Raw genomic sequence first — 56,089 nt, 5'->3', positions numbered from 1 at the left:
GTGCGCGCGCTGCGGAAAACCCACAAGATGAGGGCGACGGTCAGGACGGTGCCGGCAAAACCCATTATCCGGCTTTCTTTTTCTGCATCGGCTTTGGCGGCTGCTGCAAAAAGTGCGCCGCCCCCGGTCAGGATTTCGGCGTGCCTGCCGGATGCCAATGTCTGTGTTTTTTGGAGCAGGTTTGCCAAGGCATCTTGAGGAAGGGCGTTATCGGGCAGCTTGGCGCGTATCCAAACCCAGGTTTTTCCGTTGTCTTCGTTGAACAGCATACCGTTTTCGGGGTGCCATTGCAGACGGGTTTGGGGATTGATTTTGCCGGCAACGAAACGCCCGAAACCCAGCCAGTCCTCATCTAAGGGCAGGGGGGATACGGCAAACGGGTTGGCGGCATCTTCGGCGCGTTGGCGGAAATAGTCGGCGGGTTTTTCGGTCAGCAAACGCCGTTGGGCTTCGGGTAGGACGGCTAAACTGATTCTGCCGATGTCTTGGCGGATTTGTGCAAGGTCGGGGCTGATTTGGCTGTTTACTTCGGAAAACAGTCCGCTTCGCCGCCACAAGCCGGCAATTTCCGATGCCGTCTGAAATGCGGTTTCGGGTCGGGGGCTGCCCGCCAGCAGGATGATTTGACTGTTGATTTGCGCGTCGCCGGCGCGTTCCGCCGCCTGCAAAACGGCGTCCTGGCTGCTTTTGGGCAGCAGCTCGGTTAAATCGGTTTGCAGCCAATCGCGCGTTGTGATGTTGTAGCAGGCAAAGACGGCAAGTGCCGACATCAACAGGGTGTAAATCAGGCGGGTCATAGCGGTTCGGACAGTGTCAGAGTGATTGTTCGGCAAACTTGTCCGGCGGGTTGCCGACGGTTATGCCGTCAAACCGCATATCGGTTTTGTCGCCTTGTTTTTCGTGCAGTTCGATGCGGCGGACGACGTTGTCCCCGCTGATGTCGATATGGTTGAAGATTTGTTTCATCAGCAGGGTTTTCGGTGTGAGTTGCAGCGTCCATTTTTGCGCCGACCCTTCGAGTTTTAGATCGAACTGTTTTTCCAGCCCTTGCGTATCGCCGCCGATCAGGTCAAGAAAGAGTTTGATTTGCCTGTTTTGTCCGGGCATTTTTCCGGTATCGGGCATTATCCAGCCTTTGCCGTTCCATTGGCTGATGCCGTCTGAACGGACGCGCAGGGTGGCGGCAAACGGTTTTTGCATCTGCCAGAGCAGACCGCGTTTGGGCATCAGTACGAATTTTCCGGTTGCAGCCATCGGTTTGGATAGGGATTTCAGATGGCGGTATTGGATAAAGCTGCCTTGGATGTTGTCGGGTTTTTGCAGTATCCGGGCCAGTTCGGCAGTGGAAAATGCCGAGGCGGAAAGGGCGGTTGCGGCAAGGAGTGCGGCAAGCAGGTATTTTTTCATAGTTGTCTGTCGGTGTGGCAATAATGGGTAAAAATGCCGTCTGAAAGCGGGCGGCAGGGCTTATGCGGCTTGAAAAGTCGGATGACCCCGTACGGCTTCGAGCCAGCTTTCCGGCGTTTGGAACTGTGTTTCTCCGGTTTCCAAGGATACTGCCGCCTGCGTGGTCGATGCACGGGTCAGTTTTTCGCCGGTTTGTTCATCGGACAAAGTGTAGTCGATACGCAGGCAAGTGTCGATTTCGACGATTGCCATGTCGATGAGTATGGTTTGTCCGAACCGTGCGGGACGTATGTATTTCAAGTCCATTTTGACGATGGGCCAACTGAAGCCCCGCCTGCCCATTTCATCGTAGCCGTAGCCTATGCTTTCGAGGAAGGCGCAGCGTGCGACTTCGAGGTATTTGACGTAGTTGCCGTGCCAGACGATCTGCATCGGATCGACATCGAAAAATGGGACTTGGATGATGTGGCTGTGGCGGCAGAAAATGTGTTTTTTGTTCATCAGGGATGGTGCTCCGTGTGCCAAAAGTCGTAAAAATTGAACCATTGCAGCGGATTCAGACGGCATTCTTCTTCCAAGATGCGGGCGAAATGTTGTGCGGATTCTTTGATTTTTTGCGTGCGTTCCGCCCGCGTCCAATCCGATGTGTCGGTCATAGGGCGAAGTTTCAGGCGGTAGCGTCCGTCCTGTTTGATGCAAAACAGCGCGTTGACCTTGGTTTTCAGCAGCGATGCCAGAATCCACGCCCCTTGCGGTATTTCGGTACGGTGTTGCAAAAAATCGACGGTTACGGTTTTTTCGCCCCGGACGGGGATACGGTCGGCGGCGATTGCCAGCCATTCCCCTGCTTCAATGCGCCGGCTGAGCGTCATCATCAGCGATGCGTCCAAGTCGCTTACCTGTATCAGTTGGATTTTGTCCGCCCCCGCCTGTTGCAGGGCTTCGTTGAACATTTGTGCGTGGCGGCTGTGTACGAGGACGTTGAGTTTGAAATTTCGGTGGTGGGAAACCAGTGCGCGGCAGATTTCCGTATTGCCCAGGTGCGAACAGGCAAAAATCTGCCCGCGCCCGTTTTGATACATCGAGGCGGTCAGGTTGTCGGGGTCTTCGATAATCAAGTCTTCGTAACGTATTTTGCGCTGCCATACGGCAAAGCGGTCGCAAACGGCTTCGCCGAATGCCAAAAACTGCGCGAATATGCGGTTTTCAGACGGCATAGCGTCGGGAAAGGTATGCCGCAGGCGGTTTTGGTAGGTATGGAGGTTTTTCCGCGCACGGGGCGAGGTCAGGTAGAAATATAGGACGACAAACCAAATACACGGTTTCATCAGAAAAGGGGGCAGATAACGGACAATCACCGCCGTCAGCTTGAGGAACAGGCGGTTGCCGCGTTCGTTTTGTTCCGCCCAGTGTCGGGATGCGCCGTTCATCGGAATGCGCCTTTCAAGATGCGCCAACGCCATTTGAGCATACCGAAAAACAGCCGTGTGTGCATTTGGCTGATAAGGATGTTGTCGGCAAGGGCGCGGAAGTGGGAAATGCCGTCTGCGGCGTAACGGACGGGCGTGGGTATCCACATGGGTTTGATGCCGCGCCAATATAGCCGGATCAGGATTTCGATATCGAAGTCCATACGGTTGCCGATGTATTCTCCGCGTATGACCGCCAACGCAGGCGGCAACGGATAAAGGCGGAAGCCGCACATACCGTCTTTAATATCGGACGACCAGGTGTGAACCATATTCCAAAAGTCGGTAATTTTGCGCCCGTACAATCGTGATTTGGGCGCGTCGCCGCCGTATTGCGGCTGACCGCAGACGAGGGCTTCGGGATTGAGTTGCGCGGCACGGACGAACTTCGGCACGTCGTCCAAACAGTGTTGGCCGTCGGCGTCGATTTGCAGGACGTGGCTGTATCCCAGCTCCGCCGCCGCCTCGAAACCTGTGCGTACTGCCGCGCCTTTGCCGCCGTTGCTTGTGCGGCGGATGACGCGGATGCCGTCTGAAGCCAGATTTTCTAAAACGGGTATGCAGTCGGGGCGGGAGCAGTCGTCCACGACCAACACGTCCAAACCGTGGGCGCGCAGGCTGCGTGCAACCGTGCCGACGGTTGTCGGGTGGTTGTAATGGGGGATGAGGGCGAGGATGTTCATATTTATATTAAGGTAAGGCGGTAATCTTATTTGCCTTTGCGAAGGCGGTTCATCGTTCTTCCCTTGCGGTTGGGTTGGGGCCGTCCTGCGGCGTGTCGAATACCAGTTTCCCCGAGGCGCAGGCGGCATCCTGTTTTTGGATTTTAAATGACAGTTTGTTTTTATCGGCATCGTATCCGAGTTCTACGGAAATGTCGTCATACGGACGGATAAACTGCTGGTATTTCAGGTTTTCGATGCGGATAATGTTTTGCCTGCCGAAAGGGTGCCGTGCGGCAAGCCGGCGTACCCATTCCAATTCGACTGCGCCGGGGACGAGTGGGAAGGTGGAAAAATGTCCGCCGAAATAGGGCAAATCCAGCGGTACGCGGGTTTGATAGCGCAACCGGTTTCCTTCGGGCGGCAAGGTGTGCCATTGCGGCGCGGCGGGTTCTGCCAATGCCGTCTGAAAGTCCGCTGCGGTAATTTTCCCTTGTCCGTTGCGCGGCAGACGGTCTGTAAAACGCCAGTAGCGCGGCAGGGCAGCCGTGTCTTGCGTTTGGGCAAGGTGTTGCTTGAGTGCGGCGATAACGGCGGTGCGCCCCTGTTCCAGCCACGCCGTGATGCCTTCCGTATCGAGTGCCGCCCAAACGGCAATGCGCCCGTGTTCCGGATGCAGGGCGCAATGTGCGTCGGCAATCCAAGGGTGTTTCAGCAATTCGTGTTCGACTTGGTTGAGCGAAATGCGTTTGTCTGCCAATTTGATTATCCTGTCCTGCCTGCCCAGCAGGGCAAAACCGTCTTCGTGTGTTTCGATGCAATCGGCAATGTATTGCACGCCGTTTGTCCACGGCGAAGAGATTTCCACCGATTTGCCGGTATTGCGGACGGCAACATCGGGAAACGGCTGCCACAAGCTTTGTTTTTGGCGGGATGCAATGATGCCGGTTTCCGTACTGCCGTAAACTTCATAAGGGCGTACCGCATATTGTTCCAACAGGGCGGCGGTTTCCGGTGGGAGTTCCCCGCCTGCGGAAACGATGCCGCCTATCCTTCCGTTTAACGCCGCCCAATCCCGATTTTCGCCGAAACGGTTGAGCAGGGCGGGGCTGGCAATCCAGACATTTTGATAATTGGACGGCACGTTCAGGCTTGCCGACAGCAGCAGTTCGGGATAGGCGTTTTGCCTGCGGACCATCGCCCACCCCATCAGCAGCGGAAGCGCGAAGCGGAAGGTAAGTCCGTACATATGTTGCGGCGATACGCTGCCGAGGACGGCGGTTTTGCCGCGTCCGAACGGGATTGTCGCAGCCAGCGCGCGGGCTTCCGATTCGATTTGCGCGGCGGTTTTGACGATTGTCTTGGCCTCACCGCCGGAACCCGAAGTACGCAAATGCACTTCTGATTCGGGCGGGATGTCCAATGTTTCCGGTATGCGGTTTTCAGACGGCATACCGCCGCAAGGATCCAGTATTTGCCAAACGCGGATGCCGTCTGAAACAATATCGGTGTCGGTCAGCAGGATTTGTGCGGATTTCGCCCAAGTCAGGTTTCCGGGCGCGGTATTCGGCAGCAGCAGGGCTTTGCCGCCGCTGTTCCAAACGGCAAGCAATGCGGCTGCGAACAGCGCGGCATCGTCAAACCACAATGCCGCCGAACGGATGTTGTTTTGCTTTAATTTTAACGACAGGGCGTGTACCGTGCGTATAAAATCGGCGCGGGTCCATAGCGGGTCGAGGGCAATCGGCGTATTGTCGGAGAAGTTGATGTCAAACATTCGGGTCATATGCAGGTAGCCTGAAATACGGAGAACAAGCCTAGTCGTGCTGGCACTGCTCGTAGATTTTATTTTCGGGATAGATATCTTTGCCCGAACGGTACCAGCCTTTCTTGCGCACGCAGGCATCGGCTCTTGACGTACCGCCGCCAATCGGGTCATAGCCGCAGGAAAACATATCGTCGAGCTTTCGCTGACCGTACACATTCATCTGCCGGATCATTTCAGCTTGTTGTTCTTCAGGAGCATCCGGTAGGGTGCCTATGGCAGGATACAGCTTTTCTTTATTACACAGCTCCCACCAGCCCGACGCATCGGGCGGCACACGAAAGCCGCTGCCGATGTTCAGGCAGCCTGAAAGCAGGACGCAGAGCATAAGGGACGGTATCAGTTTGTTCATTTGGGGTCTCCTGATTGGGGATGATTGGGATTGGTACGGTGGTTTTGCTGTTCGAGCAAATCATAAACGCTGATACGGTGAATGGTATTAATATCATTTATTCAAAGTGGCAGAACGGAGGGTGTCGTGCCGGATGATAAAACAGTATTGCAGTGCCGCCTTGCCGATGTGTCGGCCGCCGCTGCTTATCAGGAATCCTGTCTGGACGATGCGGACAGGGCGCGCCTGCTGCGCGCACCGGAATTGGCAGGGCGGACGGATTGGCGGGTCAGCCGCTTCCTGAAGCAGCAGGGCGGCAAGATATGTTCGCTTTCGCACAGCAAAGGGCGGGCGGCGGTTTTGGTTTGCGGCGGCGGCACGGTTTGCGGTGTCGATATTGAAACGATCCGTCCGCGCAATTTTCAGGCACTTGCCGAATGGGTTTGTTCCCCTGAAGAACGGGTTTTTTTGGCACGTTCCGGTTGGCAGGCAGAGGCTTTTTACCGCCTGTGGTGCATTAAGGAAGCACTGCTTAAAGCCTGCGGTTTGGGTTTTCCGCAAGATATGGCGAAAGTCGGTTATCGGACCGACGGTTCGGCAGTTTACGGTTTGCGTGCGGATGGCGGAACCGGTTGGCACGCCGTCAGCGCAATCTGGTGCGGCGACGCGGTTGTCGCCTGCGTGTGGCGCGGAGCTGCCGAATTGGCGTGGCAATATTGCGGAACGGATGCCGTCTGGACGGTTTGCCATATCGAGCGGATAGGCGGCAAGGAAGTCTGAAAGGGCAGTTTGTTGTTTTACTCCGTTTTAAATCAATATGATGTAATCGGATTGTGCGGCTTTATCCGTCCTTCCAACGTTTGAACACCAGTGAAGTGTTCACGCCGCCGAAGGCGAAATTGTTGCTCATCACGTAATCGGTTTGGATTTCACGTCCGCCGCTTAAAATATAGTCCGCCTTGCCGCAGCGCGGATCGATGTCGTTCAAGTTCAGGGTCGGGGCGAACCAGCCGCCGTTCATCATTTCAATCGAGAACCACGCTTCCAGCGCGCCGCACGCGCCGAGCGTGTGTCCCAAATAGCTTTTTTGCGAACTCATCGGCACAAATCCGAACACGGCTTCGGTCGCCAGCGTTTCGGCGATGTCGCCTTTTTCGGTTGCCGTGCCGTGCCCGTTCACATAGCCGATTTTGTCGGGCGTGATGCCCGCGTCTTGCAGCGCGAGTTCCATACATTTCTGCATCGTGTCTTTTTGCGGCTGGGTAACGTGGCTGCCGTCGCTGTTGGCCCCGTAGCCGACGAGTTCGGCGTAAATTTTCGCACCGCGCCGTTTGGCGTGTTCCAATTCTTCCAATACGAAAATCCCCGCGCCTTCGCCGATGACCAGCCCGTCGCGGTTCGCGTCGTATGGGCGCGGGGTTTTTTCCGGTTCGCCGTTGCGGCGGCTGGCGGCATAAAGCGAGTCGAAAACATAAACTTCGGACGGGCAAAATTCTTCACCTCCGCCCGCCAGCATCATATCGGTCAGACCGTATTTGATGGCTTCGTAAGCATAACCTATGCCTTGGCTGCCGGACGAACACGCGCTCGATGTCGGGATGATGCGTCCTTTCAGTCCGAAAAAGATGCCGATATTGGCGGCGGTCGTATGCGGCATCATGCGTACATAGGTGTTGGCGCTGAAGTTGCGCGACGTGCCGGTCAGCAACAATTCGCCCACATCGCCGATGTCTTTGGTGCTGCCGCTGGAAGAGCCGCAGGCAACGCCCATCCGTCCGTCGGTAATGCTTTCGTCCCCGAGCAAACCGGCATCCGCCAGCGCCTGCTCCGCCGCATCGACGCACAAATACGACACGCGCCCCATACTTCTGAGCTGCTTGCGCGTCCAATGTTTCGGCGGCGCGTAATTTTCAATCGGCGCACCCAGTTGCGCTTCCAATTCGGGGAAACGTTCGTGCCAATCCATATATTTGACGGCGTTTTTTTCGGCTTTGAATGCTGCCTGTATGCTTTGCCAATCCCGGCCGAAGGCGGTAATGCCGCCTATGCCCGTTACTACGACCCTTCTGGTATTCAACACAAACCTCCGTTCACCGCAATCACCTGGCGCGTGATGTACGCCGCTTTTTCATCCATCAAAAAGCGCACCGCGTGCGCCACTTCTTCCGGCAGCCCCATACGCGCGGCGGGGACGGCCTTTAAGATTTCTTCGACGGGTACGTTCTCATCGATAATATCGGTATCGATGAGACCCGGCGCCACGCAGTTGACGGTAATTTTGCGTTTTGCCAACTCAACCGCCAAAGCTTTTGCCGCGCCGATAATGCCCGCTTTTGACGCGCTGTAATTGACCTGCCCGCGGTTGCCGGTCAAGCCGGACACCGATGCCATACACACAATCCGTCCGGCTTTGCGGCGGCGTATCATCGGCATAACCAGCGGATGCAATACATTGTAAAAACCGTCCAAATTAGTCCGCAGCACCACATCCCAATCGTCGTCTGAAAACGCGGGGAAGGCATTGTCGCGCGTCAGTCCGGCGTTCAACACCACGCCGTAATACGCGCCGTTTGCTTCGATGTCGGCGGTCAGAATCTCGCGGCAGGCTTCGCGGTCGGACACGTCAAACTGCAACACGCGCGCATTTCTGCCCAAAGCGCGGATTTCTTCCGCCACGGCTTCGGCTTCGTCGCGGCGGCTGCGGCAGTGGACGGCGATATCAAAGCCGTCTTCCGCCAAACCGAGTGCAGCGGCTTTGCCTATGCCCCTGTTGGAGCCGGTAATCAGGACGGTTTCGGTCATGGTTGTTCTCCGTATATATGTACCTGTTCAGACGGCATTAAGTTGTTTCGACAGGGTGTTCGGGGCTGTACACGTTCAATGAGGCGCGCGCCAAAATGCCGTCTGAAGGGAGTGTTTCGGATGAAGTTTCCGGCGCGTCCGTCCAACGCAGTTCGCAGTCGAACACGCCCATCCCCCCAGCATCTTGAATAGACACATGCGCCGTTGCCAGCAGATGCGTGCCGACAGGGACGGATTGGGCGAAGATTTCAAGTTTGCGCGTGCCGAGCAGGAAGCCGAGCCGGACCGGTTGCGCGTTTTTTCGGGCTTGGAGGCCGGCATATGCGCCGACAGCCTGTGCCATCAGTTCGATAAATGCCGTGTAGGGCAGTATGCCGCCGACCAGCAGGATGTGGTCGGGTTTTATCTGCGCCCCTGCTTCGACAAAATCATCGCTGTATCGAGTAATGCGGTCTATCAGAACCATACGCCCGCTGTGCGGCAGCAGGGAGGCAGTGTCGGTAATCGGGCATTCTGGCAGTGTGTCCATATATTGCGGCGGCAGGCTGGCAAATACGGGCATTATAATGATAAATGTAAATTCAGGCTAATTTTGGCGGTTTGCCGAGGGGCGGCGTTGTCGGAGAAAGGAGGCAGAAATGCGTTTGAATTTCGGCATTGTCAGGGGGATGGGCTTTGGTTAGAATGCGGCACAGTGTAAATTTTTGAAAGAAACTATGCCGCCGATTATTTGCCGGTTCCACTTCGACATCGCCGACTGGCGGGTTTCGGGCAGCAAAATGCGCGATATGGCCCAGTGGGCAAAATGGGCGGAATGTCCGGATTTTGCCGACGGTTTGCCCGATGTCAGGCCGGAATTGCCGTTCCTGCCCACTATGCAGCGCCGCCGTTTGAGTAAGGCGGCGCGTTTGGTATGCGACGCGGCTTGGGACATTGCCTCCGCCTATCCCGGCAGTCCGGTAGTTTATGCCTCGCACGATGGGGAAATGGCGCGTAGTTTCGATTTGTGGTTGGAACTGTTGAAATCGCAAACCGTGTCGCCGACTTCGTTCGGTTTGTCGGTGCACAATGCAACGGCGGGGCAGTGGTCGATATTGCGTCAGGATATGAGCGAGCAGACGGCATTGGCCGTGTGTGCCGACGGTGTGGAAACGGCATTGGCGGAAGCGGCGTCCCTGTTGGAAGAGGGATGCGGGTCGGTTTTGGTTTTGGTGGCGGACGATCCGCTGCCGGAAGGATATGCCGTATCGGCAACGCGCGCGCCGTTTGCTTATGCTTTGGCGATGGTTCTGACCAAAGGGACGCGTTACAGTCTGACTTTGTCTGCTTCGGACGATATGCCGTCTGAAGCCGGTATGCTGCCCGAGGCATATTGGAGCGGTTTGGAATGGGTGCGTTTTCTGCTGAACGGCAGTCGGGAATGCCGCCGGGTATATCGCAATCGTGAATGGCTGTGGCAGCGGAATGGATAAATTGGATTATTGCCGCCGTTTTGCGGCGACTTGGTTAGGATTTGTGATTTTCGGTGTCGGCGGCATTATGATGAAATTGGTTTTGCTGCCTTACACTTTGAACGGCACTTCAAGGTCTGTCGCCCGCCAATTGGCGGCGCGCCGGATTATCGGAACATCTTGGCGTTTGTTTGCCGCTTATCTGAAATGGTCGGGCGTGTTGGAGGTATCGTTCAGGGGTATTGAAAAACTCAACCGCCCGGGACAGTTGATTTTGGCAAACCATCCGTCTTTGCTGGATGTTGTGCTGCTTGTCGGCCATGTGCCCGAAATGAACTGCATCGTGAAAAAAGATTTGCAGCACAATCCGGCAATGAGCAGCCAGATTAAAGGTGCGGGCTATATTCCGAACGAAGAGTCGGAAGCAATGCTGGAAACAGTAAAGGCGGTTTTTGACAGCGGGCAGAGCCTGCTGGTGTTCCCCGAAGGAACGAGGACGGGGTGGGACGGACGGGTAAAAATGCACCGGGGCGCGGTTTCTTTGGGACTGCGCTATGCTGAAGTGATTACGCCCGTATGTATCAAAATGAATCCGCCCAATTTTAAAAAGGGGCAGCCGTGGTACCGCATCCCCCCGAAAAGGATACGGTATGAAATTACCGTCGGAGACGACATCCTCCCCCAAGACTGGCTCGCCGAGAAACCGTTGCCGATTGCGGCGCGGCGGCTGAATGAATATCTGCAGGACTATTTTACAAGGAAAACCATATGAATGACTTGGAAAACCAAATCAAACAACTGATTATCGACAGTTTGGCTTTGGAGGATATAACTGCCGCCGACATCGGCAGCGAAGACGCGCTGTTCGGCGACGAAGGGCTGGGACTGGATTCCGTCGATGCGTTGGAATTGGGCTTGGCGGTGCAAAAACATTTCGGTTTCCGATTGGACGGCGAGCAGGAGAACTTGCGCGAACATTTTGCCAATGTCAAAACACTCGCCGCCTTTGTCAAAAGCCGCCAAGCATAAGGATGAAACATATGACCGAACAAGAAATCTACCGGTTGTTGCGCGATACCCTGACCGAGTTGTTTGAAATCGAACCGGAACGGATTACGCCCGATACCAACCTTTACGAAGATTTGGAAATCGACAGCATTGATGCCATCGACCTGATTGACCGCATCAAGCGCGAAACCGGCCACAAGCTGCAGGCTGAAGATTTCCGCAATGTCCGCACCGTCAACGACGTGGTACAGGCGGTATTGAAGATTCAGGCGGGGTAGGCGGCATCTCTGATTATTTTTCAGACGGCATATTATTATCGGATGCCGTCTGAAAACATTTGTGCGGATTCAAAATGAAACCCGGTTTTTTCGGACATATTTTTCTGACCGTATTAAGCATTGCCTATCCGGCTTTATGGTATTACGGCAGGGAGGCGGGCTGGTTTGTTTGGCTGGCGGCGGCGATGTGCGGGTTGTGGCTGCTGCGCGCCCTGACTGCCAAACTGCCCCAACAGCGTTATGCGGCTTTGTTTATTACACTGTTTTTTGCCGCAGTATTGGTGTTCGGGCGGCGCGACTCAATGTATTGGTATCCCGTCCTCGTCAATCTGATGATGTTGGCGGTGTTTGGGGGAAGCCTGTTTGCCGGACAGACGGTCATAGAAAGGCTCGCGCGGCTGCAACAGCCCGACCTACCTGAAAAAGCTGTGCGCTATACCCGCCGGGTAACGCAGGTTTGGTGCGTATTTTTTATAATCAACGGGACGCTTGCCGCTTTGTTGGTACGGTTGGGGCGATATGATTGGTGGGCGGTTTATACCGGCGTGATTGCCTATGTATTGATGGGGATGCTGTTTGCCGGCGAATGGCTTTACCGCAAACTCGTTTTGAAAGTCTGAAACCTTATGTACACTTGCACTTCCTGCGGCGAAAACCACGAAGAAATGCCCGCAATCGGCTTTACCGCCCCCTATCCCTATAATCAACTCAGTGAAGAAGAACGCATTGCTTATCAAGCGGAATGCGATTCTGATTTCTGCATCATCCGCTATCCCGACCAAACCGACCGTTTTATCCGCGCGGTGCTGCCGATTCCGATTATCGGGTATCAGGAAACGCTGGAATACGGCGTGTGGGTATCTGTCAGCGAAAAGAGTTTTAACGACTATCAAAGCCACTTTCACGACAATCCGGAAAACGTCGTTTATTTCGGCATGATCTGCAATTGGCTGCCCCCTTATGAAACCGACACCTTCGGTCTGCATTGCAATGTCGTTACCCAACCCGATGGTCAACGTCCTTTGCTGCAACTTCATCAAAGCGGCGGACATCCGCTGGTACGCGACTTTTATCACGGCATAGAATATGCCGAAGCGCAGGCAAGGATAGGGGCGGTATCCGAATCGGATTGTTCAGGACAAAAAGGATAAATATGAAATACAAAGACCTGCGCGACTTCATCGCTATGCTCGAGCAACAGGGCAAACTCAAGCGCGTCGCGCATCCTGTTTCCCCGCATTTGGAAATGACCGAAATCGCCGACCACGTGCTGCGCGCCGAAGGGCCGGCGTTGTTGTTTGAGAATCCGATTAAGCCCGACGGTACGCGCTACGCTTATCCCGTATTGGCAAACCTGTTCGGCACGCCCGAACGTGTGGCGATGGGCATGGGCGCGGACAGCGTGTCCAAGCTGCGTGAAATCGGGCAGACGCTGGCGTATTTGAAAGAACCCGAACCGCCCAAAGGCATCAAAGACGCGTTTTCCAAACTGCCGCTGCTGAAAGACATTTGGAGCATGGTGCCGAACGTGGTGAAAAATGCGCCGTGTCAGGAAATCGTATGGGAAGGCGAAGACGTTGATTTGTATCAGCTTCCGATTCAGCATTGCTGGCCGGAAGACGTTGCGCCGCTGGTAACGTGGGGCTTGACCGTCACGCGCGGGCCGCACAAAAAACGCCAAAACTTAGGCATTTACCGCCAACAATTAATCGGCAAAAACAAGCTGATCATGCGCTGGCTGTCGCATCGCGGCGGCGCGTTGGATTATCAGGAATTCCGCAAACTCAATCCCGATACGCCGTATCCCGTCGCTGTCGTGCTTGGCTGCGACCCTGCCACCATTTTGGGTGCGGTAACGCCCGTTCCCGATACCTTGAGCGAATACCAGTTTGCCGGACTGCTGCGCGGTTCGCGGACGGAACTGGTGAAATGTATCGGCAACGATTTGCAAGTGCCTGCACGCGCAGAAATCGTGTTGGAAGGTGTGATTCATCCGAACGAAACCGCGTTGGAAGGTCCATACGGCGACCACACGGGCTATTACAATGAGCAGGATCATTTCCCTGTGTTCACGGTCGAACGCATCACCATGCGCGAAAACCCGATTTACCATTCCACCTACACGGGCAAACCGCCCGATGAACCTGCCGTTTTGGGCGTGGCGTTGAACGAAGTGTTCGTACCGCTTTTGCAAAAGCAGTTCCCCGAAATCACCGATTTTTACCTGCCGCCCGAAGGCTGCTCCTACCGCATGGCGGTGGTCAGCATGAAAAAACAATACGCCGGACACGCCAAGCGCGTAATGATGGGTTGCTGGTCGTTCCTGCGCCAGTTTATGTACACCAAATTCATCATCGTGGTGGATGACGATGTGGACGTGCGCGACTGGAAAGAAGTCATCTGGGCGGTAACCACACGCATGGACCCTGTACGCGATACCGTTTTAGTGGAAAACACGCCCATCGATTATCTTGACTTCGCCAGCCCCGTCAGCGGACTCGGCGGCAAAATGGGTTTGGATGCGACCAACAAGTGGCCGGGCGAAACCGACCGCGAATGGGGACGGGTAATCAAAAAAGACCCTGCGGTTACGGCTAAGATTGATGGGATTTGGGAGGAACTCGGCTTATAGTAGATTCAAATAGATTTCTCGTGTCGTCATTCCCGCGCTGGCGGAAATGACGATAATTGAGTATTTTTTATTTTGAATCAATATATTGAAAGTTAATTTGATACGCAATGCCGCCCTACGGTTGCAGGGCGGCATTGCTATGCCGCCGTTTGGATTTTCAGACGGCATTTGTGTGTTGCCTGTGTGGTTTTGTGTTGGGATGGCAATTTCGAGGCAGCCGATGCCGTCTGAAAGGCGATTGTCTGGCGGGACAGACGCGTTCTGTTTGTCTGTTTGGAAACGGTTGGGAAAGGCGTATGTTGGCGGATTTGTTGGGCGTAGTGGCTGGGCTTTTGCGGCAAGCTGTGATTTTGTCCGTTACGGATTGCGGCGGCTGAAAATCCTGTACCACGCCTGGAAACGAGGCGGCTGGCGGAATGTGCGGCGCGTGTCGCTGCGGCGGAAGATGGCGGTCTCGGCATGGTCGGTGTTCGCCGCACTGCTTGCGGCGTCGTCGATATTCGGCTGGTGGCTGGTTTTTTGTCGGTTGGGCCGGTTTTTAGGATGGCATGGGGGGAAGACACATGGACGAACTGTTCAAATGGGCGGTCAGGATTTTGGCGGAGGTGGCGGACTGGATACTCGAGCTGATGTGTTCGGCATTCCCGTTTGCGGAACCAAGCCGTTTTTTCCATCGGACCGCACGTATCGTTGTGCCGGTTTTGAGCTTGGGTCTGTTTCGTGTCGAAGATTATGGAAACACGGAATGTTTGGACTGGCGGACGTTTTCTGCCGATATGGGCGAATCGATAGGCGGTTGGTTTTGGTTCGCGTTCTTGTTTGCCTTTTCAGTATGGGCAGCCTATACCCTGTCGTGAAATATAGTGGATTAACAAAAACCAGTACAGCGTTGCCTCGCCTTAGCTCAAAGAGAACGATTCTCTAAGGTGCTCAAGCACCAAGTGAATCGGTTCCGTACTATTTGTACTGTCTGCGGCTTCGTCGCCTTGTCCTGATTTTTGTTAATCCACTATATAACCGACATACTTTGTTTTTGATGCGGCAACGAAAAATCGCTGCGGGTTGACGAAAATACAAATGGAGGCATTGCCAGCCGACACCAAGCCAAACAGATATGGGGCTTGTGTTTCCGATGTGGTACGGTCGGTCGGAAAAGTCATGCCGTCTGAAGCGCGGGGGCGTTTCAGACGGCATTTTTGTACGCAGGGTATTTACGGTTCTTTAGGTTTGAGCCACTGCCATTGTTCCAGCAGGGTGTCTTCGAGGATTTTCTGTTTCTCTTTGCGCGAATTGATGCCGCCGGTCAGCCTGCCGTAATCGACGGTAATGGACGGCTTGTCCACGGTACCGGTGATTTTCAGGGGAATCGGTTTGTTTTTCGGATGGACGGCGTTGCGGATAAGGACATCTTCAGACAATTCCTGCGTATCCAGATTGGTATAGCCGTTGCTGGTAACATAGAGGCTGTCGGAGAAGAGTTCGGTATCGATGTGGCGGCTGATGCCGTCTGAAATTTCGCTGTTGAGCGTGAATCGGTGGAAGGGTGTGCTGGGTGCGGCATTGTCGGCAGTTTTGCCCGAAATGCCGTTTTTCAGGATATTGTCCATGTCGATACCGTGCCACGCGCCGTTGGAAATATTCAGCGACAGGCTGCCCTGAAGCGAGCGGATAAGCTCTTTTCGGGTTTCGCCGCTCGCGGTCAGGTCGATGACCGCATCGCCGTTGCCGCTGAAGCTGTGGAAGCCGAACAGGTCTTGCAGCAGCGGTTGGATTTGGATGTTGCTTGCATTCTGTTGCAGGCGGTAAGTGGCGGGGCGAGTGTTGGCGATGCTGATGCCGCCTTCGGTATGGCCGCCGTAAAGCCCTGACTTGAAACGGCTGAGCGCGATATGGCCTTTGTCGGCGTGGAGGTAGGTTTCCATATCGTCCAGTTGCAGGCCGGGAAGTTGGACATTGCCGATTTTAAGGTGGGCCTCGATATCTCCGGACAGCCTGCCGAGGGTGTCGGGAAATATTTTGCCGTTTTGTTGCCGCACGTCGTCAAGATAGGGAGTCAGGTTCAATTTTTGCAGTGCGACGGCGGCTTCCAGGTGCGGTGCGTCTTCATGTGTGTATCTGAATTTCGCGGCAACGGTTTGGCGGTCGAACGAACCGTTGAGTTTGGCATGCCACTGATGAAGGTTTTTTATGGACATCGAACCGTCGAGCTGGCTGATGAAACGGGGTTGCGGCAGGCGGTTGACGGTATCCTGAAGGGTCGATACATGCAGGCGCGGCGCCTCCAGACCGTTATTCCGGCTCCAAACCAATGGCGAGCCGAGGGAAAAGTTGGTTTGAAGGCGGGGTGTTTTGACGTTGCCGGAGATTTCGGCGTTGCCGATGTTGCCGATGCCGGAGTGCAGGTTGGCCTTATCGAGTTTGAACGATCCGCCCCATTGGGAATTCCCGCCGTCGGCGGTAGCGGTAAATGTCCCGTTGACGGTTTCAATTTTAATGCGGTTGTTCCTGAGTGCCAGCGTAGGGATTTGGGCGGTCAGGTGGAGGTTGTGGAAGGCGGTGTCGGCACGCAGGCCGAGGTTGGCCGCATCCGCTCCGCCAGCGTTAAAACGGATAGTGGGGTTGCCGGTGGTGGAAACGGTAATGCCATGCCCGTTTAGGGCGGTCTCGGCTTCGAAATGGAACGGTGAGATTTCGGGCGTGCCGATGCCGTCTGAAAGGAACAGCCCCCTGCTTTTCCACGGGACGGACAGCTTCCCCCAAACCAGTATGCCCGAACTTTCAAACTGTTGTCCCGATGAAACGGGAGATTGCAGGTTGAGGCGGACTTCCTTCAGGGTAAACCGCTCTTGTAGGAAGTCGAGGTGGACGGTGCTGTTTTCGATAATGATGCGGTTTACCGAGGCTTTGCGTTTTGGGTTGTCGATCAGGTCTTGGATGTTCCAAACGCCTTTCCCGTCGCGTGTCAGGGCAAGTTCCGCACCCGAAACCACCCATTTTTCAACCTGTATCTGATCCGACCACAGATTTTTCCAGCTCAATCCGATTTTGGTTTCTTTGATGGAAACGGCAGTCCGGTCGCCGCCGGGTTCGGTAATGGTCAGGTTTTTCAGGATGACGGTCGGCCGGGGCAGAAGCCTGCGCTGTATATCCGCATCAAACGAGATTTTCCGGTGCGTATGGGCAATGCTTTGTTGGAGGCGGCTTCGGATGTTTTCAGGTGTGAAGATGCGATATACGGAAGCGTGCAGCCCGATTGCCGCCAAAAGCAGTATCGTCAGCACGGCTACCGCATATTTTAGACGGTATTTGTGGAAGACCGATAATAAATCCATAGCCTGAAAAGTCTGTAAAACACGCCACAGTATAACACGGCTTGTGGCAATCCTATTTTGTGCGGGCGGATTATCTTGTATAAAGGGGTAATGCCCATAAGCAGGCATACCGCCGGATCAGGTATCGTGGGCGTTGCCGCGTTTGCAGGGGCAGTGTATGTTTCATACGGCGGCGGATTCTGCAAGATACTTTTTTGAAATACTGATGCCGTCTGAAACGGACAAGTTTTGTTCAGACGGTATATAATTTGCTTTTTATTCCGGAGGCACGGATATGGTCGGATGCGTTTGGCAGGCAGGACGGTTTGAAATCGGTTTGGACAAACCGAAAATCATGGGTGTCGTGAATCTCACGCCCGATTCTTTGCCCGACGGCGGCGCGTATTCGCAAAACGCCCAAACAGCTTTGGCGCATGCCGAACGGCTTTTGAAAGAGGGCGCGGACATTCTCGACATCGGCGGCGAATCGACGCGGCCGGGTGCGGGTTATGTTTCGCCTGAAGAAGAATGGGCGCGGGTTGAGTCTGTATTGGCGGAAGTGGCAGGGTGGGGCGTTCCCGTCAGTTTGGACACGCGCCGCACGGTGATTATGGAAAAAGCGTTGGCACTCGGTGGCATCGATATTATTAACGATGTGGCGGCGTTGACCGACGAAGGCGCGGTCGAATTGCTGGCGTGTCAGGCGGATACGGGCATTTGCCTGATGCACATGCAGGGTGTGCCTGAAAACATGCAGATTAATCCGAAATATCAGGATGTTGTCGGTGAAGTAGCGCGGTATTTGAAAGCGCGGGCGGCGGAATGCATCGCGGCAGGCATCGCCCCGCAACGCATCGTGCTTGACCCCGGTTTCGGCTTCGGCAAAACCTTGCAACACAATATCGCACTGATGCGGCATTTGCCCGAATTGATGGCGGAAACCGGTTTGCCGCTGCTGATCGGTGTGTCGCGCAAAACCATGATAGGCGAACTGACGGGCGAGGCAAATGCGGCGGCACGCGTACACGGCAGCGTGGCGGCGGCGCTGGCTTCCGTGGCGCGCGGCGCGCAAATCGTGCGGGTGCATGATGTGAAGGCGACGGCGGATGCGTTGAAGGTGTGGGAAGCGTTGGGCATCAATCTGTAAACAGCGGTTCACATACTTCATGCCGTCTGAAAAGGACGGGGCGGCTTCAGACGGCATCAACGGTGCAGACAGCAAGGTACAAACTGACTGTATAATCTCGGACAACGGTTCACATTCTCGGAGCAACACATGGCAAAAAAATATTTCGGCACGGACGGCGTGCGCGGCGAAGTCGGGCAGTTTCCGATTACGCCCAATTTCGTATTGAAACTCGGCTATGCGGCGGGGCAGGTTTTGGTTCAGCACGACACCGACCAGAAACCGACCGTTTTAATCGGTAAGGATACGCGTATTTCCGGTTATATGCTGGAAGCCGCTTTGGTGGCAGGTTTTACCGCCGCAGGTGTCAACGTTATCCAAACCGGTCCGCTGCCTACGCCCGGCGTGGCTTATCTGACCCGTGCGCTGCGTTTGTCCGCCGGTGTGATGATTTCCGCGTCGCATAATGCCTATTCCGACAACGGCATCAAATTCTTTGCCGAGGGTGGCGTGAAGCTTTCCGATGAAATCGAGTTGGAAATCGAAGCCAAAATCGACGAAGAAATGAAAACCCAGCCTTCTGCACGCCTCGGGCGCGCACGCCGTATCAGCGGTGCGGACGAACGCTATATCGAATTTTGCAAATCCACCTTTCCCAGCCATTCCGACCTTCGGGGTTTGAAGTTGGTTATCGATACCGCCAACGGTGCGGGGTACGGTGTCGCACCCAAGGTGTTTCACGAACTGGGTGCACAGGTCGTCAGCATCGGCGACGAACCTAACGGCTACAACATCAATGAAAAATGCGGTGCGACTTATACCAAGACACTCCAGGCCGCCGTTTTACAGCATGAAGCCGACTACGGCATCGCCTTAGACGGCGACGGCGACCGCCTGATGATGGTCGATAAAAACGGTAAGGTTTACGACGGCGACAGCCTGATTTACGTCATCGCCAAAGCCCGCGCCCGAGAAGGTATCAACATCGGCGGCGTGGTCGGCACGGTCATGACCAATATGGCGATGGAAATCGCCCTGAAAGAGCAGGGCGTCGATTTCTGCCGCGCCAAAGTCGGCGACCGCTATGTGTTGGAACAACTGAACCAACGCGGCTGGCTCATCGGCGGCGAAGCCAGCGGCCATATTTTGTGCATGGACAAACACAACACCGGCGACGGCATTATTTCCGCGCTGCAAGTTTTGGCGGCGCTGCAAATCCTGAACCAAGACCTCGCCACCGTTTGCGCCGACTGGCAGCCGTATCCGCAAACTATGATTAACGTGCGCATCCAAAAAGGTCAGAAATGGCAGGAAGCTTCGAAAGACGTGTTGGCCGAAGTGGAAAAAGAACTCGAAGGCAAAGGAAGGGTTGTATTGCGCGCTTCGGGAACCGAACCCGTCGTGCGCGTGATGGTTGAGGCACGACAGGCCGATTGGGCGCGCGAAGGGGCGGAACGTATTGCTTCCGCCATCGGCAGCATTTAGGCAAAATCAGGAAAAACCGTTTTCAGAACCGGCCGGTTTTCTGTTTAAATGCCGTCTGAACATGCGGAGGATGCGCGAATCTGCCTTTTTTCCGCTTTCAGACGGCATAATCTTTGATAGAATGCCTGCTTCATGTAGAAAATGTTTCGGTTTGTTCTGACTTTTTATCTCCGACAATGGAATATCCGCCATGTTTGCTTTTTTAGAAGCCTTTTTTGTCGAATACGGTTATGCGGCTGTTTTTTTTGTATTGGTCATCTGCGGTTTCGGCGTGCCGATTCCCGAGGATTTGACCTTGGTAACAGGCGGCGTGATTTCGGGTATGGGTTATACCAATCCGCATATTATGTTTGCAGTCGGTATGCTCGGCGTATTGGTCGGGGACGGCATCATGTTCGCCGCCGGACGAATTTGGGGGCAGAAAATCCTAAGGTTCAAACCTATTGCGCGTATCATGACGCCGAAACGTTATGAGCAGGTTCAGGAAAAATTCGACAAATACGGCAACTGGGTCTTATTTGTCGCCCGTTTCCTGCCCGGCTTGAGAACGGCCGTATTTGTTACAGCCGGTATCAGCCGCAAGGTTTCATACTTGCGTTTTATCATTATGGATGGACTGGCCGCACTGATTTCCGTCCCTATTTGGATTTATCTGGGCGAATACGGTGCGCACAACATCGATTGGCTGATGGCGAAAATGCACAGCCTGCAATCGGGCATCTTCATCGCATTGGGAGTGCTGGCGGCGGCACTGGCGTGGTTTTGGTGGCGCAAACGCCGGCATTATCAGCTTTACCGCGCACAATTGAGCGAAAAACGCGCCAAACGCAAGGCGGAAAAGGCAGCGAAAAAAGCGGCACAGAAGCAGCAGTAAATCGGATTTTCGACCGTCCGGACGCATTTCGCGTTTCAGGCGGTCTTTGCATTTTCAGGATGAGCCATGAAACAGAAAATTTTTGTCCTTTATACCGGCGGCACCATAGGTATGACCCAAAGCAGCGAAGGCCTGCGCCCCGATACCGCGCTTGTCAGCCAAGCCCTTTCCCCTTTTTCAGACGGCCTCGACTTCGAGTGGCACGTCTGCAATCCCTTGATTGATTCCTCCTCCGTCACCCTGCAACACTGGCGCGGTTGGCTGGACATCATTGCCGCCAAACTGTCTTCCTGCGACGGCATCCTGATACTGCACGGCACAGACAGCATGGCGTACACCGCCAACCTCCTCGCACTCGCCCTGCAAGGCTTGGGCAAGCCGATTGTCCTGACCGGTTCACAATGGCCTTACGCCGCCGAAAACAGCGATGCCCCGCGCAACCTTTCCACCGCCGTTGCCGCCTTCAGCCTCAAGCTCAAACAAACCGTCATCGCCTTTGACGGCAAACTGTATCCCGCCGTTGGCAGCAGCAAAGTCAGCACCGAAACCGCTGCAGGCTTCGACAACCCGCATTTCGGTGCCATCGCTGAATGGGACGAAACCCAAGGCTGGCACAATCTTCGCATCCCGTCACAAGACGCGGCAGATGTTTCAGACGACCTCAAAATCCGCTATCCCGACCCGCAGGCAAAAATCGCCGTCCGCACGCTTATCCCCGGCTTTGCCGTCCAAGAACTTGCGGACGGACTCGCACAGCTTCCCACCCACGCCCTTATCCTGCAAAGCTACGGACACGGCAACACACCCGCAGACGAAGGTTTCATCCGCGCCGTGCAAGACTTTACGCAGCAAGGCAAATTGTTGCTCAACATCAGCCAAGTCCGACAAGGCAGAACCGCCGCCGTTTACGCGCAAGGCAATGTGTTCCGCAACTCGGGCATCATCAACGGCGGCAAATGCAACCTCGAAACCGCCACCGCGCTCATGACCCTCGCCGTATCGCAAGGCTGGGGTAAGGAAGATGTTTACAAAGAATTGGTAAGACTAAAGTTAGTGTGAAATCAAAATGAACTTCACCGACACCCATTGCCATCTCGCCGATGCCGCCTTACGCGAAAACCTGACGCATGTTTTGACCGCAGCGCGGGAGGCTGGAGTAGGGCGGTTTATCGTTCCCGCGACTCGGCCGCAGGATTGGCAGGATGTGGCGGATTTGGCGCAAAGGTCGTCTGAAAACCCGATTTTGGGCAATATTCATATCGCACTCGGCATCCATCCTTGGTTTTCAGACGACGTTTCCGAACCGGATTTCCAGCGTTTGGAACAAGCATTGCAGGCGCATCCGACGGCATGGGTCGGCGAAATCGGCTTGGATTTTTACGATAAAACCCAAACGCCGCAGCAGCGCGAACGGCAAATCCAAGTTTTCAGCCGCCAGCTTGCCATCGCGCAAACCCTGCGCCGCCGCGTGATTATCCATAATCTCAAAGCCACCGCCGACATCGCCGCCGCCGTCAAACAGATAGGCTTTACTCAAGGCGGCATCGTTCACGCTTTCTCAGGCAGCGCGGAAGAAGCGCGCGTGTTGACGAAACTGGGTTTCAAAATCGGCATCGGTTCGCTGTTGCTCAACCCGAATGCGCGAAAAATACGCGAAACCCTCAAAACCCTGAATGACACCGATTTCGTCTTGGAAACCGACAGCCCGTTTATGCTGAAAAAAGAGATTAATACACCTGCCAATATTCCGGGTATTGCAAAGATTGCTGCGGAAATCCGCGGAACCTGTATAGAAGAGATTGCCAAGGTAACGGAGCGCAATGCCGATGCCCTGTTGGGACGGTAGGTTATCCATCTAAGATTATCTTTTTGAATATCCGGAAAACCTATTATAATAATCCAGTGTTGATGCCGTCTGAACATTCAGGCGGCGTTTGTTATGGAAGAATTATGAAGCCGTCTATCTTAGAAAAACTGCAACAACTCGGCGACCGGTTGGAAGAAGTTACCCACCTTTTAGGGCAACCCGAAGCCACGGCAGATATGGACAACTACCGCAAGCTCACGCGCGAACACGCCGAACTGACCCCCGTCGTCGAAGTATTCCAAAACTATCGGCTTGCCCAAAGCGACTTGGCGGATGCCGAAGAAATGCTGTCCGACCCCGAAATGAAAGACTTTGCCGCCGAAGAAATCGAAGCGGCAAAAGCCAAAATCGGCGCGCTCGATACCGAACTGCAAAAACTGCTGCTGCCCAAAGATGCCGACGACGACAAAAACATCTTTATCGAAATACGCGCCGGTACCGGCGGCGACGAAGCCGCGCTGTTTGCCGGCGACTTGCTGCGTATGTACAGCCGCTACGCCGAGCGCAACCGCTGGCAGGTTGAAATCGTCTCCGACAACGAAAGCGAATTGGGCGGCTATAAAGAAGTCATCGCCCGCATTGTCGGACTCGGGGCGTACAGCCGTTTGAAATTTGAATCGGGCGGACACCGCGTACAGCGCGTTCCCGCCACCGAAAGCCAAGGCCGTATCCATACCTCCGCCTGCACCGTCGCCGTCATGCCCGAAGCGGACGAACTGGAAGACATCGAGTTGAACCCCGCCGACCTGCGCATCGATACCTTCCGCGCATCCGGCGCGGGCGGTCAGCACATCAATAAAACCGATTCCGCCGTCCGCATCACCCACCTGCCCACAGGCATGGTGGTCGAGTGCCAAGACGGACGCAGCCAACACGCCAACAAAGCACAGGCAATGAAAGTCCTCGCCGCCCGCCTGAACGACGCGCAAAAACGCGAAGCCCAAGCCAAAGAAGCCGCCGAACGCAAATCCCTCATCGGCAGCGGCGACCGCAGCGAACGCATCCGCACCTACAACTATCCCCAAGGCAGGGTAACAGACCACCGCATCAACCTTACCCTGCACAAGCTGGATTTCGTGATGGACGGCGACTTGGAAGAAATCACTGATGCCCTGATTGCCGAGCATCAGGCGGAGCTTCTGGCGGCGATGGGCGATTGAGTTTTGTGTTTTGAAATGGAAATGCCGTCTGAAATCCAAGTTTCAGACGGCATTTTGCGTCTGCTGTGCATGCAATCAATTTTAATCCGCCATATTCTACTGATTTGTTTGAATTCAGTGTATTATGCCGTTTCTCAACCATAGGCGACAACTGGACATATTGATGAAGATTGCGATTTACGGTACGAAAAGCTATGACCGCGAACATTTTACCCGCGCCAACCGGCATTTCGGTTTCGAGCTGGAGTTTTTTGATTTTATGCTGGATGTGAAAACGGCGAAAATGGCGGAAGGCGCGGAAGCGGTCTGTATTTTTGTAAACGACGACGGCAGCCGGCCCGTGTTGGAAAAATTGGCGCAAATTGGCGTGAAAACTGTGGCGTTGCGTTGTGCCGGCTTCAATAATGTGGATTTGAAGGCGGCTGAAGAGTTGGGCTTGAAAGTCGTGCGCGTGCCAGCCTATTCGCCCGAGTCGGTTGCGGAACATACGGTCGGTCTGATGCTGACTTTGAACCGCCGTATCCACAAAGCTTATCAGCGTACCCGCGATGCGAATTTTTCGCTGGAAGGTCTGACCGGTTTCAATATGTACGGCAAAACGGCGGGCGTTATCGGCACGGGGAAAATCGGTATCGCAACGATGCGGATTTTAAAGGGTTTCGGTATGAACCTGCTGGCTTACGATCCGTTTTGCAACCCCGAAGTGGAAAAACTCGGCGGCAGGTATGTGGATTTGGACGAGCTGTATGCCCGGTCGGACATCATCACGCTGCATTGCCCCGCCACGCCGGAGAACCACTATATGCTGAACGAAGCGGCATTCGACAAAATGAAAGACGGTGTGATGATTATCAACACCAGCCGTGGCGGTCTGATTGACAGTTCTGCCGCGATTGAGGCGTTGAAACGCCGGAAAATCGGCGCATTGGGCATGGATGTGTACGAGAACGAGCGCGAGCTGTTTTTTGAAGACAAATCCAACGATGTGATTACCGACGACGTGTTCCGCCGCCTGTCGTCCTGCCATAACGTGCTGTTTACCGGCCATCAGGCATTTTTGACGGAAGAGGCGTTGGGTAATATTTCGGAAGTTACGCTGTCCAATATCCGCGAGGTCGGACAGACCGGCGATTGCGGCAATGCGGTTCGTGCCGACGGTTGACGTGTTTTAGAAGTTTAAAGGAAATGCCGTCTGAAACAGGTTTCAGACGGCATTTATGTTCAGGGTTAAGGCTTATTTCACTTCCAACTTGGCAACGCCACCCATATAAGGCTGCAAAGCGGCTGGGATATTGATACTGCCGTCGGCGTTTTGATGGTTTTCCAATACGGCGACCAGCGTTCTGCCGACAGCCAAGCCGGAGCCGTTCAAGGTATGTACCAAGCGGTTTTTGCCGTTTTCGTCTTTGAAACGCGCCTTCATGCGGCGGGCTTGGAAATCTTCGCAGTTGGAGCAGCTTGAGATTTCGCGGTAGGTGTTTTGCGCTGGTACCCAAACTTCCAAGTCATACGTTTTTGCCGCGCCGAAGCCCATGTCGCCGGTACACAGGGTAATTACGCGGTAGGGCAGTTCCAAAGCTTTCAGGATGTTTTCGGCATGGCCGACCATTTCTTCCAGTGCTTCGTATGATTTTTCGGGATGAACGATTTGTACCATTTCTACTTTGTCGAACTGGTGTTGGCGGATCAGGCCGCGTGTGTCTTTGCCGTACGAACCCGCCTCGCTGCGGAAGCAGGGCGAGTGGGCGGTCAGTTTCAGCGGCAGTTCGCTTTCGGACACAATGCTGTCGGCAACGGTATTGGTTAGGGTAACTTCAGCTGTCGGAATCAGATATTGCGTGGTTTTGGTTTCATCACCGCCGCGGGTAACGTGGAACAGATCTTCCGCAAACTTCGGCAGCTGGCCCGTGCCTTGCAGGGTGGTGTCGTCCACGATATAGGGCGTGTAATGCTCGGTGTAGCCGTGTTTCAGCGTGTGTGTATCGAGCATGAATTGCGCCAGCGCGCGGTGCAGGCGGGCGATTTGTCCGCGCATCACGGTAAATCGTGCGCCGGAGAGTTTTGCGCCGCCTTCGAAATCCAAACCCAAAGGTTCGCCCAAATCGACATGGTCTTTGATTTCAAAGTCAAATTCGCGTGGCGTGCCGACTTTGCGGACTTCGACGTTTTCGGTTTCGTCTTTACCGGTGGGTACGCTTTCGTGCGGCAGGTTAGGTATGCTCAACAACCATACGTCCAATTCTCTTTGAACGGCATCCAAATCGGCGGCAGCCTGTTCCAAATCGGTTTTGATTTGGGCGACTTGATCCATGGCCGCCTGCGCCTCTTCATGTTTGCCCTGACCTTTCAGTGCGCCGATTTGTTTGGAAATGCTGTTGCGCGAGGCTTGTAGTTCTTCGGTTTTCACTTGGACGGCTTTTCGCTGTTCTTCCAGCGCATTAAAACGCGCGGTATCGAATTCATAACCGCGTGCGGCCAAGCGTTCCGCCACAGCGGCGGTGTTGCTGCGGAGCAATTGGATGTCTAACATTTTCTGATTCCCGAATAATTTGAAACACATTATTGTAAACCAAATTCAAGATATTTTCCCAAATCCCCCCATGTTTCGGCACGCGTACCGCCATGCCGTCCGATTTGTCAAAACCGCCTGATTTGTGGGAAAATCGCACGATTGAATTTAACGGAGGGCGACACCGTGTTGGACAGGGAAGGCTATCGCCCCAATGTCGGTATCATCTTAATCAACAACCGCAACGAAGTCTTTTGGGGCAAGCGTGTGCGCGAACATTCTTGGCAGTTTCCGCAAGGCGGCATCAAGCCGGGCGAAAGCCCCGAAACCGCCATGTACCGCGAGCTTTACGAAGAAGTCGGACTTCTGCCGCAACACGTCAAAATCGTCGGGCGGACGCGCGACTGGCTGCGTTACGACGTGCCGAACAACTGGGTACGCCGCGAATGGCGCGGCTCTTATCGCGGACAGAAGCAGATTTGGTATCTCCTGCGCCTGACCGGCCGGGATTGCGATGTCAACCTGCGCGCCACCCGCCACCCCGAATTTGACGGCTGGCGTTGGCACCAATATTGGGCGCCCGTTGACGAAGTGATTGATTTCAAACGCGACGTTTATTTGGGGGCGTTGAAAGAACTCTCTTCCCGCTTCCTGCGCGGTATGGAAAGTTATGAAGACTTTGCCGCCCGCCAACCTTCCGGCAACCGGTAAAACAACGGAACGCAACGCTTTCAGGCCGTCTGAAAGCGTTGTTTTTCTTACTTTCAGATTATTCCTATGGCTAAAAACAACCAATACAGCGAATCCAGCATTACCGTCCTCAAAGGCTTGGAGCCGGTCAAAGAACGTCCCGGTATGTACACCCGCACCGACAGCCCGACCCACATCTGCCAAGAAGTCATCGACAACGCGGCGGACGAGGCGTTGGGCGGTTTCGCTACTGAAATCGACGTGCGCATCCACGACGACGGTTCGCTTTCCGTACACGACAACGGACGCGGCATTCCCGTCGGGCTGCACCCTGTCGAAGGCGTACCCGTGGTCGAACTTGTGTTTACCCGTCTGCACGCGGGCGGCAAGTTCAACAAAAAAGACGGCGGCAGCGCGTATGCCTTTTCTGGCGGTCTGCACGGCGTGGGCGTGTCCGTGACCAACGCCCTCTCCACCCGCCTTGAGGTAACCGTCAAACGCGAAGGCAAAATCCACCGCATCGTGTTTGCCGGTGGCGACGTGGTCGAACCGTTGGCACAAGTGGGCAAATGCGCCGTCAAAGACAGTGGCACCGAAGTGCGCGTCTGGCCGGACGGCAAATATTTTGAAAGCCCGAATTACAGCATTCCCGAACTCGAACGCCTGTTGCGCGCCAAAGCCGTGCTGCTGCCGGGTGTGCGCGTTTCCCTGACCCGTCCGGTCAAAGGCGAAGACGAAGCGCATACCCAAACCTGGCACTATCCAGACGGTCTGAAAAGCTATCTGACCGACCTGATTGCCGACGCGCAGGAAGCCGTGCCTATCTTCTCTTGCGAAAACTACATTTCAGACGACCACAACGGCGATTTCAGCATCGGCGAAGGCGCCGCCTTTGCCCTGACTTGGCTGGAAGAAGGTTCGTGCGTCAACGAAAGCTACGTCAATCTGATTCCCACCCCGCTGGGCGGCACGCACGAAGCAGGCTTGAAACAAGCCGTGTTCAACGCTGTCAACAACTTCATCAACCTGCACAACCTTTTACCGCGCGGCGTGAAAGTGCAAAGCGACGACGTGTTCAGCAAAACCGCCTTCGTCCTCTCCGCCCGCGTCCTCGACCCGCAGTTCCAAGGTCAAACCAAAGACAAGCTGACCAACCGTGACGCGTTGAAACTCGTTGCCACCGTATCGGGCGACCCTTTGGAATTGTGGCTGAACCAAAACGTGGACTTCGGCAAAAAAATCGCCGAACTCGCTATCCGTCAGGCACAAGCACGGATGCGTTCGGTTAAAAAGATTGAAAAGAAAAAAGGCAGCGGCGTCGCCGTCCTGCCCGGTAAGCTGACCGACTGCGAAAGCGAAGACATTCGCGAAAACGAACTCTTCCTCGTCGAAGGCGATTCCGCTGGCGGCTCCGCCAAACTCGCCCGCGACAAAGCCACCCAAGCCATCCTGCCTCTGCGCGGTAAGGTGCTCAACAGCTTTGAAGTCCACCCCGACCAACTCTTCGGCAACGCCGAAATCCATGATATTTCCGTTGCCATCGGCGTTGATCCACATGGAATCAATGACCATCCCGATTTAAGCGGCCTGCGCTACGGCAAAATCGCCATCCTGTCCGATGCCGACGTGGACGGTTCGCATATTCAGGTTTTGCTGTTGACCCTGTTCTACCGCCACTTCCCCAAACTGGTTGCCGACGGACATATCTACGTCGCCCAGCCGCCGCTGTTCCGCGTCGATGTCAACGCACAAGGCAAAAGCAAACCCGCCCGCAAATTCTATGCCCTCGACCAAAACGAACTCGACAGCATTTTGGAGCGGCTGCAAAAAGAAGGCGTCAAAGAAACTGCTTATTCCATCAGCCGTTTCAAAGGATTGGGCGAGATGAACCCCGACCAGCTCAAAGACACCACCATGCACCCCGACACCCGCCGTCTGTTGCAGGTGCAAATCCCCGAAGGAGCGGATGACGAAACACGCGACATCTTCGTCAAACTGATGGGCAAAGGCGAAGCCGCCGCCCGCCGCGCATGGATGGAACGCGAAGGCGATACGGCTCAATTGGATATTTAACTGGTTGGCAGAAAAGAAGAAAATAAGGATAAAACACTGTATAAACAAGCTATTTGAGTCAATGTGAAAAATGCCGTCTGAAAACCAATCAGGTTTCAGACGGCATTTTATTCGGACAGCTTATTCTGCTGCGGAAGGTTCTGCCGCTTCGGCTGCCGGTGTAGCGGTTTCAGCCTGTTTTTGTAAAGCTTGTTGTACGAAAGGATGATTTTGCGCGATATTTTGCTCTTCAGGAGTAATCTCGCCTTTAAAGCGGTTGTTCAGGTCGAAGCGTTTACCTCCGCGCGCCAATGCTTTCAGATAGCGTGGACGGCGGCAGTGGTTGGCGAGGACGCGTGCAATAAGTGTAGGATCGTATTGGGGCAGCGCGGTAATCAAGTCTTGGTCGATACCGAGTGCCAACGGTTTAAATCGTTTGAATACATCGTATTTGCCGTAGATATGGTCGGCAATCATTTCTGTCTGTTTCTTTTTGCTCATGGTTTGGACCGCAGATTTCAGTGCTGCGCCCAAAGCGGTTTCTTGTGTCATTTCAGTTGCATTCCTCTAAACAAACCCGTGCCTCAAGGCTGCACGGCAATGCTCGATATTCTATTATAAAGTCTGTGTTTTGGCTAAATTTTTATTTGTTTGAAAGGGTAATGTCGGGCGTATTAACCTGAACGTCGGCATTTTGCGCGCGATGGCGCAGGGCGTGGTCGATGAGGACTAACGCGAGCATGGCTTCAGCGATGGGGGCGGCGCGCAGGCCGACGCACGGATCGTGTCTGCCGTGGGTGGCGAGTTCGACGGGGTTGCCGTTGATATCGATGCTGCAGCGCGGGGTGGCGATGGAACTGGTGGGTTTGATAGCGATGTTGACGTGGATGTCCTGGCCGGTGCTGATGCCACCGAGGATGCCGCCTGAGTGGTTGGACAGGAAGCCTTGCGGGGTGAGTTCGTCGCCGTGTTTGCTGCCGCGTTGGACGACGCTGCCGAAGCCTGCGCCGATTTCTACGCCTTTGACGGCGTTGATGCCCATCATGGCGTAGGCGATTTCGGCATCGAGGCGGTCAAAAACGGGTTCGCCCAAGCCGACAGGGACGTTGGCCGCTTCGATATGCAGTTTCGCGCCGACGGAATCCAAGGATTTGCGCACGCCGTCCATATAGCTTTCCAGTTCGGCGATTTGGCTTTGGTTGGCGGCAAAAAAAGGATTTTGGGAAATGTGTTCGCAGCCTTCAAACCGGATTTCTTTTTCGCCGACTTGGGTAACGTAGGCGGTAATTTCCGTGCCGAATTTTTCTCTCAGCCATTTTTTGGCGACGGCTCCGGCGGCAACTCGGGAGGCAGTTTCGCGGGCCGAACTCCTGCCGCCGCCGCGATAGTCGCGCGTGCCGTATTTATGCCAATAGGTATAGTCGGCATGGCCGGGGCGGAAGCTGGTGGCGATGTTGCCGTAGTCTTTGCTGCGTTGGTCGGTATTGCGGATTAAGAGGGCGATGGGCGTGCCGGTGGTTTTGCCTTCGAATACGCCGGAGAGGATTTCGACTTGGTCGGCTTCGCGGCGTTGGGTAACGTGGCGGCTGGTGCCGGGTTTGCGCCGGTCGAGGTCGGCTTGGATGTCTGATTCGGTCAATGCCAGTCCGGGCGGGCAGCCGTCGATGATGCAGCCCAAACCCGCGCCGTGGCTTTCGCCGAACGTGGTCATGGTGAAGAGTTTTCCGAAAGTGTTGCCTGCCATATTTTCCCTCTGTCGGCGGTATGTTGGAGACGGCGGATTTTAGCATAAAAGCCGGAGGAAAACGGGTTATATGCCGGTAAAGGGGTTGCGTGTTTTGCAGTGAATCGGCTTATAATCCGGTCTGATTTTTCAGGATAGCGATATGAGCGACTACACGCAGCAGCTTCAAGATAAAAAAGACCGCCTTAAAACCCTTTTTGCAGGTTTGGATGTTCCCGAGTGGGAAGTGTACGAATCTCCGGACAAACACTACCGTATGCGTGCTGAGTTCCGTATTTGGCACGAAGGCGGGGAAATGTTTTACGCCATGTTTGAAAAAGGGCAGAAAGCCAGCAGCGCAAGCATGATACGCTGCGACCGTTTTGAAGCGGCTTCCGAGGCCGTCAACCGCCTCATGCCCGAGCTGATCGCCGCCGCCGCGCAATCCCCCGAACTCAAAAAACGCTGGTATGCCGTCGAATTCCTCTCCACGCTCAGCGGGGAAATGCTGGTTACCATGATTTACCACAAAAGGCTTGATGATGAGTGGATACGGGCGGCGCAAGCGTTACAGCAACAGTTGGATATTTCCGTTATTGGACGGAGCAGGGGGCAGAAAATAGTCTTAAAACAGGACTATGTGACGGAAACTTTGAAGGTCGGCAACCGGGATTTCCGTTATCGGCAAATTGAAGGCGGTTTTACCCAACCCAATGCTGCCGTGTGTCAAAAAATGCTTGAATGGGCATGCGGTGCGGCAGAAGGGCTGGGTGGGGATTTGCTTGAACTATATTGTGGAAACGGCAACTTTACGCTTCCTTTATCTGAAAAGTTTGAACGTGTTTTGGCAACCGAAATCTCCAAAACCTCCGTCAGCGCGGCGCAATGGAATATCGAAGCCAACCGCATCGGCAACATCAAAATCGCCCGCCTGTCTGCCGAGGAATTTACCGAAGCCTATATCGGCAAACGTGAGTTTACACGCCTTAAGGATGGCGGTATTGCTTTGACGGATTACGCATTTTCCACTATTTTCGTCGATCCGCCGCGTGCCGGCATCGATGAGGAAACTTTGAAGCTGGTGTCGCAGTTTGACAACATCATCTACATTTCCTGCAATCCCGAAACCCTGCGCGCCAATTTGGGCATCTTGGCGGAAACCCATACGGTCGGACGCGCCGCATTGTTCGACCAATTCCCGTTTACGCACCATATTGAAAGCGGCGTGCTGTTGAAAAAGAAAATCCTTTGAAAAGCAAAAGGTAAGGACTATGTATCGACACGTTGAATATTACCCCGGCGACCCGATTTTGAGTTTGGTCGAAACGTTCAACCGCGACCCGCGCCCTGAAAAAGTCAATTTGAGCATAGGCATTTATTTCGACGACGAAGGCAAGATGCCCGTATTGGAATCCGTAAACCGTGCCGAAACCGCCCGTGCCGCTACACCTGCGCCGTCGCCCTATCTGCCGATGGAAGGTTTGAACGCTTACCGCAGCGCGGTGCAGCATTTGTTGTTCGGCAAAGACAACCGCGCGCTCGCGCAAGGACGCATCATTACCGTACAAACCTTGGGCGGCTCGGGCGCGCTCAAAGTCGGGGCGGACTTCCTGCACCGCTGGTTTCCCGAAGCGCGCGCCTACGTCAGCGACCCGACTTGGGACAACCATCGCGGCATTTTTGAAGGCGCAGGTTTCGAGGTTGGCACTTATCCTTATTACGACCCCACCACTGTTGGCGTGAAATTCGGTGAAATGACCGCGTTTTTCAACACCCTGCCCGAAAACAGCGTCTTAATCCTGCATCCTTGCTGCCACAACCCAACTGGCGTGGATATGTCGGAACGGCAATGGGACGAAGTGTTGCAAATCATCAAAACGCGCAAACTGATTCCGTTTATGGACATTGCCTACCAAGGCTTCGGCGGCGATTTGGACAGCGATGCCTACGCCATCCGCAAAGCGGTGGAAATGGAATTGCCCTTGTTCGTCAGCAATTCGTTTTCAAAAAACCTGTCGCTCTACGGCGAGCGTGTCGGCGGCCTGAGCGTGGTTTGCCCGAATAAAGAAGAAGCGGAATTGGTGTTCGGACAACTCAAATTTACCGTCCGCCGCATCTACTCCAGCCCGCCCGCGCACGGCGCGTATCTCGCCGCCGACGTGATGAACAACCCCGAACTTTACGCCTTGTGGCAAAACGAAGTCTATGTCATGCGCGACCGAATCCGCGCCATGCGACAGAAACTTTACGATGTCTTAACTGCGCGAATCCCCGGCCGCGATTTCACTTATTTCATCAAGCAGCGCGGAATGTTCGGCTACACAGGGTTGAGCGTGGGGCAGGTCCGCAGGCTGCGCGACGAATTTGCCGTTTACCTGCTGGATTCCGGCAGGATGTGCGTCGCCGGGCTGAATACATCAAATATCGCCTATGTCGCCGATGCGTTTGCCGAAGTGTTGAAATAAGAGTTTGAAGTAAGTCAAAAGGCCGTCTGAAAAGTATTTATCTTTCAGACGGCCTCTTTATAATTGGCGCACCCAACAGGGATCGAACCTGTGACCTCCAGCTTCGGAAACTGACACTCTTCCAACTGAGCTATGGGTGCGGAAAACGTAAGGTTAACGTAAATTCTGCAAATTGGCAAAGGTTATCTTGCGCCGTCAGGCGGCGTATGGAGGCATAATGGGAGTTTTCTTGGAGATAATCCAGTATTTTCAACGGATTATTTGTTTTGCACAGATACTGTTGGCAAATTTTTTCATATTTTCAATGATAGCGATTGGAAAGACCCTGTGAATTCAGTATAATCCAGCAAAATATTGTTAACTGCGTTTAACACACCAAACTATAATCTACAGCACAACCTAACCTGACGGCGAGGCCTACCAAATGAAACAACTCCGCGACAATAAAGCCCAAGGCTCTGCACTGTTTACCCTTGTGAGCGGTATCGTTATTGTTATTGCAGTCCTTTATTTCCTGATTAAGCTGGCGGGCAGCGGCTCGTTCGGCGATGTCGATGCCACTACGGAAGCGGCAACGCAGACCCGTATCCAGCCCGTCGGACAATTGACGATGGGCGACGGCATCCCCGTCGGCGAACGCCAAGGCGAACAGATTTTCGGCAAAATCTGTATCCAATGCCACGCGGCGGACAGCAATGTGCCGAACGCCCCGAAACTGGAGCACAACGGCGACTGGGTGCCGCGTATCGCGCAAGGCTTCGATACTTTGTTCCAACACGCGCTGAATGGCTTTAACGCCATGCCCGCAAAAGGCGGTGCGGCAGACCTGACCGATCAGGAACTCAAACGGGCGATTACCTACATGGCAAACAAAAGCGGAGGTTCTTTCCCAAATCCTGATGAGGCTGCACCTGCCGACAATGCCGCTTCAGGGGCAGCTTCTGCTCCTGCCGATAATGCAGCTCCAGCGGAAGCGGGGGCAGAGGGCAAAGGTGCTGCCGCACCTGCTGCAGGCGGCGTTGACGGCAAGAAAGTTTTTGAAGCAAGCTGTCAGGCGTGCCACGGCGGTTCGATTCCCGGTATTCCCGGCATAGGTAAAAAAGACGATTGGGCTCCCCGCATCAAACAAGGTAAAGAAACCTTGCACAAACACGCCCTTGAAGGCTTTAACGCGATGCCTGCAAAAGGCGGCAACGCTGGCTTGAGCGATGACGAAGTCAAAGCAGCGGTTGACTACATGGCCAACCAATCCGGTGCGAAATTCTAAATTCGGATTAAAATTTCGGATTAAATAAAAACGGGGCAGGTGTCTGCTCCGTTTTTTTATGGGAATTTATTTGTTTGTCCGTGTGGGAATGACATCAAAGGGTGCAAATAGGCTTTTCATCTTCAAAATCTGTCTGCTCAATCGGATGAATAAAAAGCAGGATGATAAAAAAAACCCGGTGTATGGATATTGGTTTAACCCATTTGTTTTAAAGTTATAGTCGAGATACGTGTATCGGTGCAACCGGTCCGCCGTTGACGAAAATGCCGTCTGAAAGTGTTTCAGACGGCATTTGTCTTCGGGGTTTCAATGGTCAGTCTTCATAATTTTCCATCGGCGGGCAGCTGCACACGAGATTGCGGTCGCCGTACACGTCGTCCACACGGTTGACGCTCGGCCAGAATTTGTGTTCGCGCACGAAGGGCAACGGAAAGACGGCTTCTTCGCGAGAGTACGGATGCGCCCATTCGCCGGTTATATCTGCGGCGGTGTGCGGCGCGTTGACCAGTGGGTTGTCGTCTTTCGGCCATTCGCCGTCGATGACTTTCTGCACTTCGCGGCGAATGGATTTCAGGGCGGCGATGAAGCGGTCGAGTTCGGCTTTGCTTTCGCTCTCGGTCGGCTCGATCATCAGCGTACCGGCAACAGGGAAGGAGACGGTCGGGGCGTGGAAGCCGTAGTCCATCAGGCGTTTGGCGATGTCGGTTTCGGTGATGCCGCTTTCGGCTTTGAGCGGACGCAAATCGACGATGCATTCGTGCGCGACGCGGCCGTTTTTACCTGTGTAGAGAATCGGATAATCCTCGCCCAAGGCTTTGGCGATGTAGTTGGCGTTGAGCAATGCGCGGCGCGTTGCCTGTTCCATACCTTGTTTGCCCATCATGGCGATATACATCCAAGTAATCGGCAGGATGGACGCAGAACCGAAGGCCGCAGCAGCAACGGCGGTTTGTCCGGCACTTGCGCTGTGGGTGTCGGTTAAAGCGTGTCCCGGTGCAAACGGGGCAAGGTGGGCTTTCAAACCGATAGGGCCGACACCCGGGCCGCCGCCTCCGTGCGGGATGCAGAAGGTTTTGTGCAGGTTCATGTGCAACACGTCCGCGCCGACTTCGGCGGGCTGCATGATGCCGATTTGGGCGTTGAGGTTGGCGCCGTCCATATAAACCTGTCCGCCGTTTTCATGGATGATGCGGCAGATGTCGCGGATGCCTTCCTCGTACACGCCGTGGGTGGACGGATAGGTAATCATGATGGCAGACAAAGCGTCGCGGTGTTGCTCGGCTTTGACTTTCAAATCGTCGATGTTGACGTTGCCGTGTTCGTCGGTGTCGACAACGACGACTTTCAAGCCCAGCATGGCCGCAGTCGCAGGGTTGGTGCCGTGGGCGGATTTGGGAATCAGGCAGATGTTGCGGTGTCCCTCGCCGTTGGCTTCTTGGTAGCGGCGGATGGAGAGCATGCCGCTGTATTCGCCCTGCGCGCCTGAGTTGGGCTGGAAGGAAATCGCGTCAAAGCCGGTGATGGCTTTCAAGCTGTTTTCCATATCGGCGAGCAATTCGCGGTAGCCCGCGGTTTGCGCTTCGGGAGCGTAGGGATGGATGTCGGAGAACTCAGCCCAAGTAATCGGCAACATTTCCGCAGTCGCGTTGAGTTTCATGGTGCAGCTGCCCAATGAAATCATGCTGTGGTTCATCGCCAAATCGCGGTCTTCGAGTTTTTTCAGGTAGCGCAGCATTTCGTGTTCGGTGTGGTAACGGTTGAACACAGGATGTTGCAGAATGTCGTCCTGACGCAGCAATTCGGCGTTCAGACGGCCTTTGACATCATCGGCAAATGCGAACGCATCCTTGCCGGTAAACGCGCGGTACAAATCGACCAAATCTTCGCGTGTCGAAGTTTCATGGAAGGCTGCTGCGACTTGAGTATCGTTGACGCGGCGCAGGTTGTAACCCGACTCCAAAGCAGCGGCAAACATTTGGTCTGCTTTCTCTTTGTTGCCGAAATCGACGGTAACGGTATCGAAGAAGACCTTATGAACCACATTCAGGCCGTCTGAAACCAGCGCATCGGCAAAGGCAGAAGCCAGCGCGTGAATGCGGTTGGCGATGCGTTTCACGCCTTCAGGGCCGTGGTAAACGGCATACATACCGGCCAAGTTCGCCAGCAATGCTTGTGCCGTACAAATATTGGATGTCGCTTTTTCGCGGCGGATGTGTTGCTCGCGGGTGGACAACGCCATGCGCAAGGCAGGTTTGCCCGATGCGTCTTTGGATACGCCGATGATGCGGCCTGGAGCGGAACGTTTGAACTCGTCTTTAAACGCGAAATAAGCGGCGTGCGGCCCGCCGAAGCCCATCGGTACACCGAAGCGTTGGGTGTTGCCCAAAGCAATATCTGCACCCAATTCAGCCGGAGACTTCAGCAAAACCAAGCTCATAATGTCGGCGGCAACGGCGACAATCGTGCCTTTGGCTTTCAGACGACCTATGACGCTTTGCAAGTCTTGCACGTCGCCGTCTTTGCCGACGTATTGGAACAGCGCGCCGAAGTATTCGCCTTCATCCGCTTTGGCAAAATCGCCGACCACCAGTTCAAAGCCGAAATATTTGGCGCGGGTTTTCATTACGTCCAAAGTTTGCGGATACACGCGCTCGTCCACAAAGAAACGCTCGGATTTCACCTTGCCCACGCGGTGCGCCATCGCCATCGCTTCGGCGGCGGCGGTTGCCTCATCCAGCAAAGACGCGCCCGCCACGGGGAAACCGGTCAAATCGATACACACTTGTTGGAAGTTCAACAAAGCTTCCAAACGACCTTGGGCAATTTCCGCCTGATACGGCGTGTAGGCGGTGTACCAACCCGGATTTTCCAATACGTTGCGCAAAATCACGTTCGGCACGCGGGTCGGGTAATAACCCAAACCGATATAGGACTTGTTGATCACGTTTTTCGACGCAATGCCTTTCAATTTCGCCAATGCGTCCGCCTCGATCAAGGCCTCGGGCAAATCGAGTTCAGACGGCATACGGATGCTTTGCGGCACGGTATTGCCGACAAAATCGTCCATGCTTTTCTCGCCGACAGCGGCAAGCAACGCCGCTTCGTCGCCGAAACTCAAATGCCGCGCGGCAAATTCATTCGGGTTGAACAGTTCGGACAGTTTCATTTCTACTCCTTATATAGTGTTGTGTGGATATGCCGTCTGAAGCGGCGGAACGACTTGCGTATCCAATGCCGGAGGGCTGATATTTCCCGGGGGCGTATGGCGTAGTCGGTGCATTTCAGACGGGTTGTCGGGGAAGCGTCTGTGCGTCTGCCTTGTTTCATCATAATGTGTTTTAACGGAAGTGGCGCGCGTTTATCGGAATCCCTGCGCGTGCAGGAAATCGGACAATTTCTCGGCAAATCGGCGGTAGCCTTTGCCGTTGGCGTGGATTTGGTCGGACTTTAAATCGTTGTCGCCCAAAATTTCCGCCCACGCGCCGCCGAACAGCGGAATGCCGTATTCCTCGGACAAATCCTCATACAGCGGATGGTCGCTCAAATGCCCGAACAGCGCGCCCAGTGTGATGTGCGGCACGCCGACGAGGACGGCGGGAATGTTTTCCTTCTGCACGGTTTCGATGATTTTCGCGATATTGGCGCGGGTCTGCTCCTCGGGAACTTTGCGCAGAAAGTCGTTGCCGCCTATGCCGACAATCACAAGCTTGGGTTTGCGTGCCAACAGCGCGGGCAGGCGCGACAGGGCTTGCGCGGACGTATCGCCCGATACGCCGCCGTTGACAATATTCCAACCCGTCAGTTTTTGCAGTTGCGCGGGGTAGGATTCGCCGGGGTTTGCGCCGTAGCCGAAGGTGAGCGAATCGCCCAAGGCAAGCACGGTGCTTCCTTCGGGAATTTTGGCGTGGGTTCGGGCGGATTTTCTGCCGCAGGCGGTAAGAAGCAACGTGCCTGCGCCGAGGAGGAAGATTCTTCTGTTCATTGGTTTTTCAGACGGCATCGAGCCATTTCGGGTGGTATTTCAGGGTTTCGCGGTAAACCGGACAGCTTTCGGCGTGCGCGCCTTTGAGGTGGCCGGTACTCATCAGAAATTCGCCGACGATTTCGCCGCCGACAAATTTGAAATGTTTTTTAAACAGCTTCACCCATTCAGCCTTGTCTAGCGGATGGTTCGCATCCAGCCAGTTTTTGAATGAGCCGTATTCTTGCTGTATTTGTTTGATTTGTCGCGCGTTATAAATGGCTGCATTAATTTTCAGGCGGTTACGGACAATACCTGCATCGGCAAGCAACCGTTCAATATCGGCTTCGCCAAATGCGGCGACCGTATCGATGTCGAACCCTTCAAATGCCGTCTGAAATGCCTGCCGCTTCTTCAGCATCAGCGTCCAGCTTAATCCTGCCTGATTGATTTCCAACACCAGCCGTTCAAACAATTCATTGTCGTCCTCAATCGGAAAACCGTATTGCGTGTCGTGGTAATGTTTGTTCGGGTTGTCGGTGTTTTCGGGAAGTGAGGCGGCAAATTCGCAATAGTTCACGGTTTACTCGACCATCTGTTGCGCCGCCTGTTTCAGTCCCTGTTCGAGTGCGGCGGTCATCGCGGCGTAGCCGTCACCCTGCTGTTCGGTTTCGATATGGAAGGGTCTGTTCGTACCGTCGGGTAGGACGGCGTAGCCGCTGATGAGGGTTTTGCCCGTGTAGCTGCCTTGGAATGCGTCGATATAGACCGTCCATTTTTCGGTACTGCCGCTGCGTGAGGCAGGAACAAAGATGCGTGTGCTGTCCAAACGGTTGAATGCATTGCTCAACGCCGCTTCGAGCATATCGTCCAAGGTGTCTGCCCAAACGTGGTTTTGTGCGGTGTTGATGCGGTAGGGGTCGGTTTGATAGACCAGTCCGCCGCGTTTGAGCGGTTCGGCAAGACGGACTTCAACGGCGGTTTCGCCGCCTTGCGTTGTAGGACGGATGTAGCGGCTGTCGGGCAACACGAAATATTGTGTGCTTTGCACAGTACCGCAGGCGGCAAGCGTCAGGGCGGCGGCAATCGGGAAAAGGCGCATTATCGGCTTCCTTTCGGGATAGGGTCTTTGCTGCTGCTGTTGAAAATCAGCGCGTTGGGTTTTTCTTTCAAAGTGTTAATGACGGGTTGAACGTCTTTTAAGGTTTTGTCCAAACTTTGCAGCGTATTTTGTACGTCGCCGTAGATAGGCGATTGCGGCGATACGCCTTGCAGGGTTTGACGCAATTCTTTCAGGGTTTGGTTCAACTCGTTCGGAATGTTTTGCGTCTGCGGTTTGCCGACCAGTTTGTCGATGGAGCTTAGGGCGGCATTGGCAGATTTGAGTGTGGACTTGAGCTCGGTAAGCGAACCGTTCAAGCCCGCAACGGTTTTATCTAAAGGCAGTTTGCCGAATTTGTCCAGCAAATCCGCCAATTTGGCCTGCAAGTCGTCCAAACCGCCGCCCCGTGTGGCGATGACGGTATCGCCTGCATAAACGGTATGCGGTCGCAGCTTGGGCGATGCGGAAGGCTGATCGTTCAACTCAATCATTTTGCTGCCGGTCAGCAGGTTGTTGCTGGAGATGGTGGCGGTCAGGCCTTTGTTTAAGGCCGTCTGAAATTGTTGTTTCCAATGCTCTTTGCTTTGTTCGTCGGCATTGATTTCCAAACGGGAAGGCTCAATGCGGATGCGTACGGGTATCCAGCCGTTTTCAAATAAATGCAGGCTGTCGTTGCGGTCGAAATAAGGGACATCGGAAACCACGCCGACATTCAGCCCTTTGTACTCGACGGGCGAACCGACGGTCAGGCCGCGCACGGATTGTTTGAAAAACGCGGTGTAGTACAGCGAGCGGTCGTCAGGCAGGTTGGCGACTTCGCTGCGGCTGTCGTAAAGCGTGAAGCTGTCTTCGCTTTTGACGTTTTTACTGTTTTTGGTTTTCGGCGAATCAAATGAAATCGCGCCCGACAGCAGGGCGGGCAGAGGTGCGGAATTGAGTTTGATGCCGCTGCCTGTGGTTTCGATATTGATGCCGCTTTCCAGCCAGAAACGGCTTTCCGAATTAATCAGTTTGTCGTTGGGGCTTTGGATGAAGATGGTGTAATGCACGCTTTGGTCGGACGGGTCAAAATGCGCGCTTTCGATTTGCCCGACCATAAAGTTTTCATACAAAACAGGGCTGTTGACGTTGAGGATGCGGTCGTTTTTACCAATCAAATTCAAGCGCAGCCCGCTTTGCCCAATGGCGGTAACAGGCGGAATGTCCTGCACTTGGAACACGTCTTTTGCCTCGTCGCTTTTGCCGGGTGTAAAGGCGATGTACGAACCCGAAAGCAGCGTACCCAAACCGGTTACGCCGCTTTGGTCGATACGCGGCTTGACCACCCAAAACTGTGTGTCGCTGCGGATGAGGCCGGATACGTCCGCATTGAGTTGGGCGGTTACTTCCACGCCTTTCTGGTCGTCGCGCAGTTTGATTCGGGTAACGCGTCCGACATCGATGCTCAATACCTTAATGACCGTATTGTTGACCTCAATGCCTTCCGCGCTGTCCATCAAGAGCGTAACCACAGGCCCCCTGTTGCGGATTTCCTTAACCCAAAGCCAGCCGCCGGCAATCAGCGCGATCAGCGGAACCAGCCAGACGGCAGAGAGGAAGGTGTTGTTTTTGCGGACGCGTGCTTGGGCGTGTCCGTTTGGAGGAGGGCTGTTGTCAGTCATATTTTTCCGTTTCATTGAAAGCAATGCCGTCTGAAGCGCGTTTGTCCCAAAGCAGGCGCGGGTCGAAATAATAGGCGGACAGCATCGTCAGAATCACGACCAGGCAGAAATAGACTGCCGCACTGCCCGGAATGACGCGCGCGGCATAAGTGTGGAACGAACACATCAAAATAATAATCACAAAAATATCAATCATCGACCAGCGGCCGACTGCTTCGGTGATGCGGTAGAGGTGCGACAATTTCTTTGCGCCCGCCGGCAAAGCGAACCGTGCCGCCGCAATCAAAACCGACATTGCCGCAATCTTCAGTACCGGCACCAAAATACTCGCGCTGAAAATAACCGCCGCAATCAGCCTGTCGCCCTCGTCCCACATATAAGCGATGCCGCTAAGGATGGTGTTGGCCTCCGTGGCGGCAGGATTGGACGAAATCATAATCGGCAGGATATTGGCAGGAAAATACAAAATAACCGCCGCCGTCAAAAACGCCGACGAAATACTCAGACTTTTCGGCCGGCGGCGGTACAGTTCCGCACCGCACACGCCGCAGGGGGATTCGGCACTGTCGCGGAAATACAGGCAGCGGCTGCAACAGGTTTTGCCTTCTGATGCCGTCTGAACCGCATTATCCCCCGTCAGCCGCCCGATTTGAAAATACACCCAATGCTGGGGAACGGATACCGAAGTCCGAATCAGCATAACCGACAGCGCGAACATCAGATAAAACGCCGGCCCGAAGCGAACCTCTGCCACAGACGAGAGCTTGATATACGCCACCAGAGTGGAAACAAAAAACACATCCACCATCATCGCCTGCCTCAAGCGCACCATCGCACGCGTTGCCAAACGCAGCGCAGGATACGCCTGTTTCCGTATCAGCGCGGCATAGACATACAGGCACAGCAGCAGAAACAGAACCGGCGCGCCGAAAGTCAGCACAAACATCACTTCGGCCAAAAAACCATAATCCTGAAACACCATCAGGCGTACCATTTCGGGCAGCGAAAGGACGGATGCCGCACCCGGTATCCCGACCTCGATATACGTCATACCGTAAGCAAACGCCATCAAAATCAGCGAAGCCGCCGCATAAGCGGGCGGGCCGGAAAAAGGATGCCTGCCCACCCTGAAGAGCTTATAGCCGCAGCGCGGGCAGAACGCCGCCTCCCCACTGTCCAATTGCGGCACATCCGCGCGGCAGCCGCATTCCGGACAATCTACCGTATGCGGCGGCAGGGCTTCGTCGCAGCAGTTGCAGCGAAGGCTGTAGGGGATATTTTCGGCAAACGGTTTCATCGGGAAAGTGGCAAATATAAGTGGCGGCATTATAAAGGAAAAAAGCAACGCACCCAATCAGGATGCAAAACCGGCAGGTTCGGCAGTATGAACAAACCCTTGTCGTCCGGCAAAAATATTTTTTCGAGCGGCTGTCCGCCGACTGCCGAACCCATTTGATAAAATCCCGATTCTGTAAAGAATAGTAAAATACCTGCTTAAAAACATCACGCAAATGATATTTTTTCCAAAAATATGTGATAATAAATCTCGTTTATTATTTTTGTATGCGGTCAGGTACGGATTTTGCCCGCCCCGCATCCTTATCCCTTACCGACAAAGGAAAAGCTATGAGCGAAACCGAAAATCAAGCCCTGACGTTTGCCAAACGCTTGAAAGCAGATACCACGGCGGTTCACGACAGCGTGGATAATCTCGTTATGTCTGTCCAACCGTTTGTCAGCAAAGAAAACTACATCAAATTTTTGAAACTCCAATCCGTTTTCCACAAGGCCGTCGACCACATCTATAAAGATGCCGAATTGAACAAAGCCATTCCCGAACTGGAATACATGGCGCGATACGATGCCGTAACGCAAGACCTTGCAGATTTGGGCGACAAACCTTACGAATACGGCAAACCGCTGCCGCATGAAACCGGCAACAAAGCAATCGGCTGGCTTTATTGCGCCGAAGGATCCAATTTGGGTGCCGCTTTCTTGTTCAAACACGCCCAAAAACTCGATTACAACGGCGAACACGGCGCGCGCCACCTCGCCCCGCATCCCGACGGGCGCGGCAAACACTGGCGCGCCTTTGTCGAGCATCTGAACGCTTTGAACTTGACTCCCGAAGCCGAAGCGGAAGCCATCCAAGGCGCACGCGAAGCCTTTGCATTCTACAAAGTCGTGTTGCGCGAAACCTTCGGCTTGGCAGCCGATGCCGAAGCCCCCGAAGGTATGATGCCGCACAGGCACTAAAAAATAATCGAATCAAATAAACAAGGTCTCGGCATAGCTGTTTGCAGGGACCTTTAATTACACGGCGCGGCTTTGTTTGCATGGATTACTGTCTTATTAAATATTAATGATTATCAGAAAATCTATTATGCGCTAACCGACGGATGAACAATCCATACATCTTGAGTTGATAATATGAAACCATTACAAATGCTCCCTATCGCCGCGCTGGTCGGCAGTATTTTCGGCAATCCGGTCTTGGCAGCAGATGAAGCTGCAACTGAAACCACACCCGTTAAGGCAGAGGTAAAAGCAGTGCGCGTTAAAGGTCAGCGCAATGCGCCTGCGGCTGTGGAACGCGTCAACCTTAACCGTATCAAACAAGAAATGATACGCGACAATAAAGACTTGGTGCGCTATTCCACCGATGTCGGCTTGAGCGACAGCGGCCGCCATCAAAAAGGCTTTGCCGTTCGCGGCGTGGAAGGCAACCGTGTCGGCGTGAGCATAGACGGCGTAAACCTGCCTGATTCCGAAGAAAACTCGCTGTATGCCCGTTATGGCAACTTCAACAGCTCGCGTCTGTCTATCGACCCTGAACTCGTGCGCAACATCGACATCGTAAAAGGGGCGGACTCTTTCAATACCGGCAGCGGCGCCTTGGGCGGCGGTGTGAATTACCAAACCCTGCAAGGACGTGACTTACTGTTGCCTGAGCGTCAGTTCGGCGTGATGATGAAAAACGGTTACAGCACGCGCAACCGAGAGTGGACAAATACCCTCGGCTTCGGCTTGAGCAACGATCGCGTGGATGCCGCTTTGCTGTATTCGCAACGGCGCGGCCATGAAACTGAAAGCGCGGGAGAGCGCAGTTATCCGGTTGAGGGCGCAGGCAGCGGAGCAAATATCCGTGGTTCGGCGCGCGGTATTCCTGATCCGTCTAAACACAAATACCACAGCTTCTTGGGTAAGATTGCTTATCAAATCAACGACAACCACCGCATCGGTGGGTCGTTGAACGGCCAGCAGGGCCACAATTACACGGTTGAAGAGTCTTATAACCTGAGTGCTTCTTCTTGGCGTGAAGCCGACGATGTCAACAGACGGCGTAACACCAACCTCTTTTACGAATGGACGCCAGAATCCGGCTGGTTGTCTATGGTAAAAGCGGATGTCGATTATCAAAAAACCAAAGTATCTGCGGTCAACTACAAAGGTTCGTTCCCGATAGAGGATTTTTCCACCTTGACGCGCAACTACAATCAAAAGGACTTGGATGAAATCTACAACCGCAGTATGGATACCCGCTTCAAACGCATTACCCTGCGTTTGGACAGCCATCCGTTGCAACTCGGGGGGGGGCGACACCTCTTGTCATTTAAAACTTTTGCCAGCCAACGTGATTTTGAAAACTTAAACCGCGACGATTACTACTCCAGTGGTCAGATATCCCGTACCACCAGCTCGATTCAACACCCTGTGAAAACCACTAATTATGGCTTCTCACTGTCTGATCAAATCCAATGGAACGACGTGTTCAGCAGTCGCGCAGGTATTCGTTACGACCACACCAAAATGATGCCTCAGGAATTGAACGCTGAGTGTCATGCTTGTGACAAAACACCACCCGCCGCCAGTATTTATAAAGGCTGGAGCGGTTTCGCCGGTTTGGCGGCTCAACTGAATCAGGTTTGGCGTGTCGGTTACGACATTACTTCCGGCTATCGCGTCCCCAATGCGTCCGAAGTGTATTTCACTTACAACCACGGTGCGGGCACATGGCTGCCTAGTCCTAATCTGAAAGCCGAGCGCAGCACCACCCACACCCTGTCTTTGCAGGGACGCGGTGAAAAAGGTACGCTGGATGCCAATCTGTATCAAAGCAACTACCGCAATTTCCTGTCGGAAGAGCAGTTTATACGACTTATACGCGATGACAAGTGTGGTGAAGATTATGCCGAACTAGGTTATTGTAAACTCTACCGAGATCAGCTTTATTGGCGTATGGAAAATATCGACAAGGCTAGAATCCGCGGTATTGAGCTGACAGGCCGTCTGAATGTGGACAAAGTAGCGTCTTTTGTTCCTGAAGGCTGGAAGCTGTTCGGCTCGCTGGGCTACGCGAAAAGCAAACTGTCGGGCGACAACAGCCTGCTGTCCACCCAGCCGCTGAAAGTGATTGCCGGCATCGATTACGAAAGTCCGAGCGAAAAATGGGGCGTGTTCTCCCGCCTGACCTATCTGGGAGCGAAAAAAGCCAAAGACGCACAATACACCGTTTATGAAAAAGAAGGAGGACGCTGGAACGGCCCGTTGACCAAATATGTCAAAGACTACCCCTGGCTCAACAAGTCCGCCTTTGTGTTTGACATGTACGGCTTCTACAAACCCTCGAAAAACCTGACCCTGCGTGCAGGCGTGTATAATGTGTTCAACCGCAAATACACGACTTGGGATTCCCTGCGCGGCCTGTACAGCTACAGCACTACCAACGCAGTAGACGACGATGGCAAAGGCCTTGCCCGCTACCGCGCCCCCGGACGAAACTATGCCGTATCGCTGGAATGGAAGTTTTAATCTGGTATTATTGAATTAATCGTCTTGTTGAAAATTAAAGCCGTCCGAATTGTGTTCAAGAACCCATTCGGACGGCTTTTTACCGTAAATCTGTGTGATGGGGTTTTATATTGATACAGTATCCGAACTCAGGGCAGGGAGTAATGTTGCAGGATTAAAAATGCCGTCTGAAAAATGTTTCAGACGGCATTTTTTGATTGCCGATATGTTAACGGACGACATTGGCGCGCATGACCACGCGGACGTGGAACGAGCCTGCCTGACAGTCGTATTGTCCGCCTTGCAGCGGTTGCTTATCAAAGTAGCTGTGGAAGCCGGTAACGCTGCGTCCGCCGAGTTTGCCTGCAGTCTGCTGGAATTTGCGGGCGGCATTGATTAGGGCGCGTTCGCAGGCTTCGGAGTCGGATTTGCCAACGCCGTTTGCCGCCTGACGGGTAACCAAGCCCTGACCGTTTGTAACAGGTACGCCACCGCCGCCGAAGCTGACGGGAATCCCGGATTCCAATGCGCCGTCTGCAATGGCTGCATTTATTGCCGCCTGACCGTTGCTACAACGGTAAATGATGTTTTTGCCGCCTCCTGCGGTGTCTCCGCGGATGACTTTGCATGATTCTCCGGCCGGTGTGCCGGCAGATTTCATGTGTGCGTTTTTAGGTGCGCTGCCGGATTGGCAGGCTGCCAGCATCAGGGCGGCGGCGGAGAGTATGAGGATTTTTTTCATGTCGGATGTCCTTGCTTGCTGTGGGAAATCATTGCAATTGTACAGTAAGATTCAACAAAATGCCGTCTGAAAACAGGTTTCAGACGGCATAATGGCTTAGGGGTTCAATACGCGTGCGATGAGGGCTTTTTCTTTACCCTGCATATCGGGGATTTTGACCTGAATGCCGTTGCCTGGGGCAACATCGACAGGCTGGCCTTTGCGGGTCATTTGTTCCAATTTGATGGTTTGGTTGCCGCTCGGGTGGATGATTTCGAGTGAATCGCCGACGGCGAAGCGGTTTTTGACTTCGATGGTCGCCCAGCCGTTTTCGTCGATTTCGGTAACGTGTCCGACGTATTGGCTTTGTTTGGCGATGGAGTGGCCGCTGAGGTAGTTTTGATAATCTTGGGTTTGGTGGCGCTCGAGGAAGCCGCTGGTGTAGCCACGGTTGGCGAGGCCTTCGAGTTCACTCAACAGGCTGTAATCAAACGGACGGCCTGCAACGGCATCATCAATCGCTTTGCGGTAGGACTGGGCGACGCGTGCAACATAATAGAGCGACTTGGTGCGGCCTTCGACTTTGAGGCTGTCCACGCCGATTTTGGCCAGTTTCTCAACCACTTCAATGCCGCGAAGGTCTTTGGAGTTCATGATGTAGGTGCCGTGTTCGTCTTCCATAATCGGCATCATTTCGCCCGGGCGGTTGGACTCTTCAATCAGGAAAACTTTGTCGGCGTAGGGATGGCGTTTTTGACCGTTGATGCCTTCAAAGTTTTGGTTGGCTTCTTCTTGGGCTTTTTCAAAGTTGAAGCCTTGCAGAAGTTGGGCATCGCCCGCATCGCTTTCCGTGGCATTGTGGACTTTGTAGTCCCAACGGCAGGAGTTGGTGCAAGTGCCTTGATTGGGGTCGCGGTGGTTGAAATAACCCGACAACAGGCAGCGGCCGGAGTAGGCGATACACAATGCGCCGTGGATGAAGACTTCGAGTTCGATGTCGGGGCATTCTTGGCGGATTTCAGCGATTTCTTCCATGCTCAATTCGCGCGACAGGATGATGCGTTCAACGCCGATGTTCTGCCAGAATTTTACGCCCCAGTAGTTGGTGGTGTTTGCCTGTACGGACAGGTGGATCGGCATTTCAGGCCATTTTTCGCGCACGGTCATGATCAAACCCGGATCTGCCATAATCAGCGCGTCGGGTTTCATGGCAATCAAGGGCTCCATATCGGAAACGAAGGTTTTGAGTTTGGAGTTGTGCGGCAGGGTGTTGACGGTCAAAAAGAATTTTTTGTTGCGTTCGTGCGCTTCTTTAATGCCTTGTTCTAAAACATCAAGTTTGGCAAATTCGTTGTTGCGGGCGCGCAGGGAATAACGCGGGCTGCCGGCATAAACGGCGTCTGCGCCGTAATCGTAGGCGGCGCGCATTCTTTCCAAGCCGCCGGCAGGCAATAAGAGTTCGGGTGCTTTCATCGTGTTTCCTTTTCGGTTGAAACCCCGCCCTTTAGGGCGGTAGAATCAGACTTTATTTGGGAGGGGCGTAACCCCTTCCGAATCAGGGCAACATATAGGGCGACGCTTTATGTGTCGTCCTGTGTGTTGAAACATGATTTGTGTGCTTTGTAAAAATGTTTCAGACGGCATTGCTGCAAATGCCGTCTGAATGGTGTTTGAAGATGGGCGGATTATCCGCCTTTTCGTGTTCGCGGTCAATTTTGCCGGGAAATTTATAAGGATTTATCAAGTATTTGCCTGCTTGGGATACAATGCGGACACTTTGAATGCGAGAGAGAATGTGATGAATCCCAAAATCGTGTTTTTCGACATTGACGATACGCTGTACCGCAAATATACGGATACCTTGCGTCCTTCCGTGAAAACGGCGGTGGCGGCTTTGCGCGGCAAAGGTATATTGACGGCGTTGGCAACGGGGCGGTCTTTGGCGACGATTCCCGAAAAGGTCAGGGACATGATGGCGGAAACGGGCATGGATGCTGTGGTAACGATAAACGGACAGTTTGCGCTGCTGCACGGAAAAACTGTGCGCGAGATACCGATGGATGTCGGGCAGATGGGTCGGGCTTGTTCTTTTTTAGATGGATTGGGGATGGATTATGCCTTCGTCGGAGGAGAGGGGATTGCCGTGTCTTCTTTGTCGGGGCGGGTATGCCGTGCGCTAAACCGTATTGCCGATAATTTTTTTGAAGGAAGGGATTATTTTTTACGCAATCCGGTTTATCAGATGCTGGTGTTTGCAGATTGTCGAGAGGTGATTGATTTATCGTTATTTCTACATCAGGAAGGGTTGAAAACGGTGCGTTGGCACGAGGAAGCTGTTGATCTGCTGCCGACCGGTGCGTCGAAAACGGACGGCATCAGAAGCGTGGTTGAGGCATTGGGTTTGGAAATGGCGGACGTGATGGCGTTCGGCGACGGTTTGAACGATGTGGAAATGCTATCTGAAGTCGGGTTCGGCGTGGCAATGGGCAACGGGGAACAGGCAGCGAAAGAGGTGGCGAAATATGTTTGCCCCAGTGTTGATGAAGACGGTGTGTTGAGGGGCTTGCAAGATTTGGGCGTGATTTGAACGCATAACAACAACCCTGCCGGTTTCAGACGGCAGGGTCGGTTTTCAGCCCTTCATACAGCCTTCGTTTTGAAGCAGGGTAAATAAGGGCGCGCCGCTTGCGCGGATATTCTTGCCGCCTTGAAGGTCGGTAAATTCCAAAATGGCGGCGGCTTCGACAATTTCCCCGCCGAGTTTGCGGATCAGTTCCAGTCCGGCAAGCATTGTGCCGCCCGTGGCAACCAAATCATCGACCAGCAGCACGCGCGAACCGGGTTTGACGGCATCGGTGTGGATTTCCACCGCAGCTTCCCCGTATTCGAGCGCGTAGCTTTGCGATACGGTTTCAAAAGGCAGCTTGCCTTTTTTGCGTATGGGGACGAAGCCGACGTTGAGCTGGTAGGCGAGTGCCGCGCCGATAATGAAGCCGCGCGCGTCCAAACCGGCAACGATGTCGATTTTCTGATCCATATAGCGGTAAACCAATAAATCAACCAAAAGGCGGAAGTATTCCGCGCTTTGCAGGACGGGCGTGATGTCGTGGAATAAGATGCCTTTTTGCGGCCAGTTTTCGATTTTGCGGATTTTGTCGGCAAGCGTGCCGACACTCATAGCTTCGGGATGAACCAGCATTGTGTGTTCCATGTTTGATGTTTTTAACGCCATATTGTAGCCGTCAGCCTGCCGCTTGCCAAATCAATCAAAACAATAGCGGCAAAATATGGGCATCGGCAAATAGGAAACCGAGTGTCCGTTGTGATACAATCGGTCGGAAAATATACAGGTAAAAAATATGTCCGCTTATCGAAAAGGCAACATCTTTATCATTTCGGCCGCTTCCGGCACGGGCAAAACCACGCTGGTGTCGCGGCTGTTGGCAAACCATAACGGTTTGCGCGTTTCCGTGTCGCACACGACGCGCCCGCCGCGTGAAGGCGAAGCAAACGGCGTACATTATCACTTTGTTTCCAAAGAAGAGTTTGAGTCGCTTATCGCGCAGGAAGCTTTTTTGGAATACGCCGATGTGTTCGGCAACTATTACGGCACAAGCGCGGAGGGCGTGAATGCGTTGGCGGCGGCAGGCTATGACGTGATTTTGGAAATCGACGTTCAGGGGGCGGCTCAGGTTCGCGACGCGCTGCCCGAAGCCGTCGGCATCTTTATCCTGCCGCCTTCTTTCGACGTACTTGCCGCGCGCCTCAACGGACGCGGGACGGACAGTCGGGAAGTTATCCAAAGGAGGCTGTCGAAGGCAAGGCATGAAATCGAACAGTCCGTATTGTTCGACTTTGTCGTGGTCAATGACGACTTGGCGCGTGCGGAGGAGGATTTGCTCCATATCGTGAATGCCTGCCGTCTGAAAAGGTCGCGGCAACTGGGATTTATTGCAGATTTGTTGGAAAATTCCTAAAAAACCGCGAAAATACCCAGTTTCCCAATTTAAATATTTTTGAAAGAAAGCAAATAATATGGCACGTATTACCACCGAAGACTGTACCGGAAAAATTTCCAACCATTTTGACCTGACATTGGTAGCAGCCCGCCGCGCCCGCCAGCTTGAGAACGGCAACACGCCGCTTGTGGACGATGTCCGCAATAACAAACCGACCGTTACCGCATTAAGGGAAATCGCCGCCGGGCATATCGGTACGGAACTGTTGACGCGCAATAAATAAATCCTGCCGGAAACGCACGTCGGCACATTCTGCCGCCGTGCAGTCCGACGGTTTGAAACGAAAAATCAAATATGTTCCGAAAGCCGTCTGAAATGCCTGTCCCACAACCCACCGCACCTTACGACTATTTAACTGCCGAAGCACGTACCCTGCTTTTCCGTACCGCTTCCTATCTCAAGCCTGAAGAACAGGTTGAGCTCGAGAAGGCTGTTGCCTATGCATTTCACGCTCATGACGGACAAACCCGGAAAAGCGGGGAGCCCTATATCACGCATCCGATTGCCGTTGCGACACAGCTCGCCCTTTGGCATATGGACATACAGGGTCTGTGTGCAGGTGTAATGCACGATGTGCTGGAAGATACAGGCGTTACGAAAGAGGAGATGGCAGCAAGATTCGGCAATACGATTGCCGAGATGGTGGACGGTCTGTCCAAACTCGAAAAACTCAAATTTGAAGATCATGCAGAGCATCAGGCGGAGAGTTTCCGCAAACTGATTTTGGCAATGACCAAAGATGTACGCGTGATTGTCGTCAAACTTGCCGACCGTCTGCATAATATGCGGACACTCGGTTCGATGCGTCCGGACAAGCGTCGCCGTATTGCAAGAGAAACCCTTGAAATCTATGCACAAATTGCCAACCGTATAGGTTTGAATAATACATATCAAGAGCTTCAGGATTTATCTTTCCAGAATCTCCATCCCAATCGCTATGAAACCATGAAAAAGGCGATGGATAAGAGTCGGAAAAACAGGCAGGATGTTGTTGGAAAGATTTTGCGTGCGTTCAGCCAGCGTTTGGTAGGGGCGAACATAGAAGCCAAAATCAAGGGTCGGGAAAAGAACCTGTACGGCATTTATCGGAAAATGTTAGAAAAAAAACTGCATTTCTCCGAAGTTATGGATATTTACGGTTTTCGTGTCATCGTTAACAGTATTCCTGCATGTTATGCTGCGCTCGGCGCATTGCACAATCTCTACCAGCCCAAGCCTGGACGGTTTAAAGACTACATCGCTATTCCGAAAAGTAACGGTTATCAAAGTCTGCATACGACTTTGGTCGGGCCTTATGGTTTGCCGGTTGAAGTGCAGATACGTACCAGGGAAATGGATGCTGTTGCCGAAGGTGGAATCGCCGGACATTGGAGCTATAAATCAGATTCCAAAACGGTCGATCAGGCAGTGCTGCACACCAATCAATGGTTGAAAAACATTTTAGACTTGCAGGCAAGCAGTGCCAATGCCATTGAGTTTCTCGAACACGTCAAGGTAGATTTGTTTCCAAACGAAATCTATATCCTTACGCCAAAAGGAAAAATCCTAACATTGCCCAAGGGTGCAACACCTATCGATTTTGCTTATGCGGTGCATACCGATATTGGGCACAAAACCGTTGCCGCACGTATCAACAATATCATGATGCCGTTGCGTACGAAGCTCAAAACCGGCGATTCTGTTGAAATCATCACATCCGAACACGCCAAACCCAATCCCGCATGGTTGAATTTCGCCGTGTCGGGCAGGGCGCGCAGCGCCATACGCCAATATATTAAAAACCTTAACCGGCACGATGCGGTCGTTTTGGGAGAGAGCCTCTTACAAAAAGCCCTGTCCAGTTTACTGCCCAAAGATGTCCTGCTTTCAGACGGCATCAAAGAAAAATACCTTGCCGATCTCAACGACAAACAGACTTCATTTGAAGAAGTGCTGTACAACGTCGGTATGGGGCATACCCTGCCTGTTTATGTCGCCATGCACATTGCCGAGTTGGCAGGGGAGCATTTCGGCAGCGAGGTCAGGCTCAGTTCCATTAAAGTCGATGGGCAGGAAAGCGGACATATTCATTTTGCAGAGTGTTGCCATCCGGTTCCCGGCGATTCCATCCGTTTGTTGTTGGTTAAGGGGAAGGGTATGATTATCCACAGGGATACCTGCCCGACGTTGTTAAAGTCCGATCCCGAACAGCAGCTGGATGCAGACTGGGAAAATATGAACGGGCAGAACTACCGTGTCGGGCTTCAAGTCCAATCGGAAGACAGCCACGGCCTGTTGGCATTAATGGCGCAAGCGATTTCCGATTCCGGTGCGGACATCGAGTCGGTCGAAACACCATCCAAATCCCAGTCGGGAACAGAAGGTTTTGTCGAATTCAAATTCTTATTGAAAGTCAAGAATCTGAATCAATTGAATCAGATTATTCAAAATCTGCATAGTATTCCATATATCCGCAAAGTCATCAGAAGTTGAAGCAGGTAAAACGGGTTGTCTTTTGATTAACAGGCAACCCGTTTTATGGTTTATCCGTTCAATTGCTTATCTGCCTGTACGCCTTTGACGATAAGCTGCGCACCTTTGAGGGTGGTATCCCCGCCGCTTCGGATAATCGTTTTGCCGGCCGTGCTGCTGATATGGGTGTGGCGGTAAGCTGCTTTTTTCTGATTGCTGTTACGATTTGTTAAAAGAAAGGTCGTCTGAAACTGTATTTATTGTTTCAGACGGCCTCTTAGCTCAAACTTTGAGAACCACATGCGTGCGTTCTGCACACATCCTACTTGTTAAGTTTAGGTTTCATATGGGCTACGGCTTGCTGATTTCAGACGATCTTTTTAATTTAGTTGGGTTTTCAACTCAACTTACACACTTAATCTGAAAGTTCATACAGCATATCCAAAAAGGCATCAAAACTATCTGCAATATGGCTAGTTACCATTTTCGTATCTCCATTCTCATCTTCATAAAAATCATCATGATACATCAGAATGATACATGGATTTTCATTGCATTTTCTGTAATCAAAACAGATATAATCGCCATTAGCTGAAATCCCAAAAGCAATCACTTTTTTTGCATACCCATATTCATCATCAATACATGAATAGCTATAAATATCTTCATAGCCTAAATTTTGCTTATACCCTAAAAATGAAATGTCTCTTTCATCATTTTCACCGTATTGATTGACAAAATTGAAAATATTTTCTTTAGGGTATAAATGATCATGTTTGCTAAGAAGTGATACATATGAAACAGGAAAAACAACCCCTATATCTTCAGCAAATTGTTGAATTGTTCTTATTGGAACCAATCCCTCATCTGATGATATTGATAGTTCTTCCATGTTCACTAATCTTTCTTTAACGATTTTTGACCGGTATGCCTAACAGCGTTATGAATACTATTAGGAATTAACTGCATATTATTAGGAGGGCTTTGCGCATTATGATGTCATGTATAACCAGGAAATTTTTCATTTCCTGCTTTAATCTTCGTTATTTGTTCATTCTTTTAGAAATCATATCTCCCTGAGTTTAAATAAATAGACTCGTCTTCAGACTCTGTTAAACAACCATTGAAAACACTATCTATACTTAAAATATAGTGTCCGTGGTTATACGATATGTAATTACAATTCCCCCAGCCAGGCACGTTATAGCTAAAAAAATTACATCCTAAAATTTCATGTGGATAAATATTAATCTCGCTTAAATTAGATGGGTATCTTCCTTTCTGAGTTTTAAACAAGTGAACTCTATTATTTATAAAAATTATTTTTTTCATGCAATTCTGTTGATCATATTTATTAAATAATATAGTAAATATAATTATTGCTGCAGTGACAAAAAATTTTCTCAATTATTTCCCTCCTGTGAACATGGTTTTTGTAGTTCTATTTACAATTCCAGAGAGAGTTCCATCATCCTTTTTCGGTATTTCTTTATAATTCGGCGCCTTTTCTGGGTTTGTTGCTTTCAGAACATTGTTCAAATATCTTTCTAACTGTTGACCAAGTGTTAGTGAAGAATTCGGAAGTAAATTGATTTTTGGGCACTTGTCCATGTTCAATAGTTTTCCATAAATCTTTAGTAGCTGCCCTCATCTGTCCCGTATTTGTTCAAATATACGGCAAGCCTTTCAACAATCCGCATTGCCGCTTCATCTTTACTTGTTTCGGGAAAAGACAGTTCCTCATCGTCCCCGATAATGGTAATCCGGTTGGTCGGTTTGCCCATTGCGATTGAAACATCATTGGCAACGATCATCGGTATTTTTTTCTTAATACGTTTTTCCCGCGCATATGCCAATACATTCTCCGTTTCAGCGGCAAAACCGATGCAGAACGGCGGGTTCGGTAATGAGGCAATGGACGCCAAAATATCGGGGTTCTCATCCAATTCGATGGATAACGGTTTGGCATTTTTATCTTTTTTGAATTTTTGCGTACTCCTGTTTTTAACCTTATAGTCTGAGACGGCGGCAACAGAAATAAAAGCATCTTGTTTGTCGATTAAACGATGCACTGCGCGATGCATATCTTCAGCGCTGACGGTTTGAACCGTATTGGATATACCGAAAGGCAGCGCGGTTTGAAGCTGTCCGTGAATCAGGCTGACTTCCGCACCGGCGGCACGGCACGCCCGCGCCAAAGCCACGCCCATTTTTCCGCTGGAGGTATTTGTGATGCCTCGGACAGGGTCAATGGCTTCAAATGTCGCACCTGCGGTAATCAAAATTTTCTTGCCCTTTAAAATTTTCGGTGTCCACAAGTCCGGAAGCAAATCCAGCAATTCGGCAGGTTCCGGCATCCTTCCCATACCATTTTCTCCGCAAGCCTGTTCACCCGAGCCCGGCATATAGACAGTAATGCCGTCTGAAAGCAGTTGTGCGATATTCCGTTGGTTGGCAGGATTCAGCCACATTTCCACATTCATCGCAGGAGCGATGGCAAGAGGACATTTCCGTGCGGCTGCCAGATTGGTCAGTAGGTTATCTGCCACGCCGTTACAGATTTTTGCCACGGTATTCATACTTGCCGGCGCAATCAGAAAAACATCCGCATTCCGGGTCAGGTTGATATGGTCCATACCGTTTGAACCGTTGCCGCCGTGCGTGTCGGTCAGAACGGGATTGCCGCTCAAAGCCTGAAAAGTCAGCGGAGAAACAAATTCAGTTGCCGAGCGGCTCATAACCACCGTAACCGAATGCCCCTGTTTTTTCAGCAGTCGCACCAACTCGCAAGACTTATACGCCGCAATACTGCCCGTTACACCTAAAAGAATATGTTTGCCCATTTTGACAATTTCTAATTACGAAGAAAAAACAGCATCCATTCTATAACAAAGTTTAGTTACCGTTTGGATACAAAATGCCGTCTGAAGCCCCAAGTTTCAGACGGCATATTCACAAAGGCGCACCAGTCAGAGGAGGGGGAGGAAGG

General features: G+C 53.1%; 54 protein-coding genes, 1 tRNA gene and 3 pseudogenes (1 of these 58 cut by a window edge). 27 read left to right on the top strand and 31 right to left on the bottom strand.

Features of this window, described 5'->3' with window-relative positions:
* The 7 genes in view from Q9J80_RS06490 to Q9J80_RS06460 are tightly spaced (at most 60 nt apart) and all read right to left on the bottom strand, a layout consistent with a single transcriptional unit that may run on beyond the window.
* Nucleotides 1-797, bottom strand: partial view of an MMPL family transporter gene (locus Q9J80_RS06490; protein WP_304672765.1) — the 5' portion only. Its footprint begins 1,549 nt before the window's first position; only the first 797 of its 2,346 coding nucleotides appear in the window; its start codon is at nt 795-797; the stop codon falls past the left edge of the window.
* Between the two features lie 16 nt (nt 798-813).
* The gene (locus tag Q9J80_RS06485) at nt 814-1,407 is read right to left on the bottom strand and encodes an outer membrane lipoprotein carrier protein LolA (RefSeq protein WP_118787609.1); all 594 of its coding nucleotides are present in this window, start codon (nt 1,405-1,407) and stop codon (nt 814-816) included.
* A gap of 60 nt (nt 1,408-1,467) precedes the next feature.
* Nucleotides 1,468-1,908 (bottom strand): acyl-CoA thioesterase, encoded by a 441-nt coding sequence (locus Q9J80_RS06480; RefSeq protein ID WP_118787610.1) that lies wholly within the window; start codon nt 1,906-1,908, stop codon nt 1,468-1,470.
* Nucleotides 1,908-2,837 carry a lysophospholipid acyltransferase family protein gene (locus Q9J80_RS06475; protein WP_304672766.1) on the bottom strand — a complete coding sequence of 310 codons (930 nt, stop codon included), beginning with the start codon at nt 2,835-2,837 and terminating at the stop codon, nt 1,908-1,910. The genes Q9J80_RS06480 and Q9J80_RS06475 overlap by 1 nt, the downstream gene beginning before the upstream one ends.
* Nucleotides 2,834-3,559 (bottom strand): glycosyltransferase family 2 protein, encoded by a 726-nt coding sequence (locus Q9J80_RS06470; RefSeq protein ID WP_304671622.1) that lies wholly within the window; start codon nt 3,557-3,559, stop codon nt 2,834-2,836. Before Q9J80_RS06470 ends, Q9J80_RS06475 begins: the two co-directional genes overlap by 4 nt.
* 49 nt (nt 3,560-3,608) lie before the next feature.
* Entirely contained in the window at nt 3,609-5,324 is a 1,716-nt protein-coding gene (locus Q9J80_RS06465) for an ApeI family dehydratase (protein ID WP_304671621.1), read from the bottom strand.
* A gap of 31 nt (nt 5,325-5,355) precedes the next feature.
* Complete coding sequence (locus Q9J80_RS06460) at nt 5,356-5,715, bottom strand: hypothetical protein (protein ID WP_118810762.1); 360 nt, start codon at nt 5,713-5,715, stop codon at nt 5,356-5,358.
* A 126-nt stretch (nt 5,716-5,841) separates the two neighbouring features.
* Here Q9J80_RS06460 and Q9J80_RS06455 point away from each other — a divergent pair, with 126 nt between their 5' ends.
* Nucleotides 5,842-6,474: a 4'-phosphopantetheinyl transferase family protein gene (locus Q9J80_RS06455; RefSeq protein WP_304671620.1), complete on the top strand. Its 633-nt coding sequence runs from the start codon at nt 5,842-5,844 to the stop codon at nt 6,472-6,474.
* Between the two features lie 61 nt (nt 6,475-6,535).
* Here the strand turns inward: Q9J80_RS06455 and Q9J80_RS06450 are convergent, their stop codons facing one another.
* Genes Q9J80_RS06450 through Q9J80_RS06440 form a run of 3 tightly spaced genes read right to left on the bottom strand, consistent with a single transcriptional unit; the run spans nt 6,536 to nt 9,058 of the window.
* Nucleotides 6,536-7,774, bottom strand: coding sequence for a beta-ketoacyl-ACP synthase (locus tag Q9J80_RS06450; protein ID WP_304671619.1), 1,239 nt, complete (start codon nt 7,772-7,774; stop codon nt 6,536-6,538).
* Nucleotides 7,768-8,496: a 3-oxoacyl-ACP reductase FabG gene (gene fabG, locus Q9J80_RS06445; RefSeq protein ID WP_118817970.1), complete on the bottom strand. Its 729-nt coding sequence runs from the start codon at nt 8,494-8,496 to the stop codon at nt 7,768-7,770. Before fabG ends, Q9J80_RS06450 begins: the two co-directional genes overlap by 7 nt.
* Before the next feature lie 37 nt (nt 8,497-8,533).
* Nucleotides 8,534-9,058, bottom strand: coding sequence for a hotdog family protein (locus Q9J80_RS06440; protein WP_301673049.1), 525 nt, complete (start codon nt 9,056-9,058; stop codon nt 8,534-8,536).
* 154 nt (nt 9,059-9,212) lie between these two features.
* On the opposite strand from Q9J80_RS06440, the gene Q9J80_RS06435 reads away from it, so the two are divergent.
* The 7 genes from Q9J80_RS06435 (at nt 9,213) to ubiD (ending at nt 13,865) form a co-directional block, all read left to right on the top strand.
* A complete protein-coding gene (locus Q9J80_RS06435) occupies nt 9,213-9,968 on the top strand; it encodes a beta-ketoacyl synthase chain length factor (RefSeq protein ID WP_301673048.1) in 756 nt (251 codons plus the stop codon).
* A complete protein-coding gene (locus Q9J80_RS06430; protein ID WP_301673047.1) occupies nt 9,961-10,719 on the top strand; it encodes a lysophospholipid acyltransferase family protein in 759 nt (252 codons plus the stop codon). Before Q9J80_RS06435 ends, Q9J80_RS06430 begins: the two co-directional genes overlap by 8 nt.
* On the top strand, nt 10,716-10,976 hold the full coding sequence (locus Q9J80_RS06425; protein ID WP_003750043.1) for a phosphopantetheine-binding protein: 261 nt from the start codon (nt 10,716-10,718) through the stop codon (nt 10,974-10,976). Before Q9J80_RS06430 ends, Q9J80_RS06425 begins: the two co-directional genes overlap by 4 nt.
* Before the next feature lie 11 nt (nt 10,977-10,987).
* The gene (locus tag Q9J80_RS06420; RefSeq protein WP_250314296.1) at nt 10,988-11,233 is read left to right on the top strand and encodes an acyl carrier protein; all 246 of its coding nucleotides are present in this window, start codon (nt 10,988-10,990) and stop codon (nt 11,231-11,233) included.
* Between the two features lie 74 nt (nt 11,234-11,307).
* Nucleotides 11,308-11,853: a COG4648 family protein gene (locus Q9J80_RS06415; RefSeq protein WP_304672767.1), complete on the top strand. Its 546-nt coding sequence runs from the start codon at nt 11,308-11,310 to the stop codon at nt 11,851-11,853.
* A 6-nt stretch (nt 11,854-11,859) separates the two neighbouring features.
* Nucleotides 11,860-12,384 carry a DUF2199 domain-containing protein gene (locus Q9J80_RS06410; RefSeq protein WP_304672768.1) on the top strand — a complete coding sequence of 175 codons (525 nt, stop codon included), beginning with the start codon at nt 11,860-11,862 and terminating at the stop codon, nt 12,382-12,384.
* A 2-nt stretch (nt 12,385-12,386) separates the two neighbouring features.
* Nucleotides 12,387-13,865: a 4-hydroxy-3-polyprenylbenzoate decarboxylase gene (gene ubiD, locus Q9J80_RS06405; protein WP_304672769.1), complete on the top strand. Its 1,479-nt coding sequence runs from the start codon at nt 12,387-12,389 to the stop codon at nt 13,863-13,865.
* On the opposite strand, the gene Q9J80_RS06400 is transcribed toward ubiD, so the two are convergent.
* Complete coding sequence (locus tag Q9J80_RS06400; RefSeq protein ID WP_159068571.1) at nt 13,860-14,033, bottom strand: hypothetical protein; 174 nt, start codon at nt 14,031-14,033, stop codon at nt 13,860-13,862. The genes ubiD and Q9J80_RS06400 overlap by 6 nt on opposite strands.
* Nucleotides 14,003-14,326: a hypothetical protein gene (locus Q9J80_RS06395; RefSeq protein ID WP_304672770.1), complete on the bottom strand. Its 324-nt coding sequence runs from the start codon at nt 14,324-14,326 to the stop codon at nt 14,003-14,005. The genes Q9J80_RS06400 and Q9J80_RS06395 overlap by 31 nt, the downstream gene beginning before the upstream one ends.
* 102 nt (nt 14,327-14,428) lie before the next feature.
* Between Q9J80_RS06395 and Q9J80_RS06390 the strand changes: the two genes are divergently transcribed.
* On the top strand, nt 14,429-14,722 hold the full coding sequence (locus tag Q9J80_RS06390; RefSeq protein WP_101118470.1) for a 6-aminohexanoate hydrolase: 294 nt from the start codon (nt 14,429-14,431) through the stop codon (nt 14,720-14,722).
* 354 nt (nt 14,723-15,076) lie between these two features.
* Here Q9J80_RS06390 and Q9J80_RS06385 read toward each other — a convergent pair whose 3' ends face one another.
* Complete coding sequence (locus Q9J80_RS06385; RefSeq protein WP_304672771.1) at nt 15,077-17,197, bottom strand: AsmA family protein; 2,121 nt, start codon at nt 17,195-17,197, stop codon at nt 15,077-15,079.
* Nucleotides 17,198-17,471: 274 nt separating this feature from the next.
* On the opposite strand from Q9J80_RS06385, the gene folP reads away from it, so the two are divergent.
* From folP to Q9J80_RS06350, 7 genes are all read left to right on the top strand, one after another.
* The gene (gene folP / locus Q9J80_RS06380; protein WP_301673041.1) at nt 17,472-18,323 is read left to right on the top strand and encodes a dihydropteroate synthase; all 852 of its coding nucleotides are present in this window, start codon (nt 17,472-17,474) and stop codon (nt 18,321-18,323) included.
* 129 nt (nt 18,324-18,452) lie between these two features.
* Nucleotides 18,453-19,787 (top strand): phosphoglucosamine mutase, encoded by a 1,335-nt coding sequence (glmM, locus tag Q9J80_RS06375; protein ID WP_304672772.1) that lies wholly within the window; start codon nt 18,453-18,455, stop codon nt 19,785-19,787.
* Nucleotides 19,788-19,977: 190 nt separating this feature from the next.
* Nucleotides 19,978-20,661: a DedA family protein gene (locus tag Q9J80_RS06370; RefSeq protein WP_219199124.1), complete on the top strand. Its 684-nt coding sequence runs from the start codon at nt 19,978-19,980 to the stop codon at nt 20,659-20,661.
* Nucleotides 20,662-20,727: 66 nt separating this feature from the next.
* The gene (locus Q9J80_RS06365; RefSeq protein WP_304671617.1) at nt 20,728-21,720 is read left to right on the top strand and encodes an asparaginase; all 993 of its coding nucleotides are present in this window, start codon (nt 20,728-20,730) and stop codon (nt 21,718-21,720) included.
* Between the two features lie 7 nt (nt 21,721-21,727).
* A complete protein-coding gene (locus Q9J80_RS06360) occupies nt 21,728-22,507 on the top strand; it encodes a TatD family hydrolase (protein ID WP_304671616.1) in 780 nt (259 codons plus the stop codon).
* A gap of 104 nt (nt 22,508-22,611) precedes the next feature.
* A complete protein-coding gene (prfA, locus tag Q9J80_RS06355) occupies nt 22,612-23,688 on the top strand; it encodes a peptide chain release factor 1 (RefSeq protein WP_301673036.1) in 1,077 nt (358 codons plus the stop codon).
* Nucleotides 23,689-23,851: 163 nt separating this feature from the next.
* Nucleotides 23,852-24,850 carry a 2-hydroxyacid dehydrogenase gene (locus tag Q9J80_RS06350; protein ID WP_301673035.1) on the top strand — a complete coding sequence of 333 codons (999 nt, stop codon included), beginning with the start codon at nt 23,852-23,854 and terminating at the stop codon, nt 24,848-24,850.
* Nucleotides 24,851-24,922: 72 nt separating this feature from the next.
* Here the strand turns inward: Q9J80_RS06350 and serS are convergent, their stop codons facing one another.
* On the bottom strand, nt 24,923-26,218 hold the full coding sequence (serS, locus tag Q9J80_RS06345; protein ID WP_301673034.1) for a serine--tRNA ligase: 1,296 nt from the start codon (nt 26,216-26,218) through the stop codon (nt 24,923-24,925).
* A 165-nt stretch (nt 26,219-26,383) separates the two neighbouring features.
* Here serS and Q9J80_RS06340 point away from each other — a divergent pair, with 165 nt between their 5' ends.
* Nucleotides 26,384-26,908: an RNA pyrophosphohydrolase gene (locus Q9J80_RS06340; RefSeq protein ID WP_107819510.1), complete on the top strand. Its 525-nt coding sequence runs from the start codon at nt 26,384-26,386 to the stop codon at nt 26,906-26,908.
* A 66-nt stretch (nt 26,909-26,974) separates the two neighbouring features.
* Nucleotides 26,975-28,960: a DNA topoisomerase IV subunit B gene (gene parE, locus Q9J80_RS06335; RefSeq protein ID WP_301673033.1), complete on the top strand. Its 1,986-nt coding sequence runs from the start codon at nt 26,975-26,977 to the stop codon at nt 28,958-28,960.
* Between the two features lie 120 nt (nt 28,961-29,080).
* Here parE and Q9J80_RS06330 read toward each other — a convergent pair whose 3' ends face one another.
* Together Q9J80_RS06330 and aroC are read right to left on the bottom strand one after the other, a co-directional pair.
* Nucleotides 29,081-29,491 (bottom strand): ProQ/FINO family protein, encoded by a 411-nt coding sequence (locus Q9J80_RS06330; protein WP_301673032.1) that lies wholly within the window; start codon nt 29,489-29,491, stop codon nt 29,081-29,083.
* A gap of 91 nt (nt 29,492-29,582) precedes the next feature.
* Nucleotides 29,583-30,683 (bottom strand): chorismate synthase, encoded by a 1,101-nt coding sequence (gene aroC, locus Q9J80_RS06325; protein WP_304671615.1) that lies wholly within the window; start codon nt 30,681-30,683, stop codon nt 29,583-29,585.
* Between the two features lie 142 nt (nt 30,684-30,825).
* Here aroC and trmA point away from each other — a divergent pair, with 142 nt between their 5' ends.
* Entirely contained in the window at nt 30,826-31,914 is a 1,089-nt protein-coding gene (gene trmA / locus Q9J80_RS06320; RefSeq protein ID WP_304671614.1) for a tRNA (uridine(54)-C5)-methyltransferase TrmA, read from the top strand.
* A gap of 19 nt (nt 31,915-31,933) precedes the next feature.
* The gene (locus Q9J80_RS06315; protein WP_304671613.1) at nt 31,934-33,127 is read left to right on the top strand and encodes an amino acid aminotransferase; all 1,194 of its coding nucleotides are present in this window, start codon (nt 31,934-31,936) and stop codon (nt 33,125-33,127) included.
* A 64-nt stretch (nt 33,128-33,191) separates the two neighbouring features.
* Here the strand turns inward: Q9J80_RS06315 and Q9J80_RS06310 are convergent.
* A tRNA-Arg gene (locus tag Q9J80_RS06310) sits at nt 33,192-33,267 on the bottom strand.
* Nucleotides 33,268-33,551: 284 nt separating this feature from the next.
* Here Q9J80_RS06310 and Q9J80_RS06305 point away from each other — a divergent pair.
* Nucleotides 33,552-34,394, top strand: a complete 843-nt coding sequence (locus Q9J80_RS06305; RefSeq protein ID WP_304672773.1) for a c-type cytochrome — start codon at nt 33,552-33,554, stop codon at nt 34,392-34,394.
* Nucleotides 34,395-34,707: 313 nt separating this feature from the next.
* Here the strand turns inward: Q9J80_RS06305 and gcvP are convergent, their stop codons facing one another.
* The 7 genes and pseudogenes from gcvP to Q9J80_RS06270 form a co-directional block, all read right to left on the bottom strand.
* Nucleotides 34,708-37,560, bottom strand: coding sequence for an aminomethyl-transferring glycine dehydrogenase (gcvP, locus tag Q9J80_RS06300; RefSeq protein WP_304672774.1), 2,853 nt, complete (start codon nt 37,558-37,560; stop codon nt 34,708-34,710).
* A gap of 192 nt (nt 37,561-37,752) precedes the next feature.
* On the bottom strand, nt 37,753-38,394 hold the full coding sequence (locus tag Q9J80_RS06295) for an arylesterase (protein WP_304671610.1): 642 nt from the start codon (nt 38,392-38,394) through the stop codon (nt 37,753-37,755).
* Nucleotides 38,384-38,935, bottom strand: coding sequence for a DNA-3-methyladenine glycosylase I (locus Q9J80_RS06290; protein WP_304671609.1), 552 nt, complete (start codon nt 38,933-38,935; stop codon nt 38,384-38,386). The genes Q9J80_RS06295 and Q9J80_RS06290 overlap by 11 nt, the downstream gene beginning before the upstream one ends.
* A 3-nt stretch (nt 38,936-38,938) precedes the next feature.
* Nucleotides 38,939-39,457: a PqiC family protein gene (locus tag Q9J80_RS06285; RefSeq protein WP_003714346.1), complete on the bottom strand. Its 519-nt coding sequence runs from the start codon at nt 39,455-39,457 to the stop codon at nt 38,939-38,941.
* Nucleotides 39,457-41,118 (bottom strand): intermembrane transport protein PqiB, encoded by a 1,662-nt coding sequence (gene pqiB, locus Q9J80_RS06280; protein ID WP_304671608.1) that lies wholly within the window; start codon nt 41,116-41,118, stop codon nt 39,457-39,459. Before pqiB ends, Q9J80_RS06285 begins: the two co-directional genes overlap by 1 nt.
* Nucleotides 41,111-42,570: pseudogene (locus tag Q9J80_RS06275) on the bottom strand (paraquat-inducible protein A). Before Q9J80_RS06275 ends, pqiB begins: the two are co-directional and overlap by 8 nt.
* Nucleotides 42,473-42,715 (bottom strand): hypothetical protein, encoded by a 243-nt coding sequence (locus Q9J80_RS06270; protein WP_304671606.1) that lies wholly within the window; start codon nt 42,713-42,715, stop codon nt 42,473-42,475. The pseudogene Q9J80_RS06275 and the gene Q9J80_RS06270 overlap by 98 nt, the downstream one beginning before the upstream one ends.
* Nucleotides 42,716-42,744: 29 nt before the next feature.
* On the opposite strand from Q9J80_RS06270, the gene Q9J80_RS06265 reads away from it, so the two are divergent.
* Both Q9J80_RS06265 and Q9J80_RS06260 read left to right on the top strand, forming a co-directional pair.
* A complete protein-coding gene (locus Q9J80_RS06265; RefSeq protein WP_002218916.1) occupies nt 42,745-43,374 on the top strand; it encodes a biliverdin-producing heme oxygenase in 630 nt (209 codons plus the stop codon).
* Nucleotides 43,375-43,548: 174 nt separating this feature from the next.
* Nucleotides 43,549-45,930 (top strand): TonB-dependent hemoglobin/transferrin/lactoferrin family receptor, encoded by a 2,382-nt coding sequence (locus tag Q9J80_RS06260; RefSeq protein ID WP_304674159.1) that lies wholly within the window; start codon nt 43,549-43,551, stop codon nt 45,928-45,930.
* Between the two features lie 208 nt (nt 45,931-46,138).
* Here the strand turns inward: Q9J80_RS06260 and Q9J80_RS06255 are convergent, their stop codons facing one another.
* Together Q9J80_RS06255 and trhP are read right to left on the bottom strand one after the other, a co-directional pair.
* The gene (locus tag Q9J80_RS06255) at nt 46,139-46,651 is read right to left on the bottom strand and encodes an excinuclease (RefSeq protein ID WP_439652349.1); all 513 of its coding nucleotides are present in this window, start codon (nt 46,649-46,651) and stop codon (nt 46,139-46,141) included.
* Between the two features lie 96 nt (nt 46,652-46,747).
* Entirely contained in the window at nt 46,748-48,103 is a 1,356-nt protein-coding gene (trhP, locus tag Q9J80_RS06250; RefSeq protein WP_304674158.1) for a prephenate-dependent tRNA uridine(34) hydroxylase TrhP, read from the bottom strand.
* A gap of 325 nt (nt 48,104-48,428) precedes the next feature.
* Here trhP and Q9J80_RS06245 point away from each other — a divergent pair, with 325 nt between their 5' ends.
* On the top strand, nt 48,429-49,217 hold the full coding sequence (locus Q9J80_RS06245; protein ID WP_304671604.1) for a Cof-type HAD-IIB family hydrolase: 789 nt from the start codon (nt 48,429-48,431) through the stop codon (nt 49,215-49,217).
* Nucleotides 49,218-49,262: 45 nt separating this feature from the next.
* On the opposite strand, the gene Q9J80_RS06240 is transcribed toward Q9J80_RS06245, so the two are convergent.
* Entirely contained in the window at nt 49,263-49,862 is a 600-nt protein-coding gene (locus Q9J80_RS06240; protein WP_301673021.1) for an adenine phosphoribosyltransferase, read from the bottom strand.
* A 127-nt stretch (nt 49,863-49,989) separates the two neighbouring features.
* Here Q9J80_RS06240 and gmk point away from each other — a divergent pair, with 127 nt between their 5' ends.
* From gmk to Q9J80_RS06225, 3 genes are all read left to right on the top strand, one after another.
* Nucleotides 49,990-50,607 (top strand): guanylate kinase, encoded by a 618-nt coding sequence (gene gmk / locus Q9J80_RS06235; RefSeq protein WP_002242918.1) that lies wholly within the window; start codon nt 49,990-49,992, stop codon nt 50,605-50,607.
* Nucleotides 50,608-50,665: 58 nt separating this feature from the next.
* Nucleotides 50,666-50,872, top strand: a complete 207-nt coding sequence (gene rpoZ / locus Q9J80_RS06230; RefSeq protein WP_002212665.1) for a DNA-directed RNA polymerase subunit omega — start codon at nt 50,666-50,668, stop codon at nt 50,870-50,872.
* A gap of 92 nt (nt 50,873-50,964) precedes the next feature.
* Nucleotides 50,965-53,121 carry a RelA/SpoT family protein gene (locus tag Q9J80_RS06225; RefSeq protein WP_301673020.1) on the top strand — a complete coding sequence of 719 codons (2,157 nt, stop codon included), beginning with the start codon at nt 50,965-50,967 and terminating at the stop codon, nt 53,119-53,121.
* A 68-nt stretch (nt 53,122-53,189) separates the two neighbouring features.
* Here Q9J80_RS06225 and Q9J80_RS06220 read toward each other — a convergent pair.
* From Q9J80_RS06220 to coaBC, 4 genes and pseudogenes are all read right to left on the bottom strand, one after another.
* Nucleotides 53,190-53,297 (bottom strand): annotated as a pseudogene (locus Q9J80_RS06220) (hemagglutinin repeat-containing protein); the annotation flags it as partial.
* Between the two features lie 218 nt (nt 53,298-53,515).
* The gene (locus Q9J80_RS06215; protein ID WP_127298187.1) at nt 53,516-53,992 is read right to left on the bottom strand and encodes an SMI1/KNR4 family protein; all 477 of its coding nucleotides are present in this window, start codon (nt 53,990-53,992) and stop codon (nt 53,516-53,518) included.
* Between the two features lie 5 nt (nt 53,993-53,997).
* Nucleotides 53,998-54,090, bottom strand: a pseudogene (locus tag Q9J80_RS06210) (HNH endonuclease); the annotation flags it as partial.
* A 644-nt stretch (nt 54,091-54,734) separates the two neighbouring features.
* A complete protein-coding gene (gene coaBC / locus Q9J80_RS06205) occupies nt 54,735-55,943 on the bottom strand; it encodes a bifunctional phosphopantothenoylcysteine decarboxylase/phosphopantothenate--cysteine ligase CoaBC (protein ID WP_304672775.1) in 1,209 nt (402 codons plus the stop codon).
* Nucleotides 55,944-56,089: the final 146 nt, after the last annotated feature.

The organism is Neisseria blantyrii (assembly GCF_962747855.1).
GTDB classification, from domain to species: domain Bacteria; phylum Pseudomonadota; class Gammaproteobacteria; order Burkholderiales; family Neisseriaceae; genus Neisseria; species Neisseria viridiae.
Note: the sequence above shows the minus strand (reverse complement) of the source record. Positions and strands in the feature narration are given on the sequence as shown.

What these genes read in the sequence shown, in the direction of transcription:
- Q9J80_RS06475 (WP_304672766.1), bottom strand. Translation starts at nt 2,837, where the DNA reads ATGAACGGCGCATCCCGACACTGGGCGGAACAAAACGAACGCGGCAAC.
- Q9J80_RS06480 (WP_118787610.1), bottom strand. Translation starts at nt 1,908, where the DNA reads ATGAACAAAAAACACATTTTCTGCCGCCACAGCCACATCATCCAAGTC.
- Q9J80_RS06270 (WP_304671606.1), bottom strand. Translation starts at nt 42,715, where the DNA reads ATGCGGGGCGGGCAAAATCCGTACCTGACCGCATACAAAAATAATAAA.
- Q9J80_RS06410 (WP_304672768.1), top strand. Translation starts at nt 11,860, where the DNA reads ATGTACACTTGCACTTCCTGCGGCGAAAACCACGAAGAAATGCCCGCA.
- Q9J80_RS06350 (WP_301673035.1), top strand. Translation starts at nt 23,852, where the DNA reads ATGAAGATTGCGATTTACGGTACGAAAAGCTATGACCGCGAACATTTT.
- Q9J80_RS06305 (WP_304672773.1), top strand. Translation starts at nt 33,552, where the DNA reads ATGAAACAACTCCGCGACAATAAAGCCCAAGGCTCTGCACTGTTTACC.
- Q9J80_RS06420 (WP_250314296.1), top strand. Translation starts at nt 10,988, where the DNA reads ATGACCGAACAAGAAATCTACCGGTTGTTGCGCGATACCCTGACCGAG.
- Q9J80_RS06400 (WP_159068571.1), bottom strand. Translation starts at nt 14,033, where the DNA reads ATGCCGTCTGAAAATCCAAACGGCGGCATAGCAATGCCGCCCTGCAAC.
- Q9J80_RS06240 (WP_301673021.1), bottom strand. Translation starts at nt 49,862, where the DNA reads ATGGCGTTAAAAACATCAAACATGGAACACACAATGCTGGTTCATCCC.
- coaBC (WP_304672775.1), bottom strand. Translation starts at nt 55,943, where the DNA reads ATGGGCAAACATATTCTTTTAGGTGTAACGGGCAGTATTGCGGCGTAT.
- Q9J80_RS06225 (WP_301673020.1), top strand. Translation starts at nt 50,965, where the DNA reads ATGCCTGTCCCACAACCCACCGCACCTTACGACTATTTAACTGCCGAA.
- glmM (WP_304672772.1), top strand. Translation starts at nt 18,453, where the DNA reads ATGGCAAAAAAATATTTCGGCACGGACGGCGTGCGCGGCGAAGTCGGG.
- Q9J80_RS06440 (WP_301673049.1), bottom strand. Translation starts at nt 9,058, where the DNA reads ATGCCCGTATTTGCCAGCCTGCCGCCGCAATATATGGACACACTGCCA.
- Q9J80_RS06485 (WP_118787609.1), bottom strand. Translation starts at nt 1,407, where the DNA reads ATGAAAAAATACCTGCTTGCCGCACTCCTTGCCGCAACCGCCCTTTCC.
- prfA (WP_301673036.1), top strand. Translation starts at nt 22,612, where the DNA reads ATGAAGCCGTCTATCTTAGAAAAACTGCAACAACTCGGCGACCGGTTG.
- Q9J80_RS06460 (WP_118810762.1), bottom strand. Translation starts at nt 5,715, where the DNA reads ATGAACAAACTGATACCGTCCCTTATGCTCTGCGTCCTGCTTTCAGGC.
- Q9J80_RS06255 (WP_439652349.1), bottom strand. Translation starts at nt 46,651, where the DNA reads ATGAAAAAAATCCTCATACTCTCCGCCGCCGCCCTGATGCTGGCAGCC.
- Q9J80_RS06430 (WP_301673047.1), top strand. Translation starts at nt 9,961, where the DNA reads ATGGATAAATTGGATTATTGCCGCCGTTTTGCGGCGACTTGGTTAGGA.
- pqiB (WP_304671608.1), bottom strand. Translation starts at nt 41,118, where the DNA reads ATGACTGACAACAGCCCTCCTCCAAACGGACACGCCCAAGCACGCGTC.
- Q9J80_RS06370 (WP_219199124.1), top strand. Translation starts at nt 19,978, where the DNA reads ATGTTTGCTTTTTTAGAAGCCTTTTTTGTCGAATACGGTTATGCGGCT.
- serS (WP_301673034.1), bottom strand. Translation starts at nt 26,218, where the DNA reads ATGTTAGACATCCAATTGCTCCGCAGCAACACCGCCGCTGTGGCGGAA.
- Q9J80_RS06425 (WP_003750043.1), top strand. Translation starts at nt 10,716, where the DNA reads ATGAATGACTTGGAAAACCAAATCAAACAACTGATTATCGACAGTTTG.
- Q9J80_RS06360 (WP_304671616.1), top strand. Translation starts at nt 21,728, where the DNA reads ATGAACTTCACCGACACCCATTGCCATCTCGCCGATGCCGCCTTACGC.
- Q9J80_RS06415 (WP_304672767.1), top strand. Translation starts at nt 11,308, where the DNA reads ATGAAACCCGGTTTTTTCGGACATATTTTTCTGACCGTATTAAGCATT.
- rpoZ (WP_002212665.1), top strand. Translation starts at nt 50,666, where the DNA reads ATGGCACGTATTACCACCGAAGACTGTACCGGAAAAATTTCCAACCAT.
- trmA (WP_304671614.1), top strand. Translation starts at nt 30,826, where the DNA reads ATGAGCGACTACACGCAGCAGCTTCAAGATAAAAAAGACCGCCTTAAA.
- Q9J80_RS06395 (WP_304672770.1), bottom strand. Translation starts at nt 14,326, where the DNA reads ATGCCGAGACCGCCATCTTCCGCCGCAGCGACACGCGCCGCACATTCC.
- Q9J80_RS06295 (WP_304671610.1), bottom strand. Translation starts at nt 38,394, where the DNA reads ATGCCGTCTGAAAAACCAATGAACAGAAGAATCTTCCTCCTCGGCGCA.
- gmk (WP_002242918.1), top strand. Translation starts at nt 49,990, where the DNA reads ATGTCCGCTTATCGAAAAGGCAACATCTTTATCATTTCGGCCGCTTCC.
- Q9J80_RS06385 (WP_304672771.1), bottom strand. Translation starts at nt 17,197, where the DNA reads ATGGATTTATTATCGGTCTTCCACAAATACCGTCTAAAATATGCGGTA.
- Q9J80_RS06390 (WP_101118470.1), top strand. Translation starts at nt 14,429, where the DNA reads ATGGACGAACTGTTCAAATGGGCGGTCAGGATTTTGGCGGAGGTGGCG.
- gcvP (WP_304672774.1), bottom strand. Translation starts at nt 37,560, where the DNA reads ATGAAACTGTCCGAACTGTTCAACCCGAATGAATTTGCCGCGCGGCAT.
- Q9J80_RS06245 (WP_304671604.1), top strand. Translation starts at nt 48,429, where the DNA reads ATGAATCCCAAAATCGTGTTTTTCGACATTGACGATACGCTGTACCGC.
- Q9J80_RS06365 (WP_304671617.1), top strand. Translation starts at nt 20,728, where the DNA reads ATGAAACAGAAAATTTTTGTCCTTTATACCGGCGGCACCATAGGTATG.
- parE (WP_301673033.1), top strand. Translation starts at nt 26,975, where the DNA reads ATGGCTAAAAACAACCAATACAGCGAATCCAGCATTACCGTCCTCAAA.
- Q9J80_RS06285 (WP_003714346.1), bottom strand. Translation starts at nt 39,457, where the DNA reads ATGCGCCTTTTCCCGATTGCCGCCGCCCTGACGCTTGCCGCCTGCGGT.
- Q9J80_RS06470 (WP_304671622.1), bottom strand. Translation starts at nt 3,559, where the DNA reads ATGAACATCCTCGCCCTCATCCCCCATTACAACCACCCGACAACCGTC.
- Q9J80_RS06265 (WP_002218916.1), top strand. Translation starts at nt 42,745, where the DNA reads ATGAGCGAAACCGAAAATCAAGCCCTGACGTTTGCCAAACGCTTGAAA.
- Q9J80_RS06330 (WP_301673032.1), bottom strand. Translation starts at nt 29,491, where the DNA reads ATGACACAAGAAACCGCTTTGGGCGCAGCACTGAAATCTGCGGTCCAA.
- aroC (WP_304671615.1), bottom strand. Translation starts at nt 30,683, where the DNA reads ATGGCAGGCAACACTTTCGGAAAACTCTTCACCATGACCACGTTCGGC.
- Q9J80_RS06215 (WP_127298187.1), bottom strand. Translation starts at nt 53,992, where the DNA reads ATGGAAGAACTATCAATATCATCAGATGAGGGATTGGTTCCAATAAGA.
- Q9J80_RS06465 (WP_304671621.1), bottom strand. Translation starts at nt 5,324, where the DNA reads ATGACCCGAATGTTTGACATCAACTTCTCCGACAATACGCCGATTGCC.
- fabG (WP_118817970.1), bottom strand. Translation starts at nt 8,496, where the DNA reads ATGACCGAAACCGTCCTGATTACCGGCTCCAACAGGGGCATAGGCAAA.
- ubiD (WP_304672769.1), top strand. Translation starts at nt 12,387, where the DNA reads ATGAAATACAAAGACCTGCGCGACTTCATCGCTATGCTCGAGCAACAG.
- Q9J80_RS06260 (WP_304674159.1), top strand. Translation starts at nt 43,549, where the DNA reads ATGAAACCATTACAAATGCTCCCTATCGCCGCGCTGGTCGGCAGTATT.
- folP (WP_301673041.1), top strand. Translation starts at nt 17,472, where the DNA reads ATGGTCGGATGCGTTTGGCAGGCAGGACGGTTTGAAATCGGTTTGGAC.
- Q9J80_RS06435 (WP_301673048.1), top strand. Translation starts at nt 9,213, where the DNA reads ATGCCGCCGATTATTTGCCGGTTCCACTTCGACATCGCCGACTGGCGG.
- Q9J80_RS06315 (WP_304671613.1), top strand. Translation starts at nt 31,934, where the DNA reads ATGTATCGACACGTTGAATATTACCCCGGCGACCCGATTTTGAGTTTG.
- trhP (WP_304674158.1), bottom strand. Translation starts at nt 48,103, where the DNA reads ATGAAAGCACCCGAACTCTTATTGCCTGCCGGCGGCTTGGAAAGAATG.